The sequence below is a fragment of the Methylacidimicrobium cyclopophantes genome (assembly GCF_902143385.2).
GTDB classification, from domain to species: domain Bacteria; phylum Verrucomicrobiota; class Verrucomicrobiia; order Methylacidiphilales; family Methylacidiphilaceae; genus Methylacidimicrobium; species Methylacidimicrobium cyclopophantes.
Genome location: NZ_CABFUZ020000122.1, coordinates 1 through 42,081, shown reverse-complemented (window position 1 = coordinate 42,081; position 42,081 = coordinate 1). Strand labels below are relative to the sequence as shown.

Sequence of the window (42,081 nt, the reverse complement as noted above, 5' to 3'; positions counted from 1 at the left end):
CGCTCTGCGCGGCCGGACGGAGGCCCTCCCCCTCCCCAAGGCGGATCGCAAGAATACCCGAGGGGCCTCCCTTCCCGGTCAATGCCAACAGAGTCCAAGGCCGCTGCACCGGCGGCGGATCCTCCTCGCCCGCTTCTCTTCGCGCTTTCCAGAAACGCTCCGCCACCGCCCTCAGCTCGTCCAACCGATCTCCGCGGCCAAAAATCGTCTCGGCCGAACCTCGCTCCCCACCCACGATGAGAGCGATATCGGAAGCTTTGAGCAGCGCTCCCAAACGTTCTAACAAGCTATAGATTGACGATTCCGGATCGTCGTCCGCATCGGACGCGCGACCTAACTCCGTTATCAGAAGCAGAGATTCGTCCAACGGATCCAAGCGATGCACTCGACTCGTTTCCACAAAATCCCAGACTCGTCACGTGATCTTTTTCACATAGCCCGCTCATGACGGGCGCGACCAATCAAGGCCGACGGCTCCGACTTTCGACGGAACCCCTCTCTTCTAACGTGAACTAACGTGAATCCCCGCGATCCGTAGGGGCGACTTCCGCTTCCAAGTAGGAGACAAGATCTTGGAACTTCGGTGCATTTTTCGGATCACATTCCAAGAGCGTCTGATGAGCCCGAAGGAGCAGCTCTCCCGTCGTTTCCTTGTGCGGCACACCCGCTTCTAAAGGGCGAAGCCCGGAGGCATCGTAAGGGACCAGACTCTCCACGCACTCGAAAAGCCGATCCAATCCCAATGTCCGAATGGATTCCAAAACCCGGCGGCTGCTTCCAGCGACCCGAAGGGTTCCCCCCGTTTTGCGCAACTTCAGCGCCGGCCTCGCCAACGTTCCGAGAAACGTACTGTCGAGATAGGTGCACTCCGTTAAATCTACAAGGAATTGATTAGTTCCGCATTGAATAAGATAATCGCAATGCTGGCGCAGTGAGAAAGAATGTTCGAAAGATCCCGCTCCTATAACTTTGAGCACGGCTATGCCATTGAGATTTCCGGCCAATACAACACCAGTTCTCACTCGAGCACACTACGCATCCCCGGCCCTAAGTCAACTCGCCTTTGCTTTCTCCTCCCTTTCCGGGAGCCGGGTAGGTTTTACCGTACACGCATTCCGGATGGCGAAGCGAGGAATTCCTCGGCGATTCTTTCGCTTCCTGGTAAAAGAGTACGTCGATGGCTCGGTCCAGTCCTCCCCCTTTGCGGGCGCTCGTGCTCGGATCGGGCACCTCGCAGGGGGTGCCGATGATCGGATGCCGCTGCCCGGTTTGCCTCTCCTCAGACCCGCGCGACTCCCGGACCCGGGCTTCGCTCTACGTCGACGATGGGACTCTCCCGTTTCTGATCGACACGGCGCCCGATTTGCGCTTGCAATGCCTCCGTGAGGGGATTTCGGATGTCGGCGCCGTCCTCTATACCCATCACCACGCCGATCATGTGCTGGGCCTCGACGACTTGCGCCGCTTCTGCGAGCTCCGTCGGGAACGGCTGCCTATCTACGGTCCCGCCGCGACGCTCGAAATTCTCGGTCGTATGTTCCCGTACGCCTTCGATCCCAGGACGGAGTCGGCCTCCTATGTTCGACTCTCGCCTCGTCCCGTGCAAAAAGCCTTTCCTCTCGGCACGCTTACCGTTACCCCCCTGCCGGTGCCGCACGGCCGAGTTACCACCTTCGGCTATCTCCTCGAACGCCAAGGACGCAAGCTCTTGGCCTACCTCAGCGATTGCGAGGCCGTTCCGGACAACATTCTCTCGGTGATCCATTCGGTAGAAATTCTGATCATCGACGGGCTGCGGGACGAACCGCATCCTACGCATTTGACGGCACAACAAGCCGTCAAGGTCGCCAGGCTGGCGGCTGCAAGGCAGACCTACTTGACGCATCTGACCCATCATAAAAGTCACCGAGATCGCGAAGCCGACCTTCCAGCCGGTATCGGGGTCGCTTTTGACGGCTTAGCGATCGTCTTGGATCCCCCATGTTGATCGACACCCATGCTCATCTCTATTTTTCGGAGTTCTCCAACGATCGGGAAGAGGTCATCACCCGCGCGAAAGCGGAGGGCGTGGATCGAATCGTAACCGTCGCCACCGACCTCGACTCCAGTCGATCCGCTCTCGCGTTGGCGCAGAAACATCCGAGTCTGGCTTGCGCGGTCGGGATCCACCCGAAGAACGCCCATGCCGCACCTCCAGACCTGCTCGCGAAACTGGAAGAAATCGCCGCGCAACCTGCCGTTGTCGCGATCGGGGAAATCGGGCTCGACTATTACCGCCTGCCCCCCGATTCGGAAGAGGCGGAAAGGGAAAAAGCCTCTCAGCGGCGCATCTTCCGAGACCAGCTCGCTTTCGCTCGAGAGAAAGGTCTTCCGGTAATAATCCACCAGAGGTCGTCGTGGGAAGACACCCTTGCCATTCTTGACGAAACGGACAACGTCGTGCGGTGTGTCTTCCATTGCTTCGGGGAAGCTCCGGAACGACTGCGGGAGCTGCTCCGGCGCGGCCATTTCGTTTCCTTTACAGGAATCGTCACTTTCTCCAACGCCCCCTTGTCGCGGGCCAGTGCCCAAGCGGTGCCCATGGACAAATTTTTCTTGGAGACCGACTGTCCCTATCTCGCTCCGGTCCCCTATCGAGGCAAACGCTGCGAGCCCTGGCATGTCCGCCTCGTGGCGGAAGAGATCGCCCGGTTGCGGAAGCAGCCCGTTTCCGAAATCGGCGAAGTCAGCTCACGCAATGCCCGTGCCTTCTTCCGATTCGCCGATTGACAGCAAGCCTCGGAACATTCCAGATAAGAAGTCCCATGGACAAGACGACCGAAAATCCACCTTCTCGAGCTACCTACGAAGAGAAACCGATTGGATGTCATCGAGCTTATTCGAGCCGAATCTTCGACGGAATCGCGCGGAGTCCGAACCGCTCGATGCTCTATCCGCTCGGATTCCGGCGAGAGGAGTTCGAGCAGAAGGACTTGATCGGAATCGCCTCGACCTGGAGCCAGGTGACCCCGTGCAACATGCACATCGACGGATTGGCTCGAGAAGCCGCTGCGGGCGCGGAGGAGGCAGGAGCCAAGGCTCTCATTTTCAACACGATCACGGTTTCCGACGGCATCTCGATGGGAACAGAAGGGATGAAGTACTCCTTGGTTTCCCGGGAAGTAATCGCCGATTCGGTGGAAACGGTAGCGGCAGCCGAAGGAATGGACGGGCTTGTGGCCATCGGCGGTTGCGACAAGAACATGCCGGGCTGCTTGATCGCCCTGACGCGGCTCAACCGGCCGAGCATCTTCGTTTACGGCGGAAGCATTCTTCCAGGATGCTATCATCAGCAGAAAATCGACATCGTCTCGGTTTTCGAGGCGGTGGGTGCCCAAGCCAAAGGCGATCTCTCCCTCGAGGAGTTGGCCGGAATCGAAAGCCATGCGATTCCCGGTCCGGGCTCTTGCGGGGGAATGTACACGGCGAACACGATGGCCTGCGCCATCGAAGCGCTCGGGATGAGCCTTCCGGGAAGCTCGACCGAACTCGCCGTCTCCAAGGAAAAGCGGACCGGCTGCCGTGCGGCGGGAGCGGCGGTCGCTCGACTGATCGAATCCGGCATTCGGCCGCGAGACATTCTTACCCGAAAGGCGTTCGAGAATGCGATCACCGTCGTCATGGCTCTCGGCGGATCGACCAACGCCGTTCTCCATCTTTTGGCAATTGCCCATGCGGCCGAAATCGAGCTCAGTCTGGACGATTTCCGGCGGATCGGGAAGCGGGTGCCCGTCCTCGCCGATCTAAAACCGAGCGGCCGCTTCGCGGTCGCCGATTGGACGGAGATCGGCGGACTCCCTCCGCTTTTACGGCGACTCTTGGAGAAGGGTCTCCTTCACGGGGACTGCGTGACGGTCACCGGCAGCACCCTTGCCCAAAATCTAGACCGGATCGACGATTATCCCACCGACCAGGAGATCATCTTGCCTTTCGAAAAACCGATCAAACCGCAAGGCCATATCGTCATCCTTCGCGGCAACCTAGCGCCGGCGGGTGCCGTAGCGAAGCTGACAGGGAAAGAAGGACTCCGCTTTACCGGGAGCGCCCGTGTCTTCGACTCGGAAGAGGGGGCCTTGGAGGGCATCCTAAACGGTTCGGTCGTCCCGGGAAATGTCATCGTCATTCGCTACGAAGGACCGAAGGGAGGCCCCGGCATGAGGGAGATGCTCTCACCCACTTCGGCCGTCATGGGCCGAGGCCTCGGGAAGGATGTGGCCTTGATCACTGATGGCCGCTTTTCCGGCGGAAGCCACGGCTTCCTCGTCGGTCACATCTGCCCGGAGGCGGCGGTCGGCGGGCCTCTAGCGATCGTTCAGGATGGAGACAGAATCACCATCGATGCCGAAAAGGAAGAGATCCGATTGGAGCTCCCCGAGGAAGAGATCGAGCGGCGTCGGGCGGCGTGGACGCCACCGGCGCCCCGATACACAAAAGGGGTGCTCGCCAAGTACCGCGCACTCGTAGGATCCGCCCATTTAGGGGCGGTAACCGACGGAGAAGGCTTGTTGCAGGAGGCGCGCTAGCGCGCCTTCTCTGCAAAGTTCCTACCGAAAGCACCGTTCTTGGGCGAGGAAACGGAGCGGCTTTCCGCTTTCCCTGCGGCGCTGTAGGGGAAAGGCCGGCCTCGAGTCCACCGATCTCAAACCAACGCAACCGTAACCGTTCCTTAGTACGAGCCGCCCCAATAGGTTGCCGGCACCGGAAACTCCTTCCTATTTCCCCGGATCACCGCCTCACGCGATGGCCGCGGATGGAGGAAACGGCCAGACCAAAAAGGCCGGAGGATTCGCGAAATCGCGGGCATAGCCGAAACGAAAGGGGAACTTCCTCTCAAAAAAGTTCCCCATGCTGCCGTGTGGAAATGGGGCCTTTCGACCACTTTGCAGGCAAGTGGGAGCCTTGCCGCGTGCCTCCGTCTTCCAGTGAAGGCCTGGCGTCAGCATCGCGAGCAACGCCGGCTCCCGTAATCGGACGTATCGGAGGAAAGGCATGCATTCCAAGCACGCGCAGCACAGGGAAATTCATCGCGAACTCTGCTCAAAAACTTTTTTGTCGATCCACCGCCGAACTCCCGGTTTTCGTCAAAGAACCCGCCGGTCGTCGGATTCAAGCCTCCCGCAGGGACCAACCTTGCGATCGCAAGGCCGTCCGAACATCGGCCAGCCACCCATTGACCTCTTTGTCCGTTAGCGTGCGGTCGGGAGATCGGAAAGTCAAGGCATAGGCCAGCGACTTCTTGCCCGCCGGCAAGCGAGCGGCCGATGGATCGCGAAACAAATCAAAGAGCCGGAATTCCTCCAGGCACGAGAGCCGAATCGACTCGACGACGCGGCAGATTTCGGCGTGGGTCACGGCCTCGTCGACGACGACGGCAATGTCCCTCCGAATCGGCGGATAGATCGGCAACGGCCGAAAGACGGTCTTTCCCTCCTTCTGCGAAAGCCACGATTCGAGATCGTACTCCAAGAGAAAGAGCTCTGCGTCAATCTCTCGTCTCGCGGATACCTCCCGGGAAATACTCTCCAATCGCACGCGCGCCTCTCTCGGGATCGCAAAGACGTTTTCCAGAAAATCCGCCAGCCCCTTGAGGTCGTAAAAGTCAAAGTCTCGCTCTCCGGCCAGCCAGTGAGCCTCCTGCGCCTTCCCTGCAGCGAGGATGGCAAGCCGCTCCCGCTCCTCCACGCGCCCCCGGCGTCGATGGACGACCCGCCCCAGCTCAAAAAGTCGCAAGCTCCGGTTGCCCTTCGCCCAGTTGGTTCTCGCAATCTCGATCAGCCCGTCTCCAAGCTGAGAGCGCAGAAAGCGAAAATCGACGTTCGCCGGATTCGACAGCTCGACTCCGATTTCCACCGGCTCCGTCGCGGCAAACGGCAGGCTGATGCACTCTTGCCATCCGCGGGCAGCAAGGGCACTTCTCACCGCTTCCCTCCGATCCCACCGATGGTCGTCTCGGCTCTTCCTCGCCCATCCGACGGAAACACGGGAAGGGAGCGCCGCCAAACCCCGCATCCGAACGATCTCTTCCACCAAGTCCGCTTCCCCCTCGAGATCCCCTCTGTAGCTGGGGACATTCCAGAGCCAGCCTTTCTCGTTCTTTTCGGCGAGCTGGAGCCCCAGCCGCTCTAAAATCCCCTCTACCTCTTCAGCCGGGGGAAGCTCTCCGCAAAGCCGCTCCACGGTTCGAGCTTGCAGCCAGATCGGCGTTGCACCCAAGGGTAACGCTCCGAAGGCAGAGGTTCCAACGAGCTTGGCGCCCGCCCATTGGCAAAGCAGTTGAATCGCCCTCTCCTGGGCCAGCCAAACGATCCCGGGATCGACCCTTCTCTCGAATCGATAGGAAGCTTCGGTCGAAAGCGAATGCCGACGCGCCGTGGCCCGAATTTCGGTTGGGCGAAACCAAGCGCACTCCAAGAGGACCCGTCCGGTCTTCTCGCTCACCGCCGACCGCTTGCCCCCAATCACTCCCGCCAATGCCTCGGGTCCCCGCTTGCTCGCGATCACCAAATCCGCCGGATCCAGAACCACCTCCTGGTCCGCCAGGGTGACCAAACGCTCCCCGGCCATGGCGCGCCTCACCGTTACGTCCCACGACGGAAACGCATCGGCATCAAAGGCATGGAGAGGCTCTCCCAGCTCGAAAAGCACGAAGTTCGTCACGTCGACGACGATGTTGATGGGTCGCGCGCCCGACCCGCGCAGCCGCTCTTGCAGCCAGGGAGGACTGGGCTTTACCTCGATTCCTTCGAGTAGGGCCGCGGAGTACCAAGGAGCCACGTCGGGAGCGCCCAAGAGGACTCTCCCGGGAAAAGGCTCGGCGACGGACAAAGAGTCGCTCCAAGGAAAGGGAAGCAACCGACCGCAACCCAAAGCGGCCAACTCCCTCGCCACTCCCAAGTAGGAGAGCAGATCGGGACGATTGGGGGTAACCTCGACGATCCATTCGATGTCCGTCGGGAGAACCGCTCCCACGGAAGCTCCCAACTCACTGTCGGCCGGGAGAAGCAGAATCCCATCCGACGTCTTCCCTTCCAGCCCCAGCTCCTCCGCCGAGCAGAGCATCCCTTCGGAATCTTCCCCTCGAATCCGCCTCCGCGCGATTTCCAACCCTCCCGGGAGGACGGCTCCGACAAGAGCAAGGGCGACTCGATCCCCTCGATCGAAATTCGCCGCTCCGCAGACCACGTTCACCTCTCGTCCCGGGATCCGGACCCGAACGAGCCGGAGCCGATCCGCGCCGGGATGAGGCTTCCAATCGACCACCTCGGCAACCACGATTCTTGGATCTTCGGGTCCCCGTCTCCGCCAATGCGTCACTTCCAGACCGCTCATCGTCAAACGGTCGACGGCTTCCTCGACGGGCACCGTGCATTCGCAATATTGGCTCAGCCATTGCCAGGATATCTTCATGGACTACCTCTCCTTTTCTCCTTGGTCTCCCGATTCCCCTTTTGCCAGATGGCTCCGTAGAGAGGGTCGCCCTTGCTCCGAAAGATTGTTTCGAAGTGACTCCAGGGGAATTCGACGGGATGCTCGGTCCGGTCGAATCCGGGCAGGGCGGCAACCATCCTCTCGACGGCTCCGTAATAATCGGAATCATCGGTCAAAAGCCGGAAACAGCCACCCGGCTCCAACGCACGATAGAGAGCAGCCAATACGCGGGCGGTCAGCGTCCGGCGAATCCGATGGCGTCGCTTCGGCCATGGATCGGGAAAGAGGACGTGAATCTCCCGGCAGGAAGAAGCTCGCGACCAAAAGAGCAACAAATCATCCCATGGGAACCAAAGAGTCCGAAGATTGGGAAGCCGCCGGATCTCGGCGGCTCGCTCGATCTTGCGAACTCTGCTCCACTTTCGCTCCACCGCCAACACATTCCATTCCGGATGGAGCTCGGCGTACGCGGCCGCGAAGCGACCGTTGCCGGCCCCAAGATCGCAGACAATCGGAGCCGGACGAGGAAACAACTCCTGCCAACTCCGCGAAAAACCCTCCGGCTTGTCCGGCTTCGGCACGCGCACATCCGGCAGCGCTGTCTCCACCGACTCACACATGACGGCTGTCGTCGGGATCCTTCTGTCGATAGCCGCTCGCAATCCTCTCCTGATTGACCCGATGCTTCTTTTGATAGGCGAGGAAGAGATCGTCGGCGGTCATTCCGAGGACCTGAGCCGCGGATACCAAGAAGTGGAAAAGGTCGACGAGCTCGACCCGTGCATTTTGAAAATCGCGCTTCTGGTAACGGGCCCACCACTTCCATGGGACGCTGTCGGTCAACTCGGCAATCTCCTGACTCATGGCTCGCGCATAGTTGAGCAGCCACCGCTCCCGCCCCTCCTCATCGAGAGAAGCGGTTTCAATGCCGATCTGACGGTTGAGGCTTTCCTGCAAAGCAAAAATCGCCTCGAGCTTGTCCGACTTTTTCACCTTCCCCTATTCCTCCGTTCGGATCCTGCCCTTTGCTAAGGAGAGGAGCAACGACCGGAAAGCAAAGAACCACTCCCCGCTTTTTCAATCGAGAAAATATCGCTCTTCTTCTTCAGTCGGCTTTCGACAAATCTCGCTTTTCCCAAAGAAGCGATAGCGGCCGGCGGCCACCCGGTCATAGAGTCGATCCAGCCAAGGTAACGGGAGAATCCCGAGCAGGGCCGCCAGCCAACGATAACTCGGGAGCTGCCGCAATATGACGAGGACCGCTTGCCCGCGCACAAAGATTTGCTCTCTCCCCTCTCCCGTATACCAAACGACCACCAGGGAGTCCGACCGCGGCGGAATCCCTGACTCTTCGACCAGATTATGGAAGCTCGCTCCTTGAAGAGGCGCATAGCGGAAGACGTGCCGACGATCCCGGCGCAATACGAACCGCACAAAACGGTTGCACAGACCGCAAACTCCATCGAAGTAGATGACCCCCCTATTGTCTTGCCTCATTCGAGCTCCCGCTCAATCTCGATTAGGCCTCGGCCGCGACAAAGGAGAAAACTCTACGGAGACGGCGAAAAGCCATGCGGAGAGGTCTTCTTCACAAAACATTTGACAAGCTATCCGAAGCCTTTCACTCATAAATTATGCTCGTGGATAAGCGAGGATCGCGCTCAAGGATCCTCCAGTTCATCGAATCTTACCTTCAGAGGCACCATCGACCTCCTACGGTTCGAGAAATTCAACAGGGATGTGGCTTCCGCAGCCCGCGAGCTGTCTCTTATCAACTCGAGCGACTCGAGGAGATGGGCTCGATTTCCCGGCAGAAGAATTCCCGAGGAATCCTCCTCCGAAAACACGTTGCGGACGGTTTTCCAATTCCGGTTTTCCCCTCGATTCCCGCCGGTAGACCGGCGTTAACGGAGGAACCAGCAGACGAAACGGTGCGGTTGACTCCGGAGTCCTTAGGCATTTCTAATCGGACCGCCTGCTTCGCCGTTCGCGTACGCGGATCGAGCATGATCGGAGCGGGAATCCTCGACGGTGACTTGGCGCTCCTCGAAAAGAAGAAGCCGCGGGAAGGACAGATCGTCGCTGCGCTGATCGACGGGGAGTGCACGCTCAAGAGGCTGATCTGGGACTCAAGGCTCGGTCACGTTCTTCGATCTGAAAATCCCGACTTCGCCGATCTGCGGCCGGTGCAGGATCTCACGGTTCAGGGGGTATTGGTCGCCATCGTCCGAAAGGTCGAGTAGGGGAACGGGACACAGCTTGAGAGCATCCCGCGAATTTCTCCCTGCAATTGCGTCTTGCCAGAGCGGCCGCTTCCTCCGTTTCATAAGGCGCGAGGATTGGAGAGGCTGCGCGGGCCAACGTTGCGCACGCTTCTAGGCGGCAGCGGCCGATTCCGCGAGAACTTAGCCCTTTTCGAGCTCTACCGTGCATCCCTCGTTGAGTGTCGTTCTGCCCATCTACAATGAGGCGGGAATCGCCGCTGCGGTCGCCGCCCGGATCACGAACTTCGCCGCAAGCCGCCCCGATTACGAGTTCCTCCTAGTCGACGATGGTTCGGTTGATGGCACGCCGGAGATACTTTCGACAGCACTCGCGAAGAGCTCTCTCCCCAACGTCCGATTGCTCCGCTATGCTCCCAATCGTGGGAAAGGGCATGCCGTTCTCTTTGGATTCCGACAGACGAAAGGGGAGTATCTCTGTTTTACCGACGGCGATCTCGCCTATCCGCTCGACTACCTGGAGCAGATTGCGGTGGCATTGCAGGAATCCGATGTCGCAATCGGCTCCCGCACCCCCTGCCGCGCTTCCCAAGGGGCTCCCAATCTGCGGCGACGATTCCTCGGCCTTGCCTACAATCGTCTCGTCCATTTCATCCTGGGACTGCCTTACGCAGACACACAAGCCGGCTTCAAAGGATTCCGTCGAGCGTCCGCTCAAAGACTTTTCTCTCTTCTGCAAGCGAACGGCTTCTCCTTTGACGTCGAGATCCTTTTCCTCGCCAAGAAATTGGGATATCGGGTTCGAGAAATCCCCGTTTGTCCGGCAAAGGACCACTCGTACAAGACGGGGAAGGTAAAACTCTTGCGCGACTCCGCTTCCATGCTGATCGATCTTTGCCGGATCCGGATACGGGATTGGCTAGGACTTTACGATGAGGGAAAAACGCGCACTCCTTAGCTTCGACCTAGAGGAGTTCGATCTCCCCGTCGAATTTCGGCGGACTCTCCCAGAATCCGAACAGGTTGCAGTCAGCCTCGTCGGACTCCAGCGTCTCACGGCCCTTTTGGCCGATAGGAAGATCGTCGCGACGTTTTTCTCGACTGCGATATTGGCCACCAATGCCCCGGTTGCGGTACGGGAGCTAGGAAATGCTCACGAGATTGCCTCTCACGGTTACGCCCATACCGGCTTTTCTTCCTCCGATCCCGATCGTTCGAAACGGGTCTTGGAGGAGATCACGGGGCGGCGCGTGTTCGGATACAGAAGTCCCCGATTTCGGCCCGTTGCCAATCATCTCCTTCGGAAAGCGGGCTACACCTACAACTCTTCGGAAAATCCGACCTTTCTGCCGGGACGCTATTGCCGTCTGCTCTCCCCGCGGAGGGCTTACCGGAAGGGGGATCTGCTCCAGATACCGGTTTCTGTCTCTCCGTGGATCCGCTTCCCTTGTTTTTGGCTGGCTTTCAAGAATACTCCCCCCTCTCTCTTCCGAACGATCGCCGGCTGGACCTTGGCGGAATCGGGTTATCTTCACCTCGTCTTTCACCCTTGGGAGTTTGCGGATCTGGGCGATTACGGACTCCCCCGCTGGGTCTCGTCCCCATGCGGCTTCGAGCTGCTCGAACGGCTCGCCTCCTTTCTCGACTGGCTCGCCCTACGAGCGCGTTTCACTACTCTCGCCGACTTCTCCGCGGCCTTCCTCACGCGATGAAACCGAAGCGCGGGAAGGAAAGCCCGCTCTGCGGGACCGGAATCCTTCTCTGGCTGGGCTATTTTGTCGTCCTCTCCCTGGTCGTGGCTCACGCACCGGAGCACGCGGTAACACCCACCTATGCCGCCGCAAGTGAAGCCTGGTGGCAGCACCGCAGCCTTTATGACCTGGGAAGCGTGCATGGATTTCTCTACCTTCCGCAATCGGCGATCCTTTATACGCCCTTTTCTCTTTTCCCCCCAGTCTTGCGGGAGATTCTTTGGCGAGCCGTCAATCTCGCTATCGTCGCCGGCGCCTTGGTCCGACTGGCCCGCTTTCTTCCCAAATCCCCCGGATCCTTCGTGCTCTTGAGTCTGCTCACGATCCCGGCATCTCTCGCTTCCGCCCGCAACGGCCAAACCAATCTGCCGTTGGCCGGGGCGATGATTCACGGGTTTCTGGAAGCTTCGAACGGACGATGGAACCGGGCGTCCCTTTGGCTTCTCCTAGGCTTGGTCTACAAACCCGTCGCGATTGTCCCCTATTTGCTGGCCGGAGCGCTCTATCCCCGTCTCCGCGGATCCCTTCTCCTCTGGACCCTTCTCTTTCTCGCACTTCCTTTCCTCTTTGGCCCCGTCGACTTCGCACGCGACCAATATTTGCACTTCTGGCAGAAGTTTCTCCTCTCCGGCCAACCCCACGAACCGAGCTTTTCGGACATTTCCGGTCTTTTGGGCGTTCTACGACTCCCCGTGGATCCGGTCTGGCTCTTCGCGATCCGGGCGATCGCCGCGCCTTTGACGCTGCTCCTCGCAGGGATCGCCCTTCGCCGCGACCGCCTTCACGCCGCTCTCTGGCTAGACGCTCTCGCCGCCGTCTACCTGATGCTCTTCAACCCGAGAACGGAGGCCAACTCCTACGTTCTTCTCGCCCCGTCGATCGCCGCTTTCGCCCTAAGGGAGCTTTCGCTCGGCGGGCGCAAGAGCGGGGCGGCCCTCCTTGGAATCACTCTCGGTCTCGGTTCGTCCAGCTATGGGCCCGTTCACGGCTGGACCAATCTCTGGCTGCAACCCCTCCTTGCCTTGATCTTTCTAGGATATCTCATTCGCCGCTGCGTCCGGCCTCTCCCCGATGCCGATTCGGGGGATCTTCTCCCCGCATCGGGTCCGGCGAACGTCTAAGTTTTCCTCCGCTACGTTTCGTTCTCCGCCAGCGTCAGGCGAAGTCGCATGCGGGGAAAATCGAGCGTCACTCGAAATAGCCGGCAAAAGCCGCTTCCCACATACCCCCCCAACGGGAGCCCTTCCCCCTCTTCGATACGAGAGGGGAAGGGGGCGATGATTCCCGCGACATTGTGAACGGAGAAGCCTGCCAATCGCACCTCGGGAAGAAGGATCGGCAAGGCAAGATAGCGTCCTCCCACTCCCGAATAGCGATCTGCGCGCTTCGGCAGGGAGACTCCAAGCTGAATCGCCGCCCGCCGGCTCAGCGCCAGCACGGTCTCCGCGGCTCCGGTGTCGAGAAAGACTAGCAGCTTTTCCCCCGAGGCGACCCCCAGCGGCACCACGACAAGCCCTCCCGGGGTCAAGCGCAGCGGCAGATCGGCACTCCCACGATCGACGCTCGTCGATGCTCCTTCGGCGCTCCGCTCCGTTCCCGCCCTTTGCAAAAAAAGAGACCGCTTCGGATAATCCAATGTCACTACGAATCGCCGGAGAAACTCCGAACCCAAGATTCCCTCGAACGACTCGCTCGCTCTTTCCGGCCGAGGAAGATTGACGATTGCAACCGGAATGTTCCGGACTTCCGTGGTGCCCAACCGGAGAGAATCGAGGCGTGCCAACTTCCCGTTCGTCTTTCTCCCGCCCGCTCCGAGGAGTTGCGCCGCTCCCAGAGGAAGGAGACGAATCTCCTCGGCTAGCTGGCGGTCCAAAACGACGCAAGATGCACCCGTATCGATCAGGAAATCGGCCCGCCGTTTTCCGGCGACCAGAACGCGCACGATGGGCCGCGCTCCTGAGCCCACCCAAGCAAGTCGGACTTGATCCGGTCCATGCACCGACAAGGGCGGTTCGCTTCCGAAGGCGGCAAGCTGCTCCGCTTCTGCTTCCCCGCCGAGCCTGCGCAAAAGACCCACTGCATCGGGAAATCTCCCTTCCCGTCTCCAGAGCACCGCGAGTAGGGACGCCGCTTCCGGATCGGGGTCGCCGACACGCAGCGCCCGCTCGAGCGCCTGCTCGGCTTGCTCCATCTTGCCCTGCTGCAGCGCAATCGCCCCGAGCAATCTCCACGATTCCCCCTTTTCCGGATGAAGCAGGACCTCCTTCTGAGCCCTCCGGGCCGCCTCTTCGAAATTCCCTTGGGCTAAATAACAGCGCACCTGTGCAGGCCCCGCGTCTCCGTTTCCGCTCCGGGCAGGGGCCGCTGCGGCGGGCAAGAAGAGCAGCAGAAGGAAAATGCCTGAGCAGAGCGACATTCCCGATCGCCGGCTCTCGCTCATACGCACCTAGCACCGCACAAGGATAGCTTGGGACCTAAGGTATGCTTTCACTGAAGGAATCGAAACTTCTCCCGAATGGAAGATTCCCGCAGCCAAAGCCGCATCCGCCTGACCTAAGCAAAAGACCTCGGCGAAATCCTCGATCTTCCCGGCGCCGCCGCTAGCCACGACGGGCACGGAGAGCTCTCCGGACAGCAGATGGATCAAGGGCCAATCGTATCCGCTCTTCATTCCGTCGCAGTCGATGCTATTGCAAACGATTTCTCCGGCACCCAACTCGACCCCTCTTCGCGCCCAATCGAGAGCCTCCCATTCGGTCGGACGTCGCCCCCCGTGGCTGAAGACGCGCCACGACCCGGGCCCTGTCCGCCGGACGTCGACCGAAAGGACGATGCATTGAGAGCCGAAGCGTTCCGCTCCCGCACGAATCAGCTCGGGATCCGCCAGGGCCGCCGTATTCACGCTGACCTTGTCCGCACCGGCGAGCAGCATCTCTCGAATATCCTCTATCGTTCGGACCCCGCCACCCGCCGTCAGAGGGATAAAGCAGCGGTCCGAAACCGCGCGTAAGACATCGAGAAGCGACTTTCTTCCCTCCACGCTCGCCGTAATGTCGTAAAAAACGAGCTCATCCGCTCCTTCGTCATTATAACGAGCGGCCAGACCGACCGGATCTCCAACGTCCCGCAATCCGCCCTCCTCGGCTCTCCCGAACTGCTCTCCGCGGGTTACGCGCCCCGCATGTACATCCAGGCAAGGGATGATCCGCTTAGCAAGCATTCGGCATCTCCTTTTGGTCTGCGGCTGCGTTCTCCGCGGCTTCGATCTGGCGAAGCGCTTCGTAGAGGACGATCGACACGGCGTTGGCCAGGTTCAGGCTTCGCACTTTTGGGTTGTAGATCGGGATCGTAAAAAGATGCGCCCCGTATTCGGACAGGATCCTTTGCGGTAAGCCGCGGCTCTCCTGCCCGAAGAGAAGCACATCGCCGCTCCGATAGACCGCCTCCGTGTAGCTGCGATACGGGCCGGTTTCGAAAAAGAGCAGCCTTCGTCTTCCCATCGCGCTTTGAAATCCCTCCCAGTCCTCCCATCGTCGGAGAATGACCTCCGACCAATAATCGAGCCCCGCCCGCCGCGCCGCGCGATCGCTCACCGAGAATGGAAGCGGTCCGATCAGGTGGAGCGTCGAACGGGTAGCGGCACAGAGTCGCGCGATGTTCCCCGTATTGGGAGGGATCTGGGGAGCAATCAGCCCAATCTCTAAAAGAGCGTCGCCGTTCCTTCGTGTCACAACCCCGTTCCTCGTGCGGAGTAAGAGGCCTTCCCCGTTCTCCCCGAGCCTTGCCCGGCGTCCGTTCCGCTCTTCACCGAGTAATAGACCCGGAGAAGGTAGAGCCCCCACGGGGGCGCGGCGGGGGAGCGCACTTCCGGTCCTTGCTCGCGAGGATTGCTTCGAGATCCGCCACGGTCAACCTTCCCTTTCCCACTCGCACCAGGCCGCCGACGATATTCCGGACCATGTGATAGAGAAAGCCGTCGCCCGTAATCCGGATCCGCACCAAAGCTCCCTCACGGCGGAATGTCAAATCGGATATCGTTCGCACGGTCGTTTTGTAGATTCGACCGGGATTGCTCGCAAAGGCCGCGAAATCCTTGGTTCCAACGAAAAGCTCTCCGGCCTCTCGCATCGCCGACTCCGCCAGCGGGAGAGGAACGTGCCAGACGCGATCGACAAGAAAGGGATCGAGGAAGGCATGGTTCCAAAGCCGGTACTCATAGCTTTTGGCTCGCGCGGAAAAGCGAGCGTGAAATCCCGGATCGACGATCTTGACCTTGCGAACCCGAATCGCCCGCGGCAAAAAGTAATTCAAGGCTCTCTCCAACTCGGCGCAGCTCAACTTTTGCGGTGCGACGAAGGAAGCCGTCTGTCGGAGGGCGTGGACTCCAGCATCCGTCCGACTGGCTCCGGCGACCTCGACCCTCCTGCCCCAGATCCGCTCTACGGCGCATTCGAGCGCTTCTTGGATCGACGGCTTTCCTCTTTGACGCTGCCAACCGGAAAAGCCCGTGCCGTCATAAGAAAGTTCGAGGCGATGTCCGACCAGAGCAACCTCGGAAAGGGGGCGCTCAGACCGGCTCTCCCGCGCGATTGCTCTCCGGCCATCCCACATAGGAACTTCCTACCCTGCAGCTCTCCGCATCTCAAGGAAGTCGCACGAAGCTCTTGTAAGAAAGCTCCCCGTTCTTGCATCGGGAAAGCCCGTCTTTTCGCAAGGGAACGGAGGGGTCGACTCCCGAACGGCCCGAACGGGAAGCGAGCGGGGCGGACCTACTCCGGTCCGAGCAGATAGGAAAATCCGACCAGCCCGCCCACTTCGTTCACGCCGATATTGCGCGCAGCCATATCTGCGTTAGACATGTGATGGAAGAGAGCTTCGGCGTTCACCGACCAGTGCTTGGTAAGCATGTAGCGGAAACCGGCTCCAGCTTGCGGAGTGAACTCGATCGCTTGGCCGACCATCGATTGCCCGGAAACGGTATAGGCGTCCGTGAAAACAAAACCTAATCCACCTTCGACATAGGGTACGATCCGCCAGTTCGGCTGGACGAAGTTATACCGGACGAAGACGTTCGGACCCACCACCACGTTGCCGCTCATGGGACCGGCGAAGATTCCGCTCGCGTAGAGATCGACGAGGACCTCGACGTTACCGCGAAAGATCCCATTTCCCTTCGGCGTCGTTAACATCCAGCCCCAGCTCAGAATGGTCGGTGCCTCATCGAAGGTATATCTGCCTCCCCCACTCCCCAGGGAAAAGAGGGCGCCGGACATAACCTGAATTTCATTCGTGCCCTCCCGGAAAAGGGCAAGCTCCGGAATGCTCTCCGTGTCGAGCGTAGCCCCACCCTTCGCATCGGTGCTCTCGGAAGAAGTCGAAGCCGCATACGAAGGGTTGGATGCGGCTCTCGCTATTCCCCACGAGCCAAGCAGCCCAAGGGCCAACGCCACCGACAATGTCCTCCTCATAGACCTATTCTGGTTAGCAGCCGCAACGCCATGAAAGCCAGCATTTTTTTCTTTTTCCCACCTGTCGGGAAAGCCTCCTCATGTCTCCCGAAGCAACAACTCGTCCAGATAGGACTGGAGGAGGACGGCAGCGGCGACTCCGTCGATTTTTTTCCGACTCTCTTTCTCCTTCCGTCCCGATTCCCGAAGATAGTGGGCCGCTAGCTTGGTCGTGAGCCGCTCATCCCGCAACTCCACGGGGATCGGCACCAACTGCTTGCATTTCCGTGCAAACTCCCGGACGCGTTCCGCCGCCGGCCCGTAGGATCCGTCCATGTTCCTCGGGAGACCGACGAGGAGAAGGCTTACCTCGTATCGCCGAATGAAATCCTTGAGCTGTCGGACGAATTCGGCAAAAGGCTCCGCCGGGAGATATCCCAACGGCAGGGCCAGACTCAGCGTCGGGTCGTTCACGGCGACGCCGATCCTCTTGGTCCCGTAATCAAGCGCAAGAATCCCCAACTTTTCCTCTCTCCCCGGTCAATCTCCGGCTCTCTCCGAGCCCGCTCTTCCCTGACGTCCGATGCACGCTGTCAGCCAGTCGGAGCGCAAAACGTTCGACCCTTTCGCAGAGGTCCGGCTCCGATCCCCACGCGCCGATCCGCTCGACAAGGGCGCTGCCGATCACCACCCCATCCGCGTAGGCCGCCACGGCGGCGGCTTGCTCCGGACTCGAAATACCAAAGCCGACGCAGGCCGGCACCGTGCAAAGCCTCCGCATCGACCGAACGAGCTCCTCCGCTTCGGCAGGCGCTTCGCGGCGTACGCCGGTCGTGCCAAGACGAGCCACGCAGTAAAGAAATCCTTGCGCCGCCTCGGCAATGGCCCGCCGCCGGCCGAGATCGGTGGTCGGAGCCACCAGGTGAATCCTGGTGAGCGAGGACTCCAGGCATTCGAGTCCGGGCAGCCGCTCCTCCAAAGGCAAGTCTACCAGCAATATCCCATCGGCCCCCGCTTGACTCGCCTCGGAGGCAAAACGATCCAAGCCCCTGCGCAGCAGTGGGTTGAGATAGCTGAAAAGAACAAGGGGAATCTGCGAAATCCTTCGAATCTGCGCGACCGTCTCGAGGACCCCCTCGACCGAAGCCCCCGCTCGAAGCGCTCGGTAGGAGGCCGCCTGATTGACTTCCCCGTCGGCAAGGGGATCCGAGAAAGGAATGCCCAACTCGACGAGATCCGCCCCCGCACGCTCCAACGAGAAAACCAGGTCGCATGTTGCCGAAAGCGCCGGGTCCCCTGCCGTGATGTACGGAATGAATGCTCGTTTCCCCTCCAGAGAGAGGGAGCGAAACTTCTCTGAGATCCGACCGTTCACAAGAGGGTGCCTACTTTCCTCATCTCCGCTCCAAACGTGCAATCGGGGATCTTTTCCACCAAGAGCGGAAAGCCCGCGCCATAAGCTAGACCTTCCCCCCTCGCCGCTCCAGCATTTTCCCATTCCCGCAATCGATCACCGCTGGGCCCGTTTTTGACGCCCGCGTACGCACCAGAGCCTTGCTTCGCCAGCGGGATTTCCCTATGATTACCCGAATGTCCACAGAGAACCACTGGAAACAATCCCAACCGGTCCCGACATCCCTGTGGCACTCCGACACGGAGCGGGCCAGTTGCGGCGTCGGCTTTGTCTCCACTCTAACCGGGACACCTTCGCACAAGATTCTGGAGATGGCCCTATCCTCTGTATGCGCGCTCTCCCATCGAGGGGCGGTCGACGCCGACATGAAAACGGGAGACGGAGCCGGAGTGATGACCCAAATTCCGGTCGGACTCTTCCGCAAGGACATCGAAAAGTGGGGAGCAAAGCTCTACCGAGACGATGACTTGGCGGTGGGCTTCTGCTTCCTCCCCCCGGAAGATTCCTACGAACAGGCGCATTGTCGCAAAATCGTGCAGGAAGCCCTCGCTGAGCATGGCCTCTTCCTATTCGGCTGGAGAAAGGTTCCCGTCCACATGGATGCGTTGGGCGACAAGGCCGCGCGTACCTGTCCGGAAATGGAGCAAGTGCTGATCGGCAAGCCGGAAGATCGCTCTCTCTCCTCCCTCGAGTACGAGCGAACTCTCTACCTCTGTCGCAAGAAGATCGAGCAGCGACTCGCCCAAGACGGGGTCAAGAGGTTCCATCTGCCCTCCTTCTCGAGCCGCACGATCGTCTACAAAGGACTCTTCGTCTCTCCGCAACTTGCGAAATTTTATTGCGACCTGCACGATCCCGCCTTCGAGACGGCTCTGGCGGTCTATCACCAGCGGTACAGCACCAACACCTTTCCCGCCTGGTCTCTCTCCCAACCGTTTCGCGTGCTCGGCCATAACGGCGAAATCAATACGATCTTGGGAAATCGACTCTGGATGCGGGCCCGGGAAAAGGATCTCGCGGATTCCTCGTGGGGCGGAGAGGCCGGTTGCTTGACACCCGTACTGCTTCCCGGAGCGAGCGATTCCGCCAACCTCGACAATGCGGTCGAACTTCTTCTGCATTCGGGCTACGACCTGCTCCACGCCATGCTCATGCTGGTGCCGGCCGCTTGGCAGGCGGAACCTCGCCTGACCGCCGAGGAGCGGGCCTTCTACGAATATCACGAGCTGCTGAGCGAGCCCTGGGACGGCCCGGCCGCGCTCGTCTTTTCGGACGGAAGGACCGTAGGCGCATGCCTGGATCGAAACGGGTTGCGTCCGGTCCGCTACAAAATTACCGAGGACGGAACTGTCGTCCTCGGCTCTGAGGTAGGCATCGGGAGCCTCGACGAGCGGACTGTCGTAGAAAAGGGACGGCTGGGGCCCGGAGAGATTCTGGCGCTCGACACCGTCTCCCGCCGTCTCCTCCGCAGCGAGGAAATAAAAAAGCGTTTTCTCGAGAGGCTTCCCTATCGAGAGTGGCTCGCTTCTCACTCCTACCGTCTCGCTTCGGGCCCCACCGCAACGACTTTGCCCGCGGAGCCGCTGCCTCTGTCGGAGCTTCTGGCCTTCGGATACGATGAGGAGGAGATCAAGCAGGTCCTCAAGCCGATGGCGGAAAGGGGCGAGGAATCCGTCGGGTCGATGGGCGACGACGCCCCGCCCGCAGCTCTCTCCCGGGAGCCGCGGATTCTCTACTGGTATTTCCGACAGCTTTTTGCCCAAGTCACCAATCCTCCCATCGATCCTCTACGGGAGCGGTTGGTGATGTCCTTGGAAATGTGGGTAGGGCGACGGCCGAATCCGTTGTCGCACCATCTCCCCGAAGGAGAAGTAATCCGCCTCTCCACTCCGTTCTTGACCGATGGGCAGCTCGCCGAGCTCCGCAATCGGCCGGAGCCGAGCCTTCAAAGCCGAACGATTTCCTGCCTTTTCCCTGTGGGAGAAGGAGAGCAGGGCTTTCTTCGACGACTCACGGAGATTCGGCAGGAAGCCGAAGCGGCGGTGGCAAGCGGAGCGTCGATCCTCGTGTTGAGCGATCGGGGCGTTTCGCGGAGCGAGGCGGCATTACCGATGCTCCTCGCGGTCGGGGCGGTACATCACCACCTGATTCGTTCGGGGAGTCGCATGCGCGCCACGATCCTCTGTGAGACCGGGGAGTGTCGCGATGTCCACCACTTCGCCTGCCTGATCGGATTCGGCGCCGCCGGCGTGAATCCCTATCTTGCGCTTCGGCTCTATGCCGATCTCGTCTCCCGCAACGAAATCAAGACAGCCGATCCGGCGATTGCCGAAGGGAATTACCGGAAGGCCGTCGAAAAAGGGCTCCTGAAGATTCTTTCGAAAATGGGGATTTCCACCCTTTGGAGCTATCACGGCGCGCAAGTCTTCGAGGCTTTGGGCCTCGGCTCTGAGGTGATCCAAGAATGTTTCGAAGGGGTTGTCTCCCATTTGGGAGGGATCGGATATCGCGAGTTGGCGGATGAGGCCCTGGCCCGACATGCGGCCGCCTTCGTCCAGGACCCGAAACTCACCGATCGCGGTCGTTACCGATTCAGAAGGGAAGGGGAGAGCCACGCCGTGACCCCTCCTCTCATCCAAAGCATCCACACCTTCGTCGGCCTCAAGGGGCAGGACAAGGCCGGCCGGCATGAGGATTACCGGAAGATCGGGGAGTCGCTTGCGACGAGCCAGCCGCTCGCGATTCGAGATTGTCTCCGTTTCCGTAAGGGGGAAGCGATCCCCCTTTCGGAAGTCGAGCCGGTGGAGGAGATCCGACGCCGCTTCACGACGGCGGGCATGTCCTTGGGAGCCCTCTCGCCGGAGGCTCATGAGACATTGGCCTTGGCGCTCAACCGCATCGGAGGGAAGTCGAACACCGGGGAAGGAGGAGAAGACCGAACGCGCTTCGTTCGGTTGCCGAACGGAGACTCCCTGAACAGCGCTATCAAGCAGGTGGCGTCGGGACGATTCGGCGTTACAGCGGAATACTTGGCAAGCGCATCGGAAATCGAGATCAAGATGGCACAGGGTTCCAAACCGGGAGAGGGAGGCCAGCTTCCCGGGCACAAGGTCACCGCTTTGATTGCTCGGTTGCGGCGGAGCACGCCCGGCGTGATGCTCATTTCGCCTCCTCCCCATCATGACATTTACAGCATCGAGGATCTCGCCCAGCTCATCTATGACTTAAAACAGGTCAATCCCCGTGCCCGGGTCTGCGTGAAGTTGGTGTCCGAGGCGGGGGTGGGCGCGATTGCCGCAGGCGTCGTAAAAGCCCACGCCGACGTGGTCCTGATCAGCGGCCATGATGGAGGCACCGGAGCTTCTCCACTCTCGTCGATCAAGTATGCCGGCAGTCCATGGGAGATCGGCTTGGCGGAGACCCAACAAGTGCTCCTCGCCAATGGCTTGAGAAGCCGAGTGACTCTCCGGGCGGACGGAGGGATGCGCACCGGCCGAGATATCGTCATCGGAGGGCTCTTGGGCGCCGAAGAGTTCAACTTCGGAACGATGGCCTTGATCGCTTTGGGCTGCGTTTACGTTCGGCAATGCCATTTGAACACCTGCCCCACGGGGATTGCGACGCAAGAGGAACGGCTTCGAGGCAAGTTTCGCGGCAAGCCGGAAGGATTGATCGCCTATTTCGACGCGGTAAGCCACGAAGTACGCGAAATTCTCGCGAGCCTCGGCGCCCGCACCTTCAACGAGATCATCGGCCGCGCCGAGCTGCTCGAACCGAAAGAACTTCCCGATCACAGGAAGGCGAACCTGCTCAATCTCGGATCCCTCCTCGCCTTCCCCGGAGCAGGAGAGACGGAGCCCCGATTCCACACATGGGAGAGGAACGATCCGCAGGGCGATCGCCCGCTGGACGACATTCTCCTGCAGGAGGCGAAGAGCGCCATTCATTCGAAGGAACCGATCGAGTTGCGCCATCGGGTCCGAAACGTTCATCGTTCGATCGGAGCCCGACTCTCCGGGGAGATCGCCTATCATTTCGGCGACGAGGGACTGCCGGATGGAACGATTCGGCTGCTTCTCACGGGAAGCGCCGGCCAAAGCCTGGGAGCTTTCCTCGTCAAAGGAGTAAGCATCTTTCTGGAGGGCGAGGCGAACGATTATGTCGGTAAGGGAATGTCGGGCGGAGAGATCGTCTTGGTTCCCCCTTCCGGATGCCACTATCGGCCGGAGGAAAGCGTCATTTGCGGCAATACCGTCCTTTACGGCGCCACGGGCGGCGTCCTTTTCGTGAGAGGAAAGGCCGGCGAGCGCTTCGCCGTCCGCAACAGCGGCGCGCAGGCGGTCGTCGAAGGCATCGGAGACCACGGCTGCGAATATATGACCGGCGGTATCGTGGTCGTCTTAGGTCCGACCGGGAAGAATTTCGGAGCCGGGATGTCGGGCGGGATCGCGTACGTCTTCGATGAAACCGATTCCTTCAAGGAGCGGTATAATCCGGAACTGGTGCGTCTGGAACGAGTTTCGCAGGATGAAGACCAGAAGCAGCTCCAGGCACTCCTCTATGGACACTTGGAGCGGACCGGCAGCTCGCCCGCAGAGAAGACCCTCCGAGAGTGGGAACGCTTCCGACCTCTCTTTTGGAAGGTCGTTCCCTTCCCGCCCGCGGGAAAACCAGCGGAGGCTCCGAAACCGGAGGAGATGCGCGTGCAGGCCGACACGATCGATGCCCGCAGGTGATCGACCGAGTTAACGGTCTTTGGGATTGAGCCCGAGGAAGATCCATGCGGCAAAGGCGCCCGCCAAGAGTTCCGTGATCCAATAGAGCGCCAGATTCGGCCAAGCGATTAGCCCGATCCAGCCGAGCCCAATGGCGACCGCCGGGTTGAAAGCGCCTCCGGAGACCGAGCCTGCGGCAAAGGCGCCCACCATCACCGTCATGCCGATCGCAAGCCCGTAGAAGGAATTACCGGTCGTTCCCTTGGCCGTTGCCGTGTTGAGAACTACGTAGACGAGAGCAAACGTGAAGAGAAATTCCGCTAGGAGAGCCGGCCCGACGGAGAGAGTCATCCGTACAACCGGTACGTTTCCCTTGATCGCCTGCGCGGCGACGGAGGCTAGGATCGCTCCCGCCCCCTGGGCAATCCAATAAGGGACGAGATCTTGGATTGAGCATCGGCCCCGCAACCAGACTCCGAGCGTCACCGCGGGGTTGTAATGACCGCCGGAGAGATGGCCTCCGGCAAAGACCATCACCATGAGCGCGGATCCGATGGCGAGAGGCGCAACGACTCCGGGCGGTGGTGCGATCACACAGCAGCCCACCGTCAGCATGAGGAAAAACGTTCCGATCCATTCACAAACGTACTTTCGCATGGTTCTCCCCTCCTGGCTGTTCCTCTGCATGTTTCCTAAGCGCTCTCTTGCCGCCTCCAACCGAAGCCGCCTCCTTCGCGGGGCTGGTTTTCCATCCTCGCAGTATGTCTTCCTACGGCTGCGGCGGAAAATCGGCACGCTGCTCAGTTAGGAACATCTTACGAAATGCGGCTCCGCTACGAAACGCTACCGCTCTTTTTTGAGACTATCGGTTCTTTCGCTTTGCGAACGAGCGCACCTTATCGGCAATGACAGATCCCGCAACGTTTGCAGCCCGAGAAAACATCCCATTCTCTCCTTGCGCGAGAGAAAAAACTGCTTTCCCTATTGAGCCATAGGCCGTGCCAATGGAATTCTTTCAATTGCGCTATTTCCTCGCGGTCGCGGAAGCCCAGAGTTTTACTCGGGCCGCGGAACGTTGCCACGTCAGTCAACCATCGCTCAGCCAACAGATCCAGAAGCTGGAAGAGGAGCTCGAGCAAAAGCTCTTCCACCGCTTGGGCCGCAAAGTCTTGCTGACGCAGGCCGGAGAAACTCTCTTTCGTCACGCTTGGGAAGCGGTGAACCAGCTGGAGGCGGCGCGGCGAGAGATCGCTACTTCGGCTGGGCCTTTCCGTGGAAAAATCATCGTCGGGGCTATCCCGACGATCGCCCCCTATCTCTTACCGGAAACGATTCGATCTTTCCGCCAACGTCACCCCGATGTAGAAATTCTCCTCAAAGAGGAACTTACCGAGCACATTCTCACCTCTATCCTCGCCGGCGAAACGGAACTCGGAGTGCTCGCCCTGCCCGTAGACGATCCGCGATTCATTGTCGAAAAGTTGGCAGTCGAGCCCCTTTTTTTTGCTTTTCCCTCGACACATCCGCTTGCCCGAGGCAAGCAGAGCGTCCGGTCGCAAGATCTAGCAAACGAGCCGCTGATTCTTCTCGACGAAATGCATTGCTTGGGCAAGCAGCTCGCCGACTTTTGTCGCCGTCACGGTTTGAGTTCTCGGGTCAATTGTCGCAGCGCCCAGCTCTACACGATCGAGAGACTCATCGCAACCGGCCAAGGTATTTCTCTGCTTCCCGCCATGGCGTTTTTGCAGGACCGGAAGCCCTCTCTCTCCTTCCTGAAGCCGGCGGACGAGCTCCCTACTCGAACGATTGCCGCCGTCCGGCACGGCCGCCGGACTCCGGGAGCCGCAACGCGACTTTTTCTGGAGGAGCTTCGGCTCCGAATCCGCACGCTGCTCGGCGATCACTTTCTCTCTCCCGAAACGGCGATCCCCTTGGGAAACGGGCAATCCGATGCGCCGGCGCCCCAAAAGTCTCCCTCCGCTTGCGTGTGAAAGGCAGCAGGGCCTCATCCGTCACGGATAGAGCAACAGCGTGCCGGCGGCAAGGAGCAAAGCGGTTCCCCAGAGTACGTCCAGATTCCACCAAGCTTTTCGGAGGAAGGAGAGGCCGACCTTCTCGAAAACGATCAGAGCCATTCCCAAGGCTACCGCCCAGTAGCCGATCGTATGAATGGCCGCCATGCCAAGAGCGCTCCCGACCGGCAACCTGCTCCCCCCTTGGCCGCAGAGGCTCGCCGCGCCGAGCGCGGGGAAGAGCATCAGCCCGGCTCCATGGGCCGTGGCCATGAGGAACGCCCATAGAACCAATTCCCGAAGGCGTACATGCATCCCCACCCAACGCGGGTGCCTCGGCCGCAAAAGCCAATAGAGTCCGAAGCCCACGAGAAGCCCTGCCGACCCCACGGCGATCCAATGCGAGGGAAGCCAGGCACCCGCCGCCCAAAAGAGTATCACCGCGGCCCCCACGGCAAGACAATGCCCGGTGGCCAGAGCGCCGATGGCTTCAAAGATCGCCCTTCTCTTCTCCTCCTGGTATCCGAGCGCCACGGCAAAAAGCCAGCCCATAGCCGGATTTAGTCCGTGAAAGGCGCCAAGCCCGAATGCCATCGCCCAAGGGAGCGCACGGGTCATGGGAAGCAAAAGGAGTCGGTGGAGCAGTCTCCACCCTGAAGCCGAATTTGATGCGGTCGATGGGTGGCGGGGAACTCCACAAAGAACTTTTCATCCCACCGAAGACCTTCCTCCTCCGCATGGGCGAGAGCCATCCAACCGCGAATGCCCGCCGGATAGAATTGCTCATCCCAGGCACGGTAAAGGGAGTTCGTCAAGTAGACACGCTTCCCATCACGGCTCACCTCCACCATTTGACAACCTCCGTTGAGGGGCTTTTCGGGTGAGCTCGGATGAGCGGCGCTTCGCCGAATTCCGCCCAACCGAAGGCCGCTGACTCGCTTCGGGTGGAAAGGATCTGTTACGTCGTATTGCAGGAGTTCCCCCGTTCCCCAACACGATAGGTAGAGAAAACGATCGTCGAGCGAGAGATCGAGATCCGTTAACAAGGGCGGCACCGCCCGAAAGCTCTTCAAAAGAGGGGGTAGCTCCTCTTCCGGAGCAGGCTCCGCCGGAATCTCGATTACCTTCTGGATCGCCCATCGGTCGCCGTCACGGTGCCAGAGCCAGACGGAGCTCGACAGATCCTTCAGAGAAAGAACGACTCCGGTGAAGCCATAGGTTTTCCGCGGATCGTGGGCGGGCCGAACCTCCAACACCATCTGCTGGTCCTCACCCAAATCGAGCTTTTGCAGGTGCCGCCGTTTCCGGATGTCCCAAACATGAAGCGCGCGCCCATACGCGCCTTTCATGAGCTGCTCGGGCAATACTCCGTCTTCCAGCATCCAGGGCACTCCCCACTCGCTGCTGATCAAAATGTCCTGATTGATATGCCACCAGAAGTCGTAGGCAAAAAATTGCGGCCCGCGATCGATCTCCCAGCGGCCAAGCGGCTCGAACGAGTAATGATCCAAAAGAAAAATGCCGCCCGGTCCGTCTCCCTTGCCATCGCCTAAGGCGCTGATGTAGATGCCGTCCGGTCCGCAATGAACGGTATGCGGCCGGGTGTATCCGGTTCTGCGGATCAGCTGCTCCGGCTCGATCCGCTTTACGATCTCGGGTCGACGAGGATCCGCCTTCGTATCGATAACGTAGATCCGAGATGATCGAATCCCCGGAATGATCAGATACCGTCGCTCCAAGTGGGGATGAGGGGCGTAGGGGCAGAGGGCGGAACTGCACGCATTCCAGCCGAAGTGGTGCAACTCGTCGCCGGCCGTGGGAGCGGAGAGCCAGTGGACGATCGTTCCGTATCCGGCCGACGTCGGATCAAGATCGACCACGGCGAGCCCATCGGGAATTCCGCTTGGGCCGCCTCCATCCGCAGCGAGCGCTACGACATAAGCCAGCTCTTCCCTCGGCCCCTCCATTGCCAGACGGGCGGAGGGATAGAACGTCGGATCGGGGCTCGTAAACTTCATGAAGACCTCTCTTGTTTAGATTACATGAATGGATCGACAAGAACACCTTCGAATTGCCCCGCTCGCAGAAATTCACCACGCAATCCCTCCGAGAGGCTGCTTCCGGAAATCCGCTCGGGCGATCGTCTACGGATGTTGCGAAGGAAAGTCCGCGTAGCCCCAGGACACAGCCAGAGTGGACCAATGCCCGCCGCAAGCTCGGATTCAATGTCCGAACCGCTTCGATCCCCACGCTCGACCAATGGCCACCGACCCCTTGGAGAGAGCGGCTCTTCCGCCAGCTTTCGTCCTATTGCTTCTCGGCGGGCGGATTCGGCGTGGAAGGAGGCATAGGAGTCCCGGAGGGAAGCCCCGCTTCCTCCTTCTTTTTCTTCCCCGCCGGAGAAGGGGGGACGATCAGCTCCTGACCAATTTGCAGGCGATCGCTCTTCAAGCCGTTCACCTTGCGAAGCTCGTCGACGGTCACCTTGAACTTCCGGCCGATCTTCCAAAGGGAATCTCCCTGCTTCACGGTGTACTTCGTCGACCCCGGAGGAGGGGGCTCTGCCGGAGCCTCGGAAGACGCGGCAGCCTCCGTGGCAGAAGCCGAGGGAGGGGAAGCTGCCTCCTGGGCATGAGCAGAGCGAGCCATTGCTCCGCCGAAAAGCAGGGCGATCGATCCCAAACACGCAAAGACGCGAAAAACCTTGATACGCATGAGCCCATAATAAATTGCTTTGACGACAAGAGAAGACGGAACCTTCCCGATTTCTCGAAAAAATGGCAAAATCCGCGCCCGCATGCTCGCTCGAATTTTTTCCGCGGCGCTTTGGGGGGTGGAGGCTTTGCGCGTCGAAGTGGAGGTCGACAACTCTCCCGGTGCGTTCTTGACGCGGGTGGTCGGACTGCCGGATGCGGCTGTGCGGGAAAGCCTCCACCGGGTCTCCACAGCGCTCCAAAATGCCGGATTCCGATCCCCGGCCGGTCGCACGACGATCAACTTGGCGCCAGCCGATCTCCGGAAGGAAGGGCCCAGCTTCGACCTCCCCATCGCTCTCGCGGTGCTCGGTGCCACCGATCAATTGGTGAGCCCGCAGATCGGGGATTTTTGGGCCCTCGGGGAACTCGCTCTCTCCGGCGAGCTTCGGCCCGTCCGCGGGGTTCTGCCGGCCGTTATGGAGGCCAAGCGGCGGCGGGCGAAGCATGTCCTGCTTCCAGCGGCCAACGCGCCCGAAGCCGCGGTCGTGGAAGGCATCCGGGTTCACGCAGCAACTTCTCTGGCGGAGGCCGCCGCCGTTCTCCGAGATCCGGAAGCCTCGCCTCAGTGGGGCGGATGGACTCCTCCTTCGCCCCCCGAGCCTTCTCCCGAGCTCGATTTCGCTGACGTCAAGGGCCAGCTCGCCGCGAAACGAGCCCTGGAGATCGCCGTTGCCGGTGGGCACAATGTGCTGCTCATCGGTCCCCCGGGAAGCGGAAAATCGATGCTCGCCCAACGAATCCCGTCGATCTTCCCGCCTATGACCTTGGATGAATCGATCGAAGCGACCCGCATCCACAGCGTCGCCGGCCTGCTTCCCAATGGGGAGGGTCTGCTCCGTTACCGGCCGTTTCGTGCTCCCCATCACTCCACTTCCGATGCCGGGCTGGTCGGGGGAGGTCCCCGCCTCTTGCCCGGCGAGGTGAGTTTGGCCCACCATGGCGTTCTTTTTCTCGACGAGCTTCCCGAATTCAGCAGGAATGCCCTCGAGGCGCTCCGACAGCCATTGGAGGACGGCAAGCTCACGATTTCCCGGGCCGTGGGAACCGTGACGTTCCCTGCGGGTTTCATGCTGGTCGCCGCGATGAATCCCTCACCCACCGGAGGTTTCGACGATGCCGCCCGCGGGAAATGCTCCCCCGCCGCCATGCGCCGCTATCTGCATCGAATCTCGGGCCCGCTTCTCGACCGAATCGACCTGCACGTGGAGGTTCCCGCCGTCGATCAGAAGATTCTGCTTCGAGAGGAATTCGCAGAGAGCTCGGCTTCGATTCGAGACCGCGTCGAACGGGCTCGGGCGATCCAGGCTCAAAGACTCTCGGGCCGTCGAAAAATCCACAACAATGCTCGCATGGGCCCTCGGGAAATCGCGCGCTTCTGTGTCCTCTCCCCGACGTGCGCAAGCTTCCTCTCCGCCGCGCTTTCGGATCTCGGTCTTTCGGCTCGTGCTTTTCACCGCGTCCTCAAGGTCGCCCGGACGATCGCCGATCTCGCTGGTCGCGAAGAGCTACGGGAAGAAGATCTGGCGGAGGCGATCGGTTTTCGCTCGCTCGATCGGCGGATATGGGGAGAGTAACCGAGAGTCCGTTGCCCGCATCCCGTAACGCAACGATCGTGAGAATCGGACCGGCAGCCAGTCTCCATTCAGGCCAAACCGCATTCCCTTTGGAAACGAGAAGAGATCGAGGGTAGATTCATCACCAGTGTGCGTATGAAAGAAGTAGCCGCTTGGAAGCGCCGGTTCTCTCCTCTAAGGCCGCTCGCCAAACCCGCGTTCGTTCTGGTGATAAGTCTCCTCTCGATGTCAGGATTGACGCAGTCCACCTTCGCGACGCCCGATCCCGCCAAGCCCTGTCCCCCGCTCGAATTTCTGCAAGGCCGCTTTTGGAGAAATTTCCGACTCCAGGATTTCGCCTTGCATGGGGTGATCGAGTCGGAGCGGGAGAGTTACCCGATCCAACTCATTCTTCATGATCGCAAAATGATTTACGAATTCGAAAACCTACCGTTTCAAATTCGAGTCGAGATCCAACCGGAGCGGAGCTTGATCGAGCGACGCAGACAAAAGAGAGAGCCGTGGCAGCCGGTTTCCGGTCGAGCCCGGCTGAGTCCGATCTTGGACACGGACATCACCTACGAGGATCTTTGCCTCGATTTTATGCGGTGGGATCATGTCCAATCTCTGGGGACCGACCACGTGAAGACTCTGACGGCCTGGGCCTTCGACGCCGTTCCGCCTCGCGGAACCAGCGCCTATGCCAAGGTGCGGTATTGGATCGCCGCCGAGTATTACGCCCTTTTGCGCGCCGACGGTTTCAACGGAGCCGGGGAATTGATCAAGAGGCTGGAAGTAAACGGCGTCCAACGGATCGGGGAGGCCTACGTGATCAAGGAAATGCAAGTTTCGTCCTTCGATCCGAAAAAAGAGGGCTCCTCCCGTACTTTCATCAATATCCGCCGCGGGGAACCGCTGCCTCCCGAGACGAGCGGACATGGGGCTGAGAGAGGATCCTGGGTCGGCTCACCGAGCGTCACCCAACGGCTTCCTCATTAGGAGAGCAAAATTTCCTCGTGTCGGAGTGCGAGAAGCAGCCGCTCTTTCCACTTCTCCAACGCCTCAGGATCGGGACCTTCGATCAGCAAGCGGATTTTCGGTTCGGTTCCAGAATAGCGGAGAAGGATGCGCCCTTCGGTCCCCAATCCCCGTTCCGCTTCGGCGATCGCCGACTCTACGTTCGGCATCGACTCCAGAGGCTTCTTTTCCCGCACGGCCAAGCTGATTTGCTGCTGCGGATATTTGCGCAGGCATTGGCGGAGCTCCGCGAGAGGCCGCCCTGTGGTGAGGATGATGCGGAGAATTTCCAATCCCGCACGCAATCCGTCGGCGCTCGCCGCCTGATCCAAGAGCAAAAGATGCCCCGATTGCTCACCGCCGAGGTTGAGCCCCTGGGCACGCATGGCTGCCGCTACGTGCCGATCGCCGACCGGGGTTCGAACGACTCGGACTCCTGCCTCCTGCAACATCCGATCGAGTCCAAGATTGCTCATCACGGTGGTCGCTACGGTCCGATTGGCAAGAACCTCGCGACGTTGATAGTCAAGAGTCAAGATTGCCAGAAGATCATCCCCGTCCAAGACCTCTCCCCGATGGTCGCAACAGAGAAGACGATCCCCGTCCCCGTCGAGGGCCAAGCCGACGTCGGCATTCGCAAGCCGGACGAGCTCGGCAAGCCTCTCCGGATGCATGCTGCCACAACCAAGGTTGATATTGAGGCCGTTGGGACTGGCCGAAAAGATATACGGGTCCCCTCCCAGAGAAGCAAAAAGCGGACTCACGAGTTCCGAGACCGCTCCGTTCGCCGCATCCACCACGATCCGCAGCCGGGAGAGATCCGCCCCTGCCGGCCATCGGCTCCGGAGCAATTCCAGATAAAGCTCTCGCGCCCGCGGAAGCGGCTGGAGGCGCCCGACCAGTGCACCGACGGGCCCTTCCGAAGAGGTCCACGGATAATCACCAAGACGCCGGGCAATCTCTTCTTCGGTCTCCTCCGAAACCTTCGCCCCGTCCTCTCCGAAAAGCTTGATGCCGTTGTCCGGAAATGGATTGTGCGAGGCGCTGATCATCACTCCCCCCGCAGCGCCGGTCTGTCTTGCCAGCTCGCCCACCGCTGGTGTCGGCAGCACACCGAGACGCACCGCATCTACGCCGGCGGAAAGAATCCCCGCGACCAACGCCGATTCCAGCAGCTCGCTCGAAATGCGAGGATCGCGTCCCACAACGATCTTCCTCTTTTTCCCCGCCGCCAGAGTATCAGCGGCGATTGCGCCCACGGCGACGGCAACCGTCGGGGTGAGCGGATGCCGATTCGCCGTACCCCGAATGCCATCGGTTCCGAAAAGTCGTCGTGCGGATTCTCTCATGCCCTCACCCTGGATCACTTGGCGAGCCCAAGCGAAGAGAGAATCTGGTCGATCGACCCCGGCTCAATCGACTCGCGGAGGATCGCCCAAACAGCGATCGCGAGGATCAGGGAAATGAGCTTCTGTTTCCAGTTATGCAGCAGCACGCCCATCCTCTCTTTGCGTTTCGGAGCGCATTGTTCGACTAAACAAGGATCTCCGTCAATCGTGCGCGCAGCCGATCCGGATCGAAGTGACGTTCCAGCTTGCCCTCCAAGGCAATGGAAATGACGCCCGTCTCCTCGGATACCACGATCACGACGGCGTCGGTCATCTCGCTTAAACCCAACGCCGCTCGATGACGCAGCCCCAGAGGACGCTCGAGCCTCTCGGTTTCGCTCAACGGGAAAACCGCAGCCGCGACGACGAGGCGATTCTCCCGAATGACCACGCCGCCGTCATGGAGAGGAGTCCGCGGATAGAAGGTCGTTACCAGGAGATCCGCGCTTAACTTCGCGTCCAGGATGGTCCCCGTATCTCGAGCCGGTCGGTAGAGATCTTCCCGTTCCAAGGAGATCAGGGCTCCGAAACGCTCCCGCTGGCAAATTTCCGCCGCATTAACGATATGCTCGATCACTTCCGCCTGCTGCTGCCGACCCGAACTTGTGACACTCCGGCGTCCCACTTCGGCGAGCACCTGCCGCAGTTCGGGCTGAAAGAGAACCACGAGCGCGACGAAAAAGGAGGGAGAAAAGAGGCGAATCAATTCAGTGACGACCCGCAAGTGGAGAACCGTGGAAAAGAGGGTGAGCACCACGAGGACGATCAAGAGTCCGGTCAATACCTGCACCCCGCGCGTCCCCTGCAAAAGCTTCCAGACCTGATAAATGACGACGGCGATGATGAGGATCTCCGCCACCCAGGAGAGAGGCAACCCGTAAGCCTTCACCGGAAACCTCCCTGCAGGGCGGAAAAGACCTTCCGGGCGGCGATCGCCCCGTCCACGTCATGGACCCTCCAGACCGCCGCGCCTTTGGTCGAAGCCAGGATTTCCGCTACCACACTCGCCGTATCTTGGTCCCTTTCTCCGACGAGCTCCCGAAGAAAACTCTTCCGCGAAACGCCCACCAGGAGTGGTCGCCCCATTTCGGCAAAAACGGGCAGGTTTCGAAGCAGCGTCCAGTTCTGCTCCACCGTCTTCGCAAATCCAAACCCCACGTCGCACAGGATTCCCTCAAGGGGAATGCCGGATTCCACGCAGTGCGCCAGACGAGCCCGCATCTCCTCCTTTACTTCCCGGACGACGTCCCGATAGACGGCATCCGCATGCATGGTTTTCGGCCGACCTCGGGAATGGACCAAGACATAACCCGCCCCGAACTCCCTCACCGCCTCCCACACACCCGTATCCCACTTCCCTCCAGAGACGTCGTTGACGATCTCCGCCCCCTCTCTAAGAGCGGCTCGGGCTACGCTTCCCTTGTACGTATCGACCGAGATCGGGACGGTAAGCCTTCCAGCGGCTCGTTCCAAGGCCGGGAGCAGCCTGCGTAACTCCTCCTCTTCCGAAACCGGGTCCGCCCCAGGCCGCGTCGACTCCGCTCCGAAGTCCACCAGGTCAACTCCGATCTCCTCCATGCGCTGCGCTTCCTCCGCCGCCTCCTCTGCTGAACGCCGTCGCCCACGATCGGAAAAGGAATCGGGAGTGAGATTGAGGATGCCCATGATGAGCGGCCGATCCGGCGAGAGCTCGATCGATCGAGCCGAAGTCCTCCATTTTGCAGGAGCAGCCTCCCCTACGTCCCTTCTGCTTTGAGCCGTCCCCCGCTCCGACGGAGGCGAATCGGCAATAGATGCCTCCGATTGAGCCGATCGGTGATTGGCTTCCACCCGCTTCCCGGGTGCGGAAGGAGACGTTTTTTTGGAAGCGAAGATCTCCACTCGGTCAGCCGCCGCCTCCCCGCTTTTTCCTCAATGCTTTTTCTACTAGCTTGAGCGGGAGTGTATTTATCACGTCTTCCCGACGAAGCCAACCCTTCCTCGCGATGTTTACGCCGATCCGAACGAATCCCAGCTCCCGAACATGGTGCGCGTCCGGATTGATGACACAACGCACGCCTTTCTCTCTAGCCGCATGCCACCATCTCCAATCGAGATCGAGGCGGAGCGGCTGTGCGTTCAGCTCGATCCAAGTCCCGGTCTCCGCCGCGCAGTCAATGATCTTCTCCAAATTGACTGGATAGGGTTTGCGCATCAAGAGAAGCCGGCCGGTCGGATGCCCGAGCATGGTAACATAGGGATTCTCCATCGCCCGAATGATCCGGCGAGTCATCTCCTCCTCGCTCGTGGAAAATCCGGCATGGACCGAAGCGACCACATAATCGAAGCTGGCAAGTACCGAATCGGAAAAATCGAGGCGGCCGTCGCGCAGGATGTCGCACTCGGTTCCGGAAAGAAGCCGAAAGCCCCGAAACTCCTTGTTCCGCTTTCGAATCTCCTCCTGCTGGAGCGCGACCCTCTCCTCGTCCAAGCCGTTGGCTTGAAAGGATGACTTCGAATGATCGGCGATCCCGAGATATTCCAACCCCGATTCCTGCGCCGCTTCGGCCATCGCTTTCAAAGTACTGTGGCCGTCGCTCGCCGTGGTGTGGCAGTGAAAGGTGCCTCGCAGATCGGTCCACTCCACCAGCCGTGGAATCTCGTTTCTCTCGGCGGCTTCGACTTCCCCTAGGTTCTCCCGAAGCTCGGGAGGAATATATGCCAGCCCGAGCTTGGCGTAGATCTCCGCTTCGTCTCGGCACCGGATTCGTTCCCCCTCGGACTCCCGCTCGGAGGCGGTATCCTCCGATCCCGCGGAAAAGCGGCTTCGAGCCTCACGGAAGAGCCCCCATTCGGAGAGTTTTTTCCCTTGCGCAATCGCTCGCTGTCGCAAGGCGATGTTGTGCTCTTTGCTCCCCGTGAAATGAAGAAGCGCATAAGGGTAGTCTTCGTCGGGCACGACCCGGAGATCGCATGCGAGCCCACCTTCCAAGATCACGCTCGATTTCGTCTCCCCATGGTTCACGACACGCTGGACGCCGGAGGAAGAAATGAAAGCCGCCATCACTGCGGCCGGCTTCGCGGAAGAGCAAACCAGATCGAGATCCCGAACGATCTCCTTCCCCCTCCGGAAACTGCCGGCCATGCTCACGCGCACGACGTCGGGATGGGCCCGAAGCTGCTCGACGAGATGCTCGGCCAGCCCGATCACATCGCCATACCGATGGTAGGCGGCATAGGAGCGTCGCTGTTCGATCCCCGCAAGGATGTTCTCTTCGGTCTTCGATCCGAATCCGGAAAGCTTGCCTACCCGATGGCTTCGGCAGGCGGCTTCGAGTTCTTCCAGATCCCGGATTCCCAACTGTTCCCAGAGGATTTTCACCTTCTTCGGTCCGAGTCCCGGGATCTCCAAGAGCGCCACCACTCCAGCCGGGAAAGAACGCTCGAGCTCTTCGAGATAGGTTAAGCGACCGGTGGCAACCAGTTCCTGGAGTTTTGCCCGGATCCCCTCCCCAATGCCCTTCACCTGATCCAGCTTTCCTTCCCGGACGACCGATTCGAAATCCTCGGAGAGGGATTCGAGCGCCCGCGCCGCGGTCCGATAGGCACGCGACTTGAAAGGATTCTCTCCCCGCAAGTCGAGCAGGGTCGCAATCTGCTCGAGCTTGGCAACCGCCTCGTCTTTTGTCATCCGAGCTCCCGAAAGGAGCATATCTCCTCGAAAGACTTTCGCCAAGCGGGGCCCGATCCCGACTCGGCGTCGAGCCGATTCGGCCAATCGGATCATCCGCCCGTTGCGCAGGACAAGCCTCTCCGGTAGACTCTCTTCGAGGTGGATTGCCGCTCATCCGCAAGCCTCTGGAAGGAAGCAAGGACGCTTTTCCCCGGAGGGGTGAATTCTCCGGTTCGATCCTTTCGTGCCGTCGGAGGGGAGCCCTTTTTCGCCCGGCGAGCGGCGGGAGCCACGCTCTGGGACGCGGACGGTCGCCCCTACATCGATTATGTCTGTTCGTGGGGGGCTCTCCCCCTCGGCCATGCGCACCCGCGCGTCGAGGCGGCCTTGCGAGAGGCGGTAGGGGAAGGAACGAGCTTCGGCGTTCCTAACCCTCGGGAAGTTGGGCTGGGTGAGAGAATTCGCTCCGCCTTCCCGTCGATCGAAAAGCTGCGGATGACATCGAGCGGCACCGAGGCTTGCATGACAGCGATCCGCTTGGCACGCGGCTTCACCGGCAGGGAGAAGATCCTCAAGTTTGCCGGCTGCTACCATGGACACAGCGATTCTCTCCTGGTGAAAGCGGGTTCGGGAGCGCTTACGCATGGAGAGCCCGACAGCGCAGGCGTGCCCCGGGCGGTGGCGGAGCTCACCTTGGTCCTGCCATGGAACGATCCTTTCGCCGCAAGAGAGCTCTTTGCCAGAGAAGGGGAACGGATTGCCGCTGTCATCTTGGAGCCGGTTCCCGCCAACGCGGGGCTTCTCCCCCCGCGACCCGGTTTTCTCGAAGAAGTCCGTGAGCTCTGCACGGAGCACGAGGCGCTACTCATCTTCGATGAGGTGATCACAGGCTTCCGCCTGGGCATGGGTGGCGCGCAGGAACGTTTTGGGATTCGACCCGATCTCACGATTTTGGGGAAGATCGTGGGCGGAGGCTTGCCGGCGGCCGCGCTCGGGGGTCGAGCCGAGATTTTGGATCGGTTGGCTCCAGACGGAGATGTCTACCATGCCGGAACGCTCAGCGGAAACCCGCTCGCGATGGCCGCTGGGCTGGCGCAGATCGAAGAGATGGAGCGCACCGACGCGCACAAGCGGCTCGAGCAGTTGGGAGCGTTTTTGGAATCGGAAATCCGGATGCTTTTATCCCGTCGGGGAGAGAAGAAGGTGCAGGTTCAGCGGGTTTCCTCGCTCTTTTGCCTCTTCTTTACCGATCGTCCGGTTATTTCGCTTCAGGAAGCGCTCGAGAGCGATCGAAAGCGCTTCGCCCGCTTTTTCCATTCGTTGCTGCAGCAGGGGATCTTTTTTCCGCCCTCCCCTTTCGAGACCTGCTTTCTTTCTACGGCGCATTCGGAACAGGATCTCGAAAAGACGGTCGCAGCCATCGCCCGAGCCTTGGAGGAATCCCAATGAGGTATCGGCTTCTCGCCGCTTTTCTCCTCTGCCTCGGTGCCTTCTCTCTTCCGACGGAGATGCCGGCGGCTACCCAAGAGCCGATCTTTCCCAAAAGTCAATTGCGGCCGGGGATGCATGGCCTAACCTACACCGTCCTGCAAGGAAGTAAGATCGAGCCTCTCCAAACCGAAATTCTGGGAATCGCCAAGGATTACGTCGGCCCGGGACTCGATTTGATCATCGCGAAGCTGATCGATGCCAAGACGGTGACGACCGGTGCGGTCCACGGAATGAGCGGGAGCCCCCTCTATATCGACGGGAAGCTCGTCGGCGCGCTTTCGCGACGGATCGCCTCCTTCGAAAAGGACGGCCATTGCGGCTTCACCCCTATTGAGGACATGCTGCGCGTGGAGAGAGAGCCGGCACCGGAGCTCGGCCGGCCTTTCCCGACCCAACTGCGCGAGACTTGGCATTTGGCGGGCCGGCTGCCTCTGCGGGGGGCGATGCTTCGAGCGGATTATTTGAGCATCCCCTTGTCGGTCGGAGGGCTCAACCCGCAAGCGGCGGCCCGCTTTTTGGAAGCGCTCGGACTCCGAGGGTCGCCGGTGATGGCCGTACCCGGAGGCGGGACCACGGCGATGGTCGGCGATGGCTCCGCCCTGGAGCCGGGTGCCCCTCTGGCGGCGGTGATGATGACTGGAGACATCAATATTTCGGGAACGGGAACGCTCACTTGGCGCAACGGAAATCGAGTCCTCGCCTTCGGTCACCCGATGTTCGGCTTCGGCAAGAGCGACCTGCCCATGGCTGCGGCAGAGGTGGTGACGACGGTCCCGAGCTATGAAATGCCGTACAAGCTCACGAACGTGGGGAAAGTCATCGGAACCATCTTGGAAGACCGGCTTTCGGCGATCGGGGGAGAAGTCGGCCAAATGCCGAAGCTCGCCTCCTATCGGATCGAGCGCCTCCATCGGGGCCGGACCCTCCCCACCTTGCGCGGAGAGTTCGTCTCTCATCCGCTTTTGACGCCGCTTCTCGTGGATCTGGCCATCGGCCAAATCTTTTCAGCCACGGATAGCTTCGGACGCTCCTTTACCCTTTCCATCGATGGGGTCGTGCACTTCCGCAACCTCCCGCCGCTTCATTTGAGAGGGATCTATTCCGGGGAAGACGGCGATCTGGTGGCGGCTATTTCCGAAATGGTACAGCCCCTCCAGATGCTCTTTCAGCAACCTTGGAAGGAGCCTCTCGTCGAATCGCTCGAATTGAAAACCGAGTCCGCCGAGGAAGAAGAGAACTGGATCATCGAACAGGCCTCGGTCGACAACCCACGGTGCCGCCCGGGAAGCACGATTTCGGTCGAAGTCGTGCTTCAGGAACGCCACGGCCGCCGGCTCCGCCGCAGGATTCCGCTGGTTCTTCCTGCGGGGCTCCACGATCAGCCGGTAGCGATCCGTATCGCTTCCGGACGCTCCCTCGATACGCGGGCCTTGCTGCGCAAGGCCCCTTCGGCGGAAAGCGCCGAAGATCTTATCGCCCTGCTGAACGAACAGCATCCGAATGACATGCTCTATGTCCAGGCAGTTACCGAAAGCTCCGGACTGGTATCGGAAGCAACCGATCTGCCGGCTCTTCCTCCGACGGTACGCTCTACCCTCTCCCCACCTACCTCTTCGAAGAAATCTGACCCCTGGAACGATCTAATCTGGACGGAAGTCTCCCTTTCGGTTCCGGGTGTCATCAACGGCGAGCAGCTCGTTCGCATCGACGTACGCTAAAGGGCTGGCTTGACGGCCTTCTCCGCAAGTCGGTAAACATTCGGAACGACTGGTTACGAATGATGACGGACTCGTACGGTCCGCCGGCGGAGGCTTCACTAGGTCACAGTCGATAGGGAGGACAAGATGATCGTCAGGCGTCTGCTTCTTTGCGTTCTTGTTTTGGCAAATGGCTGCTTCCTTCGTTCGGGATTCGGGCAAACGATCGATCCGGATCAAGCCAAACAGATCTTCGGCATTTTGCCCCAGGTTGCCGAAAATCCGCAGAATCCCGTGACTCCGGAAAAGGTGGCTCTTGGCAAATCGCTCTACTTCGAACGGCGGCTCTCCAAGAGCAGCTCGATCAGCTGCAACAGCTGCCATGATTTGACCATGGCCGGTGCCGATGGCCTCTCTACCTCTCTCGGCTACCGTTGGCAGCTCGGCCCTCGGAACGCACCCACCGTGCTCAATGCGGCCCTCGAATTCGCTCAATTCTGGGATGGCCGCGCCAAGGATGTGGAAGAGCAAGCCAAAGGCCCTATCGTGAACCCGAAGGAGATGGCGGCTACCAAAGAGCTTGTCGTACAACGGCTCAAAAGCATTCCTGAATATGTAGAGGCCTTCCACAAGGCGTTTCCGGGAGATAAGGATCCGGTCTCCTTTGACAACGTGGCAAACGCCATTGCCGCTTTCGAGCGAACCCTTCTGACTCCTTCTCGCTTCGATCAGTACATTGCCGGGAACTCCGGGATTCTCACGGAGCAGGAAAAGCAAGGACTCAATACCTTCGTGAGCGTCGGTTGCACCACCTGCCATAACGGAGTGGGCGTCGGAGGCGGAAGCTTTCAAAAATTTGGCGTGATTCACAAGCCGGATTGGCTGAAGGATTTGGGCCGCTATGAGGTGACTAAGAACGATGCAGACAAATATGTCTTCAAAGTACCGTCGCTCCGGAATGTCGCCCTGACCGCACCCTACTTCAACGACGGTTCCGTCTGGAGTCTGGAGGAGGCCGTCAAGACCATGGCGTTCGCCCAACTCGGCCGAAAGCTTTCGGACTCCGAGGCCAAGAGCATCGTAACTTTCTTGCATACGCTCTCGGCGGATCCGGGACTCGTCGTCTCTCCGCCGATTTTGCCGGCCTCCTCCTTGTCGACTCCCAAGCCGATGCCCTAAGGGACTCTTTTGCCGCCTCCCTCCCGTTCGACCGTATCTGCGCTCGCCGCATGCTTGGCGTGGCTTGGATGCAGCGTAGACGCTTTCGCCATCCATCCTCAGCGAATCGTTCTGGATACCTATTCCGACTTTTTGCAGGGAACGGCGGAGAGCGTCACCGTCTGTGATGCGGGATTGCTTCAACCCGCTCCCCCGGTGGAGCTGGTAGCGCGACTTCCTGCCGATCAACTCTGGGCAATCCTGCCGGAAACTGACGGGAGCATCCTGGTAGCTGCCTCGCCGGAGGCCAAGATCTTCCGCATCGGACCGCATCGGGAAGTCACTCTCCGGGCTTCCTTCCGCGAGCATCAAATTTACGCGATGGCTCGCAGCCCGAAAGGCGAGCTTTTTGTAGCGACCTCTCCCAATGGAAAGATCTATCAGGTCCCCGAGAAAGGCGAGCCGGTCCTCTATTTCGATCCGAAGGAAAAGTATATCTGGTCCCTCCTTTTTGACTCCGCTGGCACCCTTTACGCCGGGACCGGGGTCGGAGGGAAAATCTTTCGAATCGAAGGTCCACAAAAGGGCAACGTCCTCTGCTCGACCGGGGAAACCCACGTGCGGTGCTTAGCTTGGGAGAAACCGGGTTCGCTCCTCGCGGGGAGTGCGCCGCGTGGACTGCTCCTTCGTATCCTCCCGGGAGGCCGCTCGGTCTCTCTGGCCGATAGCGAAAGAGAAGAGGTCAACCAAATCGTCGTCTCCCCGGACGGGTCGATCTTTTTTTCCGCTGTCGGATCCCGTCATGCACCTCGAGCGCCGGGATCCTCATCGGAACCGGGCTCCTTGCCGATCGAAACCGGAGGAGCATCCGCACCGGAAGCCTCCGAATTCGAAGAGACATCCCGGGAATCCAAGGGACTCTCTCTCGGCATGATCAAAGTATCCTCCCCGGCTCCTCTCTCTCAGCTCTGGTCGATCGACCGCTCCTTCGTTCCCCGCTCGATCTGGGGAAGTCGGGATGTTCTTTATGCCCTCCTGCAAAGTCCGATGGGTCTTTTAGCCGGCACGGGCGGAGAGGGTTACCTCTACCGCATTAGCTCCGAAGGACGGAGCGATCTTTTGCTCAAGATCGATGCTCCCGCCGTGCAAATCGCGGTTCCGACCCCTTCTCAACAACTTCTCCTGGGGACCAGCAATCCGGCTCGGGTCTTTCTGGCGGGAAGCGCACGGCGATCGGAGGGGATCTATCGCTCCGCCCCTTTGGATGCCGGAAACTTCGCTAGGTGGGGCCGGTTACTCGTCGAAAGGTCCGGTCCCGTAGAAGTCCGCTCTCGTACCGGGAACACAGCTAAGCCCGACGGGTCCTGGTATGACTGGATGCCGGCTCCCGACGGTCGGTGTCAAAACCCGCCCGCCCGCTATTTTCAATTCGAGCTCCGGCTCGGCCAGGGCAGTTCGGTCAATCGCGTCCAGGCCGTCTTCTTGCCTTACAACCTCCCTCCGAAGATCGCGAAGCTCCAGATCCTTCCCCCCGGAGTCGCCTATTCCGAATTGCCTCCGCCTCCATCACCCATGCAAGCCCGCACTCTCGATCAACTCCTCTCGCAGGAAGGAAAGCCGGAGCCGGCCGACATCTTCCCGCCCTTGCCGCCTCGCTATCAAGCGAAGGAAGCGCGGGGACTGCGCACGGTGGTCTGGAAAGCGGACGATCCCGATGGGGATGAGCTCCGCTACTCGGTTTTCTATCGCACCGAGAAGGAGACGGCTTGGCATCTGCTCGTAAAAGACTTGGAGGATGAGCTCTTCAGCTGGGACACTTCGGGATGGCCGGATGGCCGTTACCTTCTGAAGATCGAAGCCTCCGACGCCAGAGACAATGCACCGGGAGAGGGGCTCACCGGCTCCTTGAACAGTCGCCCTTTCCTCGTGGACAACACACCACCACATATTCGCATCCTTTCGACGAGCGAAGGGAAACTCCGCTTCCGAGTCACGGAAGACGCAAGCGGAATTCGTTCGGTGCAGATCTCTCGAGATGGACGCGAGTTCTTGCCGATTCCGCCGGTCGACGGAATCCTGGATTCGGAGGAGGAGGAATTCCACACCCCTCTCTCGAAGGGAGAAACCTTATTTATCCGGGCCGAGGATGAAGCCGGGAACGTGGCCAGCGCCTCGGCCAATGGCTAGCGGCTCCACATTTTCGATTCGCCGCAACCCCAATCAGGCGGGCGAACCTTCCAAGCCCGGCAGAAGGCCTCCTCCCGCTGCACTCTCACCGGGAGTCGCCGGTGCAGCGGCACCACTAACGGACGGCGCCGTACTGCTCGGGGGGGTCTGCCGC

Annotated in this window: 37 protein-coding genes and 1 other RNA gene; 15 read left to right on the top strand and 23 right to left on the bottom strand. The window is 60.3% G+C overall.

Going from position 1 to position 42,081, the window contains the following annotated elements; translation table 11 throughout:
- Positions 1–400: hypothetical protein (locus tag FN369_RS05710; protein ID WP_142525229.1), on the bottom strand; the 400-nt coding region annotated here is incomplete at its 3' end.
- A 112-nt stretch (positions 401–512) separates the two neighbouring features.
- Complete coding sequence (locus FN369_RS05705) at positions 513–1,022, bottom strand: STAS domain-containing protein (RefSeq protein WP_142525228.1); 510 nt, start codon at positions 1,020–1,022, stop codon at positions 513–515.
- 155 nt (positions 1,023–1,177) lie between these two features.
- Here FN369_RS05705 and FN369_RS05700 point away from each other — a divergent pair, with 155 nt between their 5' ends.
- From FN369_RS05700 to ilvD, 3 genes are read left to right on the top strand one after another with little or no spacing between them, the layout of a single operon-like run.
- A complete protein-coding gene (locus FN369_RS05700) occupies positions 1,178–1,987 on the top strand; it encodes an MBL fold metallo-hydrolase (RefSeq protein WP_246189579.1) in 810 nt (269 codons plus the stop codon).
- Positions 1,981–2,769: a TatD family hydrolase gene (locus tag FN369_RS05695; protein WP_142525227.1), complete on the top strand. Its 789-nt coding sequence runs from the start codon at positions 1,981–1,983 to the stop codon at positions 2,767–2,769. The genes FN369_RS05700 and FN369_RS05695 overlap by 7 nt, the downstream gene beginning before the upstream one ends.
- Before the next feature lie 35 nt (positions 2,770–2,804).
- Positions 2,805–4,562, top strand: a complete 1,758-nt coding sequence (gene ilvD / locus FN369_RS05690; RefSeq protein WP_142525226.1) for a dihydroxy-acid dehydratase — start codon at positions 2,805–2,807, stop codon at positions 4,560–4,562.
- A gap of 313 nt (positions 4,563–4,875) precedes the next feature.
- On the opposite strand, the gene ssrS is transcribed toward ilvD, so the two are convergent.
- The 5 genes from ssrS to FN369_RS05665 form a co-directional block, all read right to left on the bottom strand.
- A non-coding RNA gene (gene ssrS, locus FN369_RS05685) (6S RNA) lies at positions 4,876–5,060 on the bottom strand.
- Positions 5,061–5,145: 85 nt separating this feature from the next.
- Complete coding sequence (gene pheT / locus FN369_RS05680) at positions 5,146–7,446, bottom strand: phenylalanine--tRNA ligase subunit beta (protein WP_142525225.1); 2,301 nt, start codon at positions 7,444–7,446, stop codon at positions 5,146–5,148.
- Complete coding sequence (gene trmB, locus FN369_RS05675; protein WP_178087703.1) at positions 7,443–8,075, bottom strand: tRNA (guanine(46)-N(7))-methyltransferase TrmB; 633 nt, start codon at positions 8,073–8,075, stop codon at positions 7,443–7,445. Before trmB ends, pheT begins: the two co-directional genes overlap by 4 nt.
- Before the next feature lie 4 nt (positions 8,076–8,079).
- A complete protein-coding gene (locus tag FN369_RS05670; RefSeq protein WP_142525223.1) occupies positions 8,080–8,460 on the bottom strand; it encodes a dUTPase in 381 nt (126 codons plus the stop codon).
- Positions 8,461–8,544: 84 nt separating this feature from the next.
- Entirely contained in the window at positions 8,545–8,964 is a 420-nt protein-coding gene (locus FN369_RS05665; RefSeq protein WP_142525222.1) for a thiol-disulfide oxidoreductase DCC family protein, read from the bottom strand.
- A gap of 137 nt (positions 8,965–9,101) precedes the next feature.
- Here FN369_RS05665 and lexA point away from each other — a divergent pair, with 137 nt between their 5' ends.
- The 4 genes from lexA to FN369_RS05645 all read left to right on the top strand — a co-directional run bounded on the left by lexA (position 9,102) and on the right by FN369_RS05645 (position 12,561).
- Positions 9,102–9,710, top strand: a complete 609-nt coding sequence (gene lexA, locus FN369_RS05660; RefSeq protein ID WP_142525221.1) for a transcriptional repressor LexA — start codon at positions 9,102–9,104, stop codon at positions 9,708–9,710.
- 196 nt (positions 9,711–9,906) lie between these two features.
- Complete coding sequence (locus FN369_RS05655) at positions 9,907–10,647, top strand: glycosyltransferase (RefSeq protein WP_246189577.1); 741 nt, start codon at positions 9,907–9,909, stop codon at positions 10,645–10,647.
- Complete coding sequence (locus FN369_RS05650) at positions 10,622–11,401, top strand: polysaccharide deacetylase family protein (RefSeq protein ID WP_142525219.1); 780 nt, start codon at positions 10,622–10,624, stop codon at positions 11,399–11,401. The genes FN369_RS05655 and FN369_RS05650 overlap by 26 nt, the downstream gene beginning before the upstream one ends.
- Positions 11,398–12,561 (top strand): glycosyltransferase family 87 protein, encoded by a 1,164-nt coding sequence (locus FN369_RS05645; RefSeq protein WP_178087702.1) that lies wholly within the window; start codon positions 11,398–11,400, stop codon positions 12,559–12,561. The genes FN369_RS05650 and FN369_RS05645 overlap by 4 nt, the downstream gene beginning before the upstream one ends.
- Before the next feature lie 11 nt (positions 12,562–12,572).
- On the opposite strand, the gene FN369_RS05640 is transcribed toward FN369_RS05645, so the two are convergent.
- The 7 genes from FN369_RS05640 to trpA all read right to left on the bottom strand — a co-directional run bounded on the left by FN369_RS05640 (position 12,573) and on the right by trpA (position 18,262).
- Positions 12,573–13,856 (bottom strand): aspartyl protease family protein, encoded by a 1,284-nt coding sequence (locus tag FN369_RS05640; RefSeq protein WP_178087701.1) that lies wholly within the window; start codon positions 13,854–13,856, stop codon positions 12,573–12,575.
- Between the two features lie 30 nt (positions 13,857–13,886).
- Positions 13,887–14,660 (bottom strand): imidazole glycerol phosphate synthase subunit HisF, encoded by a 774-nt coding sequence (hisF, locus tag FN369_RS05635; protein WP_142525216.1) that lies wholly within the window; start codon positions 14,658–14,660, stop codon positions 13,887–13,889.
- Complete coding sequence (locus tag FN369_RS05630; protein ID WP_142525215.1) at positions 14,650–15,171, bottom strand: tRNA (cytidine(34)-2'-O)-methyltransferase; 522 nt, start codon at positions 15,169–15,171, stop codon at positions 14,650–14,652. The genes hisF and FN369_RS05630 overlap by 11 nt, the downstream gene beginning before the upstream one ends.
- Positions 15,172–15,244: 73 nt before the next feature.
- Complete coding sequence (truA, locus tag FN369_RS05625; RefSeq protein ID WP_246189576.1) at positions 15,245–16,051, bottom strand: tRNA pseudouridine(38-40) synthase TruA; 807 nt, start codon at positions 16,049–16,051, stop codon at positions 15,245–15,247.
- Between the two features lie 158 nt (positions 16,052–16,209).
- Complete coding sequence (locus FN369_RS05620; RefSeq protein WP_178087700.1) at positions 16,210–16,908, bottom strand: acyloxyacyl hydrolase; 699 nt, start codon at positions 16,906–16,908, stop codon at positions 16,210–16,212.
- A gap of 78 nt (positions 16,909–16,986) precedes the next feature.
- Positions 16,987–17,409, bottom strand: coding sequence for a Holliday junction resolvase RuvX (gene ruvX, locus FN369_RS05615; protein ID WP_142525214.1), 423 nt, complete (start codon positions 17,407–17,409; stop codon positions 16,987–16,989).
- Positions 17,390–18,262, bottom strand: coding sequence for a tryptophan synthase subunit alpha (gene trpA, locus FN369_RS05610; RefSeq protein WP_142525213.1), 873 nt, complete (start codon positions 18,260–18,262; stop codon positions 17,390–17,392). Before trpA ends, ruvX begins: the two co-directional genes overlap by 20 nt.
- A gap of 215 nt (positions 18,263–18,477) precedes the next feature.
- Between trpA and gltB the strand changes: the two genes are divergently transcribed.
- Positions 18,478–23,037: a glutamate synthase large subunit gene (gltB, locus tag FN369_RS05605; protein ID WP_374728760.1), complete on the top strand. Its 4,560-nt coding sequence runs from the start codon at positions 18,478–18,480 to the stop codon at positions 23,035–23,037.
- 9 nt (positions 23,038–23,046) lie between these two features.
- On the opposite strand, the gene FN369_RS05600 is transcribed toward gltB, so the two are convergent.
- The gene (locus tag FN369_RS05600) at positions 23,047–23,673 is read right to left on the bottom strand and encodes an MIP/aquaporin family protein (protein WP_142525211.1); all 627 of its coding nucleotides are present in this window, start codon (positions 23,671–23,673) and stop codon (positions 23,047–23,049) included.
- A 347-nt stretch (positions 23,674–24,020) separates the two neighbouring features.
- Between FN369_RS05600 and FN369_RS05595 the strand changes: the two genes are divergently transcribed.
- Positions 24,021–25,007: a LysR family transcriptional regulator gene (locus tag FN369_RS05595; RefSeq protein WP_142525210.1), complete on the top strand. Its 987-nt coding sequence runs from the start codon at positions 24,021–24,023 to the stop codon at positions 25,005–25,007.
- 21 nt (positions 25,008–25,028) lie between these two features.
- On the opposite strand, the gene FN369_RS05590 is transcribed toward FN369_RS05595, so the two are convergent.
- The 3 genes from FN369_RS05590 to FN369_RS11555 form a co-directional block, all read right to left on the bottom strand.
- Positions 25,029–25,646: a hypothetical protein gene (locus FN369_RS05590; protein ID WP_142525209.1), complete on the bottom strand. Its 618-nt coding sequence runs from the start codon at positions 25,644–25,646 to the stop codon at positions 25,029–25,031.
- Positions 25,643–27,046: a selenium-binding protein SBP56-related protein gene (locus FN369_RS05585; RefSeq protein ID WP_142525208.1), complete on the bottom strand. Its 1,404-nt coding sequence runs from the start codon at positions 27,044–27,046 to the stop codon at positions 25,643–25,645. Before FN369_RS05585 ends, FN369_RS05590 begins: the two co-directional genes overlap by 4 nt.
- Positions 27,047–27,335: 289 nt before the next feature.
- Positions 27,336–27,743, bottom strand: a complete 408-nt coding sequence (locus tag FN369_RS11555; RefSeq protein ID WP_150003896.1) for a LysM peptidoglycan-binding domain-containing protein — start codon at positions 27,741–27,743, stop codon at positions 27,336–27,338.
- Positions 27,744–27,825: 82 nt separating this feature from the next.
- Here FN369_RS11555 and FN369_RS05575 point away from each other — a divergent pair, with 82 nt between their 5' ends.
- Positions 27,826–29,358, top strand: a complete 1,533-nt coding sequence (locus FN369_RS05575; RefSeq protein ID WP_142525206.1) for a YifB family Mg chelatase-like AAA ATPase — start codon at positions 27,826–27,828, stop codon at positions 29,356–29,358.
- A gap of 225 nt (positions 29,359–29,583) precedes the next feature.
- Positions 29,584–30,336 carry an outer membrane lipoprotein-sorting protein gene (locus tag FN369_RS05570; protein ID WP_246189575.1) on the top strand — a complete coding sequence of 251 codons (753 nt, stop codon included), beginning with the start codon at positions 29,584–29,586 and terminating at the stop codon, positions 30,334–30,336.
- Here the strand turns inward: FN369_RS05570 and glmM are convergent.
- From glmM to polX, 5 genes are all read right to left on the bottom strand, one after another.
- On the bottom strand, positions 30,333–31,703 hold the full coding sequence (gene glmM, locus FN369_RS05565) for a phosphoglucosamine mutase (protein ID WP_142525204.1): 1,371 nt from the start codon (positions 31,701–31,703) through the stop codon (positions 30,333–30,335). The two genes, FN369_RS05570 and glmM, sit on opposite strands and share 4 nt — an antisense overlap.
- A gap of 14 nt (positions 31,704–31,717) precedes the next feature.
- Entirely contained in the window at positions 31,718–31,855 is a 138-nt protein-coding gene (locus tag FN369_RS11110; RefSeq protein ID WP_178087698.1) for a hypothetical protein, read from the bottom strand.
- Positions 31,856–31,887: 32 nt separating this feature from the next.
- Positions 31,888–32,631, bottom strand: coding sequence for a diadenylate cyclase CdaA (gene cdaA / locus FN369_RS05560; protein ID WP_142525203.1), 744 nt, complete (start codon positions 32,629–32,631; stop codon positions 31,888–31,890).
- A complete protein-coding gene (folP, locus tag FN369_RS05555) occupies positions 32,628–33,407 on the bottom strand; it encodes a dihydropteroate synthase (protein ID WP_246189574.1) in 780 nt (259 codons plus the stop codon). Before folP ends, cdaA begins: the two co-directional genes overlap by 4 nt.
- Before the next feature lie 220 nt (positions 33,408–33,627).
- Positions 33,628–35,412, bottom strand: coding sequence for a DNA polymerase/3'-5' exonuclease PolX (gene polX / locus FN369_RS05550; RefSeq protein WP_142525201.1), 1,785 nt, complete (start codon positions 35,410–35,412; stop codon positions 33,628–33,630).
- Between the two features lie 141 nt (positions 35,413–35,553).
- Here polX and hemL point away from each other — a divergent pair, with 141 nt between their 5' ends.
- The 4 genes from hemL (at position 35,554) to FN369_RS05530 (ending at position 41,927) form a co-directional block, all read left to right on the top strand.
- Entirely contained in the window at positions 35,554–36,843 is a 1,290-nt protein-coding gene (gene hemL / locus FN369_RS05545) for a glutamate-1-semialdehyde 2,1-aminomutase (protein ID WP_142525200.1), read from the top strand.
- Positions 36,840–38,603, top strand: coding sequence for a SpoIVB peptidase S55 domain-containing protein (locus tag FN369_RS05540; RefSeq protein WP_142525199.1), 1,764 nt, complete (start codon positions 36,840–36,842; stop codon positions 38,601–38,603). Before hemL ends, FN369_RS05540 begins: the two co-directional genes overlap by 4 nt.
- Positions 38,604–38,729: 126 nt before the next feature.
- Positions 38,730–39,761 (top strand): cytochrome-c peroxidase, encoded by a 1,032-nt coding sequence (locus FN369_RS05535; RefSeq protein WP_142525198.1) that lies wholly within the window; start codon positions 38,730–38,732, stop codon positions 39,759–39,761.
- 9 nt (positions 39,762–39,770) lie between these two features.
- The gene (locus FN369_RS05530) at positions 39,771–41,927 is read left to right on the top strand and encodes a WD40 repeat domain-containing protein (RefSeq protein WP_142525197.1); all 2,157 of its coding nucleotides are present in this window, start codon (positions 39,771–39,773) and stop codon (positions 41,925–41,927) included.
- The last annotated feature ends 154 nt before the right edge of the window (positions 41,928–42,081 follow it).

Coding starts and splice junctions, on each gene's coding strand:
- FN369_RS05700 (WP_246189579.1), top strand. CDS start 1,178: ATGGCTCGGTCCAGTCCTCCCCCTTTGCGGGCGCTCGTGCTCGGATCG.
- FN369_RS05695 (WP_142525227.1), top strand. CDS start 1,981: ATGTTGATCGACACCCATGCTCATCTCTATTTTTCGGAGTTCTCCAAC.
- ilvD (WP_142525226.1), top strand. CDS start 2,805: ATGGACAAGACGACCGAAAATCCACCTTCTCGAGCTACCTACGAAGAG.
- pheT (WP_142525225.1), bottom strand. CDS start 7,446: ATGAAGATATCCTGGCAATGGCTGAGCCAATATTGCGAATGCACGGTG.
- FN369_RS05665 (WP_142525222.1), bottom strand. CDS start 8,964: ATGAGGCAAGACAATAGGGGGGTCATCTACTTCGATGGAGTTTGCGGT.
- lexA (WP_142525221.1), top strand. CDS start 9,102: ATGCTCGTGGATAAGCGAGGATCGCGCTCAAGGATCCTCCAGTTCATC.
- FN369_RS05650 (WP_142525219.1), top strand. CDS start 10,622: ATGAGGGAAAAACGCGCACTCCTTAGCTTCGACCTAGAGGAGTTCGAT.
- FN369_RS05645 (WP_178087702.1), top strand. CDS start 11,398: ATGAAACCGAAGCGCGGGAAGGAAAGCCCGCTCTGCGGGACCGGAATC.
- FN369_RS05640 (WP_178087701.1), bottom strand. CDS start 13,856: ATGTCGCTCTGCTCAGGCATTTTCCTTCTGCTGCTCTTCTTGCCCGCC.
- hisF (WP_142525216.1), bottom strand. CDS start 14,660: ATGCTTGCTAAGCGGATCATCCCTTGCCTGGATGTACATGCGGGGCGC.
- truA (WP_246189576.1), bottom strand. CDS start 16,051: ATGTGGGATGGCCGGAGAGCAATCGCGCGGGAGAGCCGGTCTGAGCGC.
- FN369_RS05620 (WP_178087700.1), bottom strand. CDS start 16,908: ATGAGGAGGACATTGTCGGTGGCGTTGGCCCTTGGGCTGCTTGGCTCG.
- gltB (WP_374728760.1), top strand. CDS start 18,478: ATGTCCACAGAGAACCACTGGAAACAATCCCAACCGGTCCCGACATCC.
- FN369_RS05600 (WP_142525211.1), bottom strand. CDS start 23,673: ATGCGAAAGTACGTTTGTGAATGGATCGGAACGTTTTTCCTCATGCTG.
- FN369_RS05595 (WP_142525210.1), top strand. CDS start 24,021: ATGGAATTCTTTCAATTGCGCTATTTCCTCGCGGTCGCGGAAGCCCAG.
- FN369_RS05590 (WP_142525209.1), bottom strand. CDS start 25,646: ATGACCCGTGCGCTCCCTTGGGCGATGGCATTCGGGCTTGGCGCCTTT.
- FN369_RS05585 (WP_142525208.1), bottom strand. CDS start 27,046: ATGAAGTTTACGAGCCCCGATCCGACGTTCTATCCCTCCGCCCGTCTG.
- FN369_RS11555 (WP_150003896.1), bottom strand. CDS start 27,743: ATGCGTATCAAGGTTTTTCGCGTCTTTGCGTGTTTGGGATCGATCGCC.
- FN369_RS05575 (WP_142525206.1), top strand. CDS start 27,826: ATGCTCGCTCGAATTTTTTCCGCGGCGCTTTGGGGGGTGGAGGCTTTG.
- FN369_RS05570 (WP_246189575.1), top strand. CDS start 29,584: ATGTCAGGATTGACGCAGTCCACCTTCGCGACGCCCGATCCCGCCAAG.
- glmM (WP_142525204.1), bottom strand. CDS start 31,703: ATGAGAGAATCCGCACGACGACTTTTCGGAACCGATGGCATTCGGGGT.
- FN369_RS11110 (WP_178087698.1), bottom strand. CDS start 31,855: ATGGGCGTGCTGCTGCATAACTGGAAACAGAAGCTCATTTCCCTGATC.
- folP (WP_246189574.1), bottom strand. CDS start 33,407: ATGGGCATCCTCAATCTCACTCCCGATTCCTTTTCCGATCGTGGGCGA.
- polX (WP_142525201.1), bottom strand. CDS start 35,412: ATGACAAAAGACGAGGCGGTTGCCAAGCTCGAGCAGATTGCGACCCTG.
- FN369_RS05540 (WP_142525199.1), top strand. CDS start 36,840: ATGAGGTATCGGCTTCTCGCCGCTTTTCTCCTCTGCCTCGGTGCCTTC.
- FN369_RS05535 (WP_142525198.1), top strand. CDS start 38,730: ATGATCGTCAGGCGTCTGCTTCTTTGCGTTCTTGTTTTGGCAAATGGC.